The organism is Gelidibacter salicanalis, assembly GCF_007997285.1.
In the GTDB taxonomy this organism is placed as follows: domain Bacteria; phylum Bacteroidota; class Bacteroidia; order Flavobacteriales; family Flavobacteriaceae; genus Gelidibacter; species Gelidibacter salicanalis.
The window spans coordinates 1-57,671 of record NZ_VORX01000009.1 but is presented as its reverse complement, the minus strand read 5'-3'; the positions used below and the strand labels follow the sequence as shown (position 1 = coordinate 57,671).

General features: G+C 39.5%; 41 protein-coding genes (1 of these 41 running past the window's edge). 19 read left to right on the top strand and 22 right to left on the bottom strand.

Annotation, left to right across the window (positions count from 1 at the left end; genetic code table 11):
• A protein-coding gene (gene ccsA / locus ES711_RS14725; protein WP_246139211.1) for a cytochrome c biogenesis protein crosses the window boundary here: on the top strand, window positions 1–70 show its final stretch. The gene continues 3,083 nt to the left of window position 1, outside the view; the window shows 70 of its 3,153 coding nt (coding positions 3,084–3,153); its start codon lies off the left edge, out of view; it ends in the stop codon at window positions 68–70.
• A gap of 106 nt (window positions 71–176) precedes the next feature.
• Here ccsA and ES711_RS14720 read toward each other — a convergent pair whose 3' ends face one another.
• Entirely contained in the window at window positions 177–626 is a 450-nt protein-coding gene (locus ES711_RS14720) for a KTSC domain-containing protein (RefSeq protein WP_146894071.1), read from the bottom strand.
• Window positions 627–1,001: 375 nt separating this feature from the next.
• On the opposite strand from ES711_RS14720, the gene ES711_RS14715 reads away from it, so the two are divergent.
• From ES711_RS14715 to ES711_RS14705, 3 genes are all read left to right on the top strand, one after another.
• Window positions 1,002–1,577 carry a DUF2911 domain-containing protein gene (locus ES711_RS14715; RefSeq protein ID WP_146894070.1) on the top strand — a complete coding sequence of 192 codons (576 nt, stop codon included), beginning with the start codon at window positions 1,002–1,004 and terminating at the stop codon, window positions 1,575–1,577.
• A gap of 55 nt (window positions 1,578–1,632) precedes the next feature.
• Entirely contained in the window at window positions 1,633–2,709 is a 1,077-nt protein-coding gene (meaB, locus tag ES711_RS14710; protein ID WP_146894069.1) for a methylmalonyl Co-A mutase-associated GTPase MeaB, read from the top strand.
• 121 nt (window positions 2,710–2,830) lie between these two features.
• Entirely contained in the window at window positions 2,831–4,192 is a 1,362-nt protein-coding gene (locus tag ES711_RS14705; protein ID WP_146894068.1) for an acyl-CoA dehydrogenase family protein, read from the top strand.
• 405 nt (window positions 4,193–4,597) lie between these two features.
• Here the strand turns inward: ES711_RS14705 and ES711_RS14700 are convergent, their stop codons facing one another.
• The 10 genes from ES711_RS14700 to ES711_RS14655 all read right to left on the bottom strand — a co-directional run bounded on the left by ES711_RS14700 (window position 4,598) and on the right by ES711_RS14655 (window position 18,931).
• The gene (locus ES711_RS14700) at window positions 4,598–5,191 is read right to left on the bottom strand and encodes a phosphatase PAP2 family protein (protein WP_146894067.1); all 594 of its coding nucleotides are present in this window, start codon (window positions 5,189–5,191) and stop codon (window positions 4,598–4,600) included.
• A complete protein-coding gene (locus tag ES711_RS14695; RefSeq protein WP_146894066.1) occupies window positions 5,191–5,418 on the bottom strand; it encodes a hypothetical protein in 228 nt (75 codons plus the stop codon). The genes ES711_RS14700 and ES711_RS14695 overlap by 1 nt, the downstream gene beginning before the upstream one ends.
• A 125-nt stretch (window positions 5,419–5,543) precedes the next feature.
• On the bottom strand, window positions 5,544–6,932 hold the full coding sequence (locus tag ES711_RS14690; protein ID WP_211363094.1) for an MATE family efflux transporter: 1,389 nt from the start codon (window positions 6,930–6,932) through the stop codon (window positions 5,544–5,546).
• 148 nt (window positions 6,933–7,080) lie between these two features.
• Window positions 7,081–8,025 (bottom strand): NAD(P)H-dependent flavin oxidoreductase, encoded by a 945-nt coding sequence (locus ES711_RS14685; RefSeq protein WP_146894065.1) that lies wholly within the window; start codon window positions 8,023–8,025, stop codon window positions 7,081–7,083.
• Window positions 8,026–9,633: a S8 family serine peptidase gene (locus ES711_RS14680; RefSeq protein ID WP_146894064.1), complete on the bottom strand. Its 1,608-nt coding sequence runs from the start codon at window positions 9,631–9,633 to the stop codon at window positions 8,026–8,028.
• 38 nt (window positions 9,634–9,671) lie between these two features.
• The gene (gene mnmA, locus ES711_RS14675; protein ID WP_146894063.1) at window positions 9,672–10,859 is read right to left on the bottom strand and encodes a tRNA 2-thiouridine(34) synthase MnmA; all 1,188 of its coding nucleotides are present in this window, start codon (window positions 10,857–10,859) and stop codon (window positions 9,672–9,674) included.
• Window positions 10,860–11,134: 275 nt separating this feature from the next.
• Window positions 11,135–11,845 carry a toxin-antitoxin system YwqK family antitoxin gene (locus ES711_RS14670; RefSeq protein WP_146894062.1) on the bottom strand — a complete coding sequence of 237 codons (711 nt, stop codon included), beginning with the start codon at window positions 11,843–11,845 and terminating at the stop codon, window positions 11,135–11,137.
• Window positions 11,846–12,279: 434 nt separating this feature from the next.
• Window positions 12,280–14,178, bottom strand: coding sequence for a membrane protein insertase YidC (gene yidC / locus ES711_RS14665; RefSeq protein ID WP_146894061.1), 1,899 nt, complete (start codon window positions 14,176–14,178; stop codon window positions 12,280–12,282).
• A 105-nt stretch (window positions 14,179–14,283) separates the two neighbouring features.
• Window positions 14,284–15,924, bottom strand: coding sequence for a CTP synthase (locus ES711_RS14660; protein WP_146894060.1), 1,641 nt, complete (start codon window positions 15,922–15,924; stop codon window positions 14,284–14,286).
• Window positions 15,925–16,162: 238 nt separating this feature from the next.
• Entirely contained in the window at window positions 16,163–18,931 is a 2,769-nt protein-coding gene (locus ES711_RS14655; protein WP_146894059.1) for a M16 family metallopeptidase, read from the bottom strand.
• 199 nt (window positions 18,932–19,130) lie between these two features.
• Between ES711_RS14655 and ES711_RS14650 the strand changes: the two genes are divergently transcribed.
• The 8 genes from ES711_RS14650 to ES711_RS14615 all read left to right on the top strand — a co-directional run bounded on the left by ES711_RS14650 (window position 19,131) and on the right by ES711_RS14615 (window position 25,807).
• Window positions 19,131–20,015, top strand: a complete 885-nt coding sequence (locus ES711_RS14650) for an SDR family oxidoreductase (protein ID WP_146894058.1) — start codon at window positions 19,131–19,133, stop codon at window positions 20,013–20,015.
• Window positions 20,016–20,247: 232 nt separating this feature from the next.
• Complete coding sequence (locus ES711_RS14645; RefSeq protein WP_146894057.1) at window positions 20,248–21,012, top strand: ParA family protein; 765 nt, start codon at window positions 20,248–20,250, stop codon at window positions 21,010–21,012.
• Window positions 21,012–21,911 carry a ParB/RepB/Spo0J family partition protein gene (locus ES711_RS14640; RefSeq protein ID WP_146894056.1) on the top strand — a complete coding sequence of 300 codons (900 nt, stop codon included), beginning with the start codon at window positions 21,012–21,014 and terminating at the stop codon, window positions 21,909–21,911. The genes ES711_RS14645 and ES711_RS14640 overlap by 1 nt, the downstream gene beginning before the upstream one ends.
• The gene (locus ES711_RS14635) at window positions 21,901–22,521 is read left to right on the top strand and encodes a DUF5683 domain-containing protein (protein WP_146894055.1); all 621 of its coding nucleotides are present in this window, start codon (window positions 21,901–21,903) and stop codon (window positions 22,519–22,521) included. The genes ES711_RS14640 and ES711_RS14635 overlap by 11 nt, the downstream gene beginning before the upstream one ends.
• Window positions 22,522–22,523: 2 nt before the next feature.
• Entirely contained in the window at window positions 22,524–23,225 is a 702-nt protein-coding gene (gene dapB, locus ES711_RS14630) for a 4-hydroxy-tetrahydrodipicolinate reductase (RefSeq protein WP_146894054.1), read from the top strand.
• Between the two features lie 97 nt (window positions 23,226–23,322).
• Window positions 23,323–24,864 (top strand): signal peptidase I, encoded by a 1,542-nt coding sequence (lepB, locus tag ES711_RS14625; RefSeq protein ID WP_146894053.1) that lies wholly within the window; start codon window positions 23,323–23,325, stop codon window positions 24,862–24,864.
• An 11-nt stretch (window positions 24,865–24,875) separates the two neighbouring features.
• Window positions 24,876–25,499 carry a WbqC family protein gene (locus ES711_RS14620; RefSeq protein ID WP_146894052.1) on the top strand — a complete coding sequence of 208 codons (624 nt, stop codon included), beginning with the start codon at window positions 24,876–24,878 and terminating at the stop codon, window positions 25,497–25,499.
• Window positions 25,499–25,807, top strand: coding sequence for a DUF6122 family protein (locus ES711_RS14615; RefSeq protein WP_146894051.1), 309 nt, complete (start codon window positions 25,499–25,501; stop codon window positions 25,805–25,807). The genes ES711_RS14620 and ES711_RS14615 overlap by 1 nt, the downstream gene beginning before the upstream one ends.
• 295 nt (window positions 25,808–26,102) lie before the next feature.
• Here the strand turns inward: ES711_RS14615 and ES711_RS14610 are convergent, their stop codons facing one another.
• From ES711_RS14610 to ES711_RS14575, 8 genes are all read right to left on the bottom strand, one after another.
• Window positions 26,103–27,125, bottom strand: a complete 1,023-nt coding sequence (locus ES711_RS14610; RefSeq protein ID WP_146894050.1) for an endonuclease/exonuclease/phosphatase family protein — start codon at window positions 27,123–27,125, stop codon at window positions 26,103–26,105.
• A gap of 5 nt (window positions 27,126–27,130) precedes the next feature.
• Window positions 27,131–28,003 carry a rhomboid family intramembrane serine protease gene (locus ES711_RS14605; RefSeq protein ID WP_146894049.1) on the bottom strand — a complete coding sequence of 291 codons (873 nt, stop codon included), beginning with the start codon at window positions 28,001–28,003 and terminating at the stop codon, window positions 27,131–27,133.
• The gene (locus ES711_RS14600) at window positions 28,000–28,749 is read right to left on the bottom strand and encodes a rhomboid family intramembrane serine protease (protein ID WP_146894048.1); all 750 of its coding nucleotides are present in this window, start codon (window positions 28,747–28,749) and stop codon (window positions 28,000–28,002) included. Before ES711_RS14600 ends, ES711_RS14605 begins: the two co-directional genes overlap by 4 nt.
• Window positions 28,750–28,777: 28 nt before the next feature.
• Window positions 28,778–30,628 (bottom strand): DNA mismatch repair endonuclease MutL, encoded by a 1,851-nt coding sequence (mutL, locus tag ES711_RS14595; RefSeq protein ID WP_146894047.1) that lies wholly within the window; start codon window positions 30,626–30,628, stop codon window positions 28,778–28,780.
• A complete protein-coding gene (locus ES711_RS14590) occupies window positions 30,628–30,909 on the bottom strand; it encodes a riboflavin synthase subunit beta (RefSeq protein ID WP_146894046.1) in 282 nt (93 codons plus the stop codon). Before ES711_RS14590 ends, mutL begins: the two co-directional genes overlap by 1 nt.
• A 5-nt stretch (window positions 30,910–30,914) precedes the next feature.
• Window positions 30,915–31,124 carry a hypothetical protein gene (locus ES711_RS14585; protein ID WP_146894045.1) on the bottom strand — a complete coding sequence of 70 codons (210 nt, stop codon included), beginning with the start codon at window positions 31,122–31,124 and terminating at the stop codon, window positions 30,915–30,917.
• A gap of 337 nt (window positions 31,125–31,461) precedes the next feature.
• On the bottom strand, window positions 31,462–31,947 hold the full coding sequence (gene ribH / locus ES711_RS14580; protein ID WP_146894044.1) for a 6,7-dimethyl-8-ribityllumazine synthase: 486 nt from the start codon (window positions 31,945–31,947) through the stop codon (window positions 31,462–31,464).
• A gap of 4 nt (window positions 31,948–31,951) precedes the next feature.
• A complete protein-coding gene (locus ES711_RS14575) occupies window positions 31,952–32,719 on the bottom strand; it encodes a tetratricopeptide repeat protein (RefSeq protein WP_146894043.1) in 768 nt (255 codons plus the stop codon).
• A gap of 134 nt (window positions 32,720–32,853) precedes the next feature.
• Here ES711_RS14575 and recF point away from each other — a divergent pair, with 134 nt between their 5' ends.
• The 4 genes from recF (at window position 32,854) to ES711_RS14555 (ending at window position 35,259) form a co-directional block, all read left to right on the top strand.
• Complete coding sequence (gene recF, locus ES711_RS14570; protein WP_146894042.1) at window positions 32,854–33,933, top strand: DNA replication/repair protein RecF; 1,080 nt, start codon at window positions 32,854–32,856, stop codon at window positions 33,931–33,933.
• A gap of 58 nt (window positions 33,934–33,991) precedes the next feature.
• The gene (locus ES711_RS14565; protein ID WP_146894041.1) at window positions 33,992–34,411 is read left to right on the top strand and encodes a lipocalin family protein; all 420 of its coding nucleotides are present in this window, start codon (window positions 33,992–33,994) and stop codon (window positions 34,409–34,411) included.
• A 117-nt stretch (window positions 34,412–34,528) separates the two neighbouring features.
• Window positions 34,529–34,825: a DUF721 domain-containing protein gene (locus tag ES711_RS14560; protein ID WP_146894040.1), complete on the top strand. Its 297-nt coding sequence runs from the start codon at window positions 34,529–34,531 to the stop codon at window positions 34,823–34,825.
• A gap of 242 nt (window positions 34,826–35,067) precedes the next feature.
• Window positions 35,068–35,259: a cold-shock protein gene (locus ES711_RS14555; RefSeq protein WP_027125508.1), complete on the top strand. Its 192-nt coding sequence runs from the start codon at window positions 35,068–35,070 to the stop codon at window positions 35,257–35,259.
• 126 nt (window positions 35,260–35,385) lie between these two features.
• On the opposite strand, the gene ES711_RS14550 is transcribed toward ES711_RS14555, so the two are convergent.
• Complete coding sequence (locus ES711_RS14550) at window positions 35,386–35,805, bottom strand: nucleoside-diphosphate kinase (RefSeq protein ID WP_146894039.1); 420 nt, start codon at window positions 35,803–35,805, stop codon at window positions 35,386–35,388.
• A gap of 172 nt (window positions 35,806–35,977) precedes the next feature.
• Here ES711_RS14550 and ES711_RS14545 point away from each other — a divergent pair, with 172 nt between their 5' ends.
• From ES711_RS14545 to ES711_RS14535, 3 genes are read left to right on the top strand one after another with little or no spacing between them, the layout of a single operon-like run.
• Entirely contained in the window at window positions 35,978–36,994 is a 1,017-nt protein-coding gene (locus ES711_RS14545; RefSeq protein ID WP_146894038.1) for a DHH family phosphoesterase, read from the top strand.
• Window positions 36,991–37,539 (top strand): gliding motility-associated peptidyl-prolyl isomerase GldI, encoded by a 549-nt coding sequence (gene gldI, locus ES711_RS14540; RefSeq protein ID WP_146894037.1) that lies wholly within the window; start codon window positions 36,991–36,993, stop codon window positions 37,537–37,539. The genes ES711_RS14545 and gldI overlap by 4 nt, the downstream gene beginning before the upstream one ends.
• 3 nt (window positions 37,540–37,542) lie before the next feature.
• On the top strand, window positions 37,543–38,703 hold the full coding sequence (locus ES711_RS14535; protein ID WP_146894036.1) for a peptidylprolyl isomerase: 1,161 nt from the start codon (window positions 37,543–37,545) through the stop codon (window positions 38,701–38,703).
• Window positions 38,704–39,103: 400 nt separating this feature from the next.
• Here the strand turns inward: ES711_RS14535 and ES711_RS14530 are convergent, their stop codons facing one another.
• Window positions 39,104–49,933, bottom strand: coding sequence for a T9SS type A sorting domain-containing protein (locus ES711_RS14530; protein WP_146894035.1), 10,830 nt, complete (start codon window positions 49,931–49,933; stop codon window positions 39,104–39,106).
• Between the two features lie 784 nt (window positions 49,934–50,717).
• Window positions 50,718–57,611, bottom strand: coding sequence for a LamG-like jellyroll fold domain-containing protein (locus ES711_RS14525; RefSeq protein WP_211363086.1), 6,894 nt, complete (start codon window positions 57,609–57,611; stop codon window positions 50,718–50,720).
• Between the last annotated feature and the right edge of the window lie 60 nt (window positions 57,612–57,671).

The window sequence follows — 57,671 nt, the reverse complement described above, 5'->3', positions numbered from 1 at the left end:
GGCGGTAGTAGTGGCTGTCGCCATTATTGCCTTAATACGAGTTGAAAAATTTAAAAAACGAGCTCGTTAAATTGGGAATGGGAAGTTTTTGAATGGAGACTTACATTTTAAAACAAAAAAAGACCTTAAATGACATTTCAGGAAATGTGCTACTAAGGTCTTTTAATGTTATTAAACTAAGCTTCTGCCAAGCTTCGTTTTACTTTTCTATACACGTAATTAGGATAAATACTGCGCTTTGCGAAACGATTCAATTTATCGCTGTTAATCATTTTGATATACACCGGTTTGGTCACTCCAAAATATTCATAAGTGGTGCCGTCCTGAAAAGTGATTTCTAGCAACAAACCTTTATGGGTATAATCTGCAATACCTGAATTGGTTATCGTTTCATTATAATTATCTAAGTTAGCAGCAATAGTTTCTGGTGCGATACTCACTAAAAAGTGGTACCCATCAATAATTCTGCGACTTTGAGATTCGGCTTCCAATTGCAATGCATCACCATTTTGAAATTTGTCAGGATGCCATTCTTTCACCAAATCGCGGTAACTCTTTTTTAAAGTCTTTAAGTCGACTTCAGTTTCTACTCCAAAGAGTTTTTTGTATTCATTTATGCGCTTCATTATAATTTTTATTTGAGGGCGCAAAAGTACGCGATATTATGATACAAAAGATTAAAAACTGTAATTAGTTGTAGTCCAGCCAAAACAGGGCCTAATTCATTGCCTTAAATACATATTAAATTTTTAACAACACAGTATTGTACGATGCTGCCCATCACATCATAAGTCTATAATCTTAAGACTATGAGCCAAAAAAGATCCATCACTATTTTACGGCAATGGCAAACTTCTTGATAAATTTGACCCTGAAAAGAAACTTGAGGCTTTCAATTGATAATTTCATGAGCAACATACCATCTTTTCATAAAACAGCGTTAAGAGCTTTACAGAGCAAGCTTTTTAATTTATATTTAACCCAGGTTTAAACATTACCATATGAATACTTTTTTGAAACGCCTTTTAATTATCCTTGCTGTAGTGGCTGTAGGATTATTTTTATACTCTCATTTTGTGGAGGACATTTTTTCGAAACGATTAAGTCCCAAAGACGCGGTAAAGTTTGAGTTAAATGACACGAGGCTGCAGGTTCAATACAACAGACCTTTTAAAAAAGGCCGCGAAATATTTGGCGCATTGGTGCCTTACGATAAAGTATGGCGTACAGGAGCCAACGAAGCCACCACCTTTAGCACCAATAAAAACTTGTTGGTAGATGGGAAATCGTTGCCTTTGGGCACCTATACCCTTTGGACGGTGCCTAAAGACAGTACATGGATTGTTTACTTCAACACCAAGGAATATCCATGGGGTGTGGATGAAAAAATGCAACCAATGCGAGAGCCCGAATTTGACCTTATAGAAGTAGAAGTCCCTGTTATAAATTTAGATAATACTGTGGAGCAATTTACCATTGCCTTTGATAACACCACAGATAACCTAAAATTAACCATGGCTTGGGACCACACTAAAATTGAAGTTCCCATGGAGGTCAGCATGGTGCAACCTGAATAGTCCGGAAAACACACTATTTGATGGATTTTAATCTTTATATTGAAAATAAAACAGTTTGACTAATTCGCGCAAATCTTCTGCTTTACACGAAAATGAAGGCGTTTCTGAACCAGAAACCACCAACCAGCGCGCTATAGAAGCTATAAAAAACAAACGTCAGACACAACCTTCAGCAGCCGATTTGGTTAAAGGCATTCTAGCTAAAAACCTGACGGCCTTAAGCAGAGCGATCACCTTGGTGGAAAGCACCAATCCCTTACACCTCAAAAAAGCAAATGCCATTATACAAGAGTGCCTGGCTTATGCGAACAACTCCGTACGTATTGGCATTACCGGAGTTCCTGGTGTAGGCAAGAGTACATTTATTGAAACTTTTGGGACTTTTCTGACCTCACAAGGAAAGAAGGTGGCGGTTTTGGCCGTCGACCCAAGCAGTACCTTGAGCCATGGTTCTATTTTGGGCGACAAAACCCGAATGGAGGATCTGGTTAAGGACGACAATGCATTTATTAGGCCCTCCCCTTCAGGCACCTCTCTTGGCGGCGTAGCCCGGAAAAGTAGGGAAACTATTATTTTATGTGAAGCGGCTGGTTTTGATACTATTTTAATTGAAACGGTTGGTGTTGGTCAGAGTGAAACGGCAGTGCACAGTATGGTAGATTTCTTTTTATTACTCAAATTATCAGGTGCCGGCGATGAACTGCAGGGTATAAAACGGGGCATAATGGAAATGGCAGACGCCATTGTGATTAATAAAGCCGATGGCGACAATCTGAAACATGCTAAAACAGCCAAAGTAGAATTCAATCGGGCGCTTCACCTCTATCCTCCCAAAGAATCTGGGTGGCAACCTAAAGTTCTGCTAGCAAGTGCCTTGAAAAACGAAGGTATTCCCGATGTTTGGGAATTGATTCAAGCTTATTTGGAGCTTTCTAAAGAATCCCATTTTTTCAATCATAATCGCAACGAACAGAATAAGTTCTGGCTGCTTCAAACTATCGAAGACCGGCTAAAATCTGATTTCTACAATAACCCAACCATCAAAGCAGAATTGCAAATTCAATTGCAGCATATTGAAAATGGCACGACATCCCCGTTCGCTGCCGCAGAAGTGTTATTGGGTTTGAAATAAAGTCTGATTAGCCAAATTCTCAATTTCAACTTCAACTTCAATTTAGATTTCAATTTCAATTTCATAGTCAATTGGAAATGATTAACTTTTCAACCATTAACCTTTAACTTATAAAAGCACCATGAAACTATTCACAAAAATAAAGTCGATCATCCAACTCATGAAAGAAGTGGATTTTGATGACCTCAGTAAAATTTCCGAAAAAATAGACTTGCCCAAAATCATGAAAACTGTTGGAGAGTTGGATGACAAACAGCTGGATGGGCTCATGAAAATGCTCTCAGAAAAGAGCAAAAAGGGACAACACCAACTCCCACCTATTGATGGCGATTTTTATGACTTAGATTTGAAATTGACCCAAGAACAGCGCGCTATTCAGATGAAAGTCCGCAATTTTATGGAGGATGAAATAGAACCTATCGCCAATGAGTATTGGAATAAAGCCCAATTTCCGATGCAGATCATTCCCAAACTGGCAGCGCTCAATATTTGCGGAGTAGCATATAAAGGTTACGGATGCCCGGACCTACCGTTTATTATGGAAGGGATTATCGCTGAAGAACTCGCACGCGTAGATGTGTCGATTTCCACATTTTTTGGTGTGCATAGCGGACTCGCAATGGGTTCCATTTACCTTTGCGGGAGTGAAGAACAAAAGCAGGAATGGCTCCCAAAAATGCAAAAAATGGAACTGATAGGTGCCTTTGGCCTTACCGAGCCCAATGTGGGGAGTGGCGTTGCAGGTGGCATGGAAACTACTTGTCGCCAAGAGGGTGATGAATGGGTGCTAAATGGACAGAAAAAGTGGATCGGGAACGCCACTTTTGCCGATGTGACAATAATATGGGCACGAGAGGAAACGACTAATAAAGTGAAAGGTTTTTTGGTGAGAAAAGAAACCCCAGGATTTTCTACCGAAAAAATGGAAGATAAAATGGCTCTGAGAACCGTTCAAAACGCCATCATCACCTTATCGGACTGTAGAATTGAAGAAAAGGACCGACTTCAAAATGCAAATTCGTTCCGAGACACCGCCAAGGTATTGCGAATGACCCGAGCAGGTGTTGCGTGGCAGGCCGTAGGTTGTGCGAGAGGCGCTTATGAAAACGCTTTAAAATACACCAAAAAAAGAGAGCAATTTGGAAAACCTATCGCCTCCTTCCAATTGGTGCAGAACCACTTGGTAGAAATGCTTTCCAATTTAACCGCCATGAAAACGATGGTGTACCGCTTATCAGAATTACAAGATCAAGGCTTATTAACGGATGAACACGCCTCCTTGGCCAAAGTTTTCTGCTCTCTGAGAACTAGAGATGTGGTGAGTCAGGCACGGGAAGTAATGGGCGGAAACGGTATTTTACTGGAGTACAACGTGGCTCGCTTTGTGGCCGATGCAGAAGCCATTTACTCCTATGAAGGCACCAAAGAAATCAATACCTTAATTGTCGGCAGAGCGATTACTGGCTATAGTGCGTTTGTATAAAACTAAGATTTCTAAATGCTCTGGCGCCGGGTTTTGATCACTCTAATTATGATAAAATTCACTTTGTATATCCGTGTTTTCATACGATCAAAACATCAGCGAATATCTGCGAAATTAGCGGGAAACAAAACCATGAAAAAATTTGAGTATCCCGCAGATCACACAGATAATCGCAGAATAAAAACAAATGTTTGTTTTGAGTGGCTACATATATAATTTATCAGAATGTCACAAATAAGAGCTTTATGATATGTTGCGGACAATCAAAAATTCACTTATTAATCGCGTATGTATGACGCCACCTCATAAAAAACCCGTCAGGTCGACATTCATAGGTTCAACATGACGGATTTCTTTATTTAGCAGACTAAAAGCTGCTGCTCTATTCTAACTAGTGCATAAACACTAAGCTACGGTCTTTTTAGGAGTGTTCGCATTAAACTTATCAATCAGGAAACCATTCAGCTTATAAAAGAATGTTCCTGTAATCACACCAAATAAGGTACCCAATACGACATCTAACGGATAATGGACGCCGATATAAATGCGGCTATAGCCCATTAAAAGTGCCCAGATGATGAGAAAGTATAGCATATACTTAAAGCGTTTTTTTAAGGTGAGTCCAATAAAGAAAGCCGCCGCCATCGTGTTAGAGGCGTGCCCAGAGAAAAAGCCGTATCGACCACCACACGTGGCTTTAACCAATCGCATTCCATCTATCAATTCGGCTAAATGACAAGGCCGGAGTCGGACAAAACCATCTTTAAAAAGATTGGTCACCTGATCTGTTACCAAAATCATTAACGCCACCATGACCAAAGTGATGCCAATGCCCTTTAATTGCATTTGTCTGGAGATGAGATAAAGCAAAACCGCATAAAATGGTATCCAATTAAATTTGGAAGTATAGGCCAACCAAAAGGGATCCCAGGTTGGTGTCCCCAAACTATTTAAATAGATGAACACCTCGGTGTCTAACTGTAGAATTTGGTCAATCATTAGGCATTGTATCTTTCAATTTCACGATCGTAGAAATCGGTAGCCTGTTGGATCAAGTTTTCGGTTTCAGAGGTGATCTCCTTTTCATCGTGTTCATCAAACTCTTCCAACCATTCCACGTCATCATCCTCAAGATTTATTATAAATCTCGGAAATTCCGTATGTATAATGTAAATAGCTTCTGGATAATCAGTGTTGTCGCCGAGGATGAATTTTGGTAATTCCATATGAAAATAATATTTATTTTAAGTTTTTAATGTTTCTAATCAGGAGCCTAAGATACGATAATTGCCTTCAACATTTAATGTAATAAAGACCTTGCAACTTAGTCAATTTCTTTCACCAACTAAAGTTAGGGTAGTACTGTTACCTCTTGCTTGATCAACTTCTTGGTCAGATAGTCAAATCTAAAATACAATAAAATTGCGGCACTGGTGAGGCCTGCTATAAGGCCCATCCAAATGCCCAAACTACCGAACATCTCTTCCTTTCCTAAATAATAACTTACGGGAAACCCAATTCCCCAATAAGAAATAAAGGTAATGATGGTTGGAATTTTAACGTCCTGCAAACCTCTCAATGCGCCAAGAGCCACCACTTGCAGACTGTCACTGATTTGAAATATAGCTGCTGCTAATAGCAAGGTGGACGCGATGGTCACCACTTCGCGAGTATCTAAAGCATTAACAGGATCGTCTAAATTGACGTAAATTGTTGGGAGCACTTGGTGTAATGCGATAAAAAGCAGAGCCGAAATTACCGCCAAGATAATACCCAAGAAAAATATGGACATGGCAATTCGTCGTAACTCTGTAAAGTTCTGAAGTCCCTTTTGGTTCCCCACCCTAATCATGGCCGCAACGCTTAAACCTGTGGCCACCATGAAGGTCATGGAGGATAAGTTTAAGGCAATTTGATTGGCCGCCTGCGGATTTTGTCCTAAGGTGCCACTTAACCAAATGGCCGCCGTAAAAATAGCCACTTCAAAAAACATCTGCATGGCACTAGGAAATCCGATATTGATGATTTTTTTCATCATTGGCGATTCCAAGACAAAAATCTTAATATTGGTCACATAAGCTTTCGACTTGTCTCGAGCCCTAAGCAACCACCAAAGGAAAAATACCATAATTACCCTTGAAATTAGCGTGCCCAGAGCGGCACCAACCAAGCCCATTTCAGGAAATCCAAACTTTCCAAAAATTAGAAGATAGTTTAATATGACGTTGATTAAATTTGCCAGAATTGTAGCATACATCGGGTATTTGGTAAGCGACAGGCCGTCACTAAACTGCTTAAAGGCCTGAAAGATAATCAGCGGAATTAGGGAGAATCCAACCAGGTCTAAATACGGTATGGCGAGTTGTACCACATCTTCCGGCTGGTCCATAATGTACATCAATGGTTTTGCCAACAGGAGGACCAAAAATAAAAAGATTCCTAAAACGGTGCACAAAAACAATCCGTGTTTAAAAGCCGATTTTCCCTTTACAAAATCCTTTTCCGTATCTGCTTCGGCCACTAAAGGCGTGATGGCGGTAGAAAAGCCAATGCCTAAAGACATCGCAATAAACACAAAACTATTCCCCAAAGACACTGCTGCCAATTCAGTAGCACCCAGCTGACCAACCATGATGTTGTCTACCAGACTCACAAAGGTATGGCCAAGCATCCCCAGCATGACCGGCGCTGCCAAGTTTAAGTTGTACTTAAATTCTTTAGTATACTGAGATAAAACCACGTTGAAAATTTAAAGATGCAAAGGTAGTGGATTGGTCAAGTTTATGCATCTTTTTACAATTTATTTTCCCCTAAAACAATGAAACACGGCTCAAGCTAAAGTAGCAATTTCACTATGGTCCAACACGTTCTGAAATCTTAAACAGCATTTAAAACATGGTATGTACCTCTTGTTTCGCCGCACTGTATTCAGCCAACATATCTTTTACAATTGCGGCGACGGGTTTAATGTCGTGAATTAAGCCAGCAATCTGACCTATTTCCAGCTCGCCTTCTTCTAAATCGCCTTCAAACATGCCGCGTTTAGCCCGGGCCCGTCCCAATAAATTCTTTAATTTCTCGACGGTTGGCGTGGTTTTATAAAGTTCGACCAGGTCATTATAAAACTTATTTTTAATCAACCGTACAGGCGCCAATTCTTTTAAAGTTAAATGGGTAGCCCCTTCTTTAGCCTTGACCACCTCATCTTTGAAAGCCTGATGCGCAGAACTCTCTACACTGGCCACAAAACGACTGCCAACCTGCACCCCATCAGCTCCTAAAATCATTGCCGCCAACATGCCCTTGCCTGTGGCGATACCTCCAGCCGCAATAAGGGGAATATCTAAAGCTTCACGCACCATCGGGATCAGGGTTAAGGTGGTGCTTTCTTCCCTACCATTATGACCTCCAGCTTCAAAACCTTCAGCAACCACAGCATCTACGCCTGCCTCTTGAGCTTTAAGGGCAAACTTTACACTGCTCACCACATGCACCACGGTCACGCCACGCTCTTTTAACCAAGCCGTCCATGTTTTAGGATTCCCCGCAGAGGTAAATACAATTTTTACCCCTTCATCTACTATAATAGCCATAATTTCTTCAATGTTTGGATACAGCATAGGCACATTCACCCCGAAAGGCTTGTCTGTGGCTTGTTTACACTTTTGAATGTGTTCCCGCAGCACTTCAGGATACATAGATCCGGCGCCAATAAGGCCCAAAATACCAGAATTGCTTGAAGCTGACGCTAATTTCCATCCACTGTTCCAGATCATGCCTGCCTGGATTATTGGGTATTGAATATTGAAAAGGCTTGTAATTTTATTTGACATTTAAGATTTTATAAATTTAAGATTATAGGAATTATGGCCAGAATGGATTGTGAGCAGGTACATTCCTGTCGCCAATTTAGACACATCAACCGGTAAAGGATTGGAATGATACTCTTGCTCTAACAGTTGTTTTCCCAGCAGATTATAAATCCGAAGAATTCCATGTTCGTGATTGTTGGGTAATTTCAGATAAAGAAGCTCTGACACCGGATTTGGATAGAGTTGGACCTGTTTTACATCTAGATTTTGAGATGAGAGGGTCGCCGCTAATGCTTGCTTAAAATTGGGGATGCCATAGCCCAAATAATAATCGGGCGAGGCGGATTGTGAAGCTGATTCCCGGACATACCGTTTCAGTTGCGCCGCAGTTGCGCCTGGCATAGCCTGCCATAAACTAGCCATAGCTCCTGCAATGATAGGAGTGCTAAACGACGTGCCGTTATTCTTAACAATACTTTCTGTTTCAGTAATAACAAATGTACCTAAACCTTGAGCTACAACATCCGGTTTATAGGTGGGCTGATCCGCACTCCCCCGCGAACTGAATGTGGCATATGCGCCTGTCGCATCTACTGCTCCCACTGTAAATACACTTTCAGCATCTGCTGGGGCGGTGACAATTTGCCAAGGCGTGCTGCCAGAATTTCCTGCCGAATTCACCACTAAAATTCCTTTTTCAGCCGCAATGGAGGCACCACGGCTAATAAAGGTGGTCACTCCATTCATTTCAGCAGGGGTATAATTGTATTTGGGGTTATCAAAAGTATTATAGCCCAAAGAAGAGGTGATAATATGCACACCCAAACTATCGGCGCGCTCCGCAGCCTCCACCCAATAACTCTCTTCTACAGGATTTTCGTGAGCTACATCTTCGGTACGGAATAAGTAGTAGGTTGCATCCGGTGCGGTACCGACAAATTCAGCATCTAAATAACCCGCCATGGTACTTAAAACCCGTGTGCCATGGGAACTGCCCTCAAAATTAAAAATTTCAGTAGTGCGCTCCACAAAATCATATCCCCCTTTTAAACCTTGCTGAGCTCTCAACCGCTCAAAGGCCTTCATGGTATTGACATTTGGAAATCCCGAATCGAAAACCGCAATGCTAATGCCTTTACCTGTAAATCCGTCCAAATGCAGTGCTTTTGCCTGAATCATGTCCGTTTGATTCTGAGCATTTCCATAGTTGAAATCCTCTAGAGTTGCTTCAATTTGAAATTTACTATTTTGCAGCGCTGGACGTTTTAAATCCGTTAGGTTTTTATCGGCGAAATCGATGCCAGCGACAAATTCAAAATTTAGGAGCGTCTTGATTTCCGCTAAATCGCCTCTCACGTGAATGGCATTCATCCATTTGGATTTGGCCAAAACACGTACAGTCTTCAAAGATGAGATGGCCTTGATATAAGCCAAATTAACCGGCACATCCCGCTGATCAATGGTTATGTCATGTTGCCTTTTTCGGTCTATAGCCTGTTGAGAAAGGATAGTATTGGGGTTTTGTAGGGCCATTTCAACATTCGTCTTCTCCGCAAAATATATCCAAGCATCATCTTGAGAAAAGACAGCAGGAGACATACAACATAAGAAGAACAGAATAATTTTCATGGCATGCAGTCGCGATTTAAAAGATTCGACAGAGCAATTTAAGAAATAACTCCCGAACCTACTAATTCATCACCATGATACCAAGCTACAAATTGACCTTCTGTAATGGCCGATTGCAGGGTTTCAAAAACCACATAGAGCCCATTTTCCAACTGGTGTAAGGTTGCCTGTTGTAGTGGTTGTCGGTATCTGATGCGCGCCTGAGTGGTCATGGTCTCACCAACATTCAATTTTAAATCTTCGCGTATCCAATGCACCTCATTGTTAGACACGAAGAGCGCTTTCTTAAGCAGGCCGGGATGATCTTTGCCTTGACCGGTGTAAATGACATTCTCCTCAACATCCGTATCAATCACAAATAGAGGTTCAACCGTCCCGCCAACCGCCAAACCTTTGCGTTGACCTTTGGTAAAATAATGAGCACCTTGATGTTTCCCTACAACTTTACCGTCAGTGCGGTTGTAATCCATTTTTCTGGTCCAATAGTTCAGGGCATCGTTTTCCGAAGAAAATTGAGGCTCGGCTTGACTATACATGGGTTGGGTAGCTGGAATTTCGACAATGACACCTTCCTTTGGTTGTAATTTTTGTTGTAAAAACTCTGGCAATCTCACTTTACCAATAAAACAGAGCCCTTGGGAATCTTTTTTATCTGCAGTTACCAAATCCAATTCCGTAGCGATTTTTCGAACTTCAGGTTTTGTAAGTTCGCCAATGGGGAACAAGGCTTTCGCTAATTGCGCTTGGGACAATTGACATAAAAAATAGGATTGATCTTTATTGTTGTCCACACCAGAAAGTAATTGATATACTGGGTGGTCATCTTTTTGAAGTTCGCCCTTGCGGCAATAATGACCGGTAGCCACATAATCAGCACCCAAATCGAGCGCTATTTTCATAAACACGTCAAATTTGATTTCCCTATTACAGAGCACATCCGGATTGGGCGTTCTCCCTTTTTGATATTCATCAAACATATAATCGACAATACGTTCTTTGTATTGCTCACTTAAATCGACGGTTTGAAAGGGTATGCCTAATTTATCAGCCACTAGCATGGCATCATTACTGTCATCTAACCACGGACATTCATCAGAAATGGTCACAGAATCGTCATGCCAATTCTTCATAAATAGCCCAATAACCTCATACCCTTGCTCCTTTAACAAATAGGCAGCAACGCTTGAATCTACACCTCCCGAAAGTCCTACAATTACTCTTTTCATTTTGCAAAATTACGAAGAATATTGGGAATCAAATTGAATTTGAAAATGAAGTTGAAGTTGAACGTGAAGTTGAAAATGAAACCGAATTTGTAATTGAAGGTGAAATGGAAATTAATGTTTTAAGCAAAATTCTATTTTATAAATGCTCGAACTTGAAACAATAGAAACCACAGAAATCATTTCCTGAAAACTGAAAACTGCTAACTGCTAACTGCCAACTGAATACTGCCAACTGAAAACTGCCAACTGAAAACTGCCTACGAACACCTACTCCCCTACTGCTTTATCGGATTCTTACTATATTCCGTAAAATCCTTTTCTTCGGTTAGGGCGCCATTTTCATAGAACTTCCAGATGCCGTGTTTCTTGTCATTGCGATACGCCCCTTCCGCTAGCATCTGCCCGTCGCCATTATAGTATTTAGACATGCCGTTGAGCATATCATTTTTATAAGTAAACTCCTTGATCAGAACGCCTTTTTCAGAGAATATCTTAGAGATGCCTTCTATTTTTCCGTCTTTATAAATGGTGTGCTCCGCCATTTGGCCGTTTGGATAATACACCATCCGCTCGCCCTCAAGCCTACCTTTGTCGTTATAATGTTCAACGGTCATAACCGCTTTGGTTTTATTGTGGTAGTACACCCATTTACCGACAAAAAGAGTGTCCTTCATTGCGCCTTCACTGATCAGTTTCCCTTTAGATGAGAAAAACTTTACACTGATATCATCACTATCTGTACTGAACTCTCGAGTGGCGCTCAAAACACTTTGATTCTTATCTAGCTTGTAAAATTTAAAGAGGCCAACCTCTTTACCGTGTTCAAAAGTGCCTTCGTATCGCGGTTGGCTGACGCCGTCAAAATTCTTTTTCCAAAAGCCGTGACGCTCTCCATTAGCATCTAGTTGATTGTCACCCTCTTGCGCCCGCATGCTGGTGAAAAATAATATGGAACATGCGGCAATTAAAATGCTCTGTTTGATCATTATAAAAATTTATGAAACCCGACTATGGTTACGTTATTTACTATCGAACAAATAAACTCAAAATAATGAAACTTATTTCAAAAACCTTAAGATTTTAACGTTACAACTTTTATATCTGCCCATACTAATGAGATTGAAAAGCCCTAGAATGATAATAAAGCCGATATTCATGCGGTTTAAGAGACTCCTATGACATTCCATCGAAACAAGAGTAGAACATATAAACAGCTTATTTAAAATGCATGCTAGTTGACGGTTGAATTCCACTGAACATCAAAAAGCTCTTTTTTTCATGCGTCTAACATCTCAGACGCAAATAAAATAAATTGGGATATTTATAATTTGAGGCTTGAAAATTCTGTTCCAACACTAATCAAAACAAAAATGCCCCTGAGAGTCTCAGAGGCATATATAAAAATCACAAGCAAACGAGATTAACGTTTTCCTTGTTTCTTTTGTTGTTGTTCCGCTTGTTCCATCATTTCTTTCATTTTCTTCTGGAACTTGCTCTCTTTTTTAGGTTTGGCTTTATTCACCTGAATACGCGCATGGATCTTGTCTTCATCTAAAATAAAATTCTTGATGACCAACATAATTCCAATACTAATCAAGTTAGAGATAAAGTAGTACAAACTCAATCCTGACGCATAGTTGTTAAAGAAAAATAACATCATAATTGGCGACAAGTAAATCATATACTTCATCATTTTAGCCATATCTGGCATCCCTTCTTGCGTTGGCTGTGATGCCATTTGCTGTCCTGTAGTCATCTTCATATAGAAGAAAATTGCAATAGAAGCCAAAATCGGGAACAAACTCACGTGATCTCCATAAAATGGAATTTTGAAAGGTAAGTTCGCAATGGTATCATAAGATGATAAATCGTCTGCCCAAAGGAAACTTTTCTGACGAATGTCAAATGCTGATGGGAAAAACTGGAACAAGGCATAAAACACAGGCAACTGAATCAGCGCCGGCAAACACCCACTTAACGGACTCGCGCCGGCCTTGGACTGTAATGCCATGGTTTCTTGCTGAATTTTCAGCTTGTTATCTTTATATTTTTCACGAATCGCATCTAACTCAGGTTTGATGATTTTCAGCTTGGCTTGGGATAGGAATTGTTTGTACTGTACAAAGGACAGACATAATTTTATCAAGATGGTCATTACCACAATGGCGATTCCGTAAGGCATATACGATCCTAAGAACGCAAATAACGGAATGAATAAGTAACGGTTTATCCAACCGAAAATACCCCAACCCAATGGTAATATTTCATCTAAGTTTCTGTCGTAAGCATTTAGAATTTTGTAATCACTAGGACCGTAATACAGGTCCATACTCTTATTTAATTCGCCTCCTTGTAACGCCAACGGTAATTTTGTCGTAAACGCTTTGGTAAATACAGTATCGATATCTTCATCCTGAACTAGGTTCTTAGACGTAAATATGCCTTCCTTAAATGGTTGATCGGCTAAAAGTATGGAGGTGAAAAAGTGTTGCTTGTTGGCTACCCACGTCACATCTTCCGCCGTATCGTCAGTAAAATCCTGTTGCCCTAAATAATCGTCCTTACCGCCTTCATATTCAAAAAGAAGCTCAGTATACCTATTTTCATAAGAGATACTTTTGGCATGTCGGTAGGTTTTGATGTTCCAGTCCAAATTAATCTGTTGTGAACTGTTAATCACATCACTCAACCCTTGAGACCGCACATTAAAACCAAACATATAATCATCTGGTTTCAACTCGTATCGGTACTCTAAAAATTTACTTTCAGAAACCTTAAGTTTCATAGAAACTACCGTATTATCGCCATTTTTTGTAACTGTTGGCTCAAAATAAAGGTCTTTAGTGTTTAAATTTCTATTATCTGTGGTGGAAAAGGAAATATTAAAATTCGCATTACCTTCTCTGATAATATAAATTGGCACAGAATCAGAAGTCTTAAACTTTTTAAGTTTCACTTCAGATAAATAGCCCCCTTTATTACTAAATTTCAACTGAAGGAGATCCGTTTCAACAAGCGTTTCAGCATCTGTAGCTGAAGGTAAGGTAGAAGCGTAGGCAAATGCGCCCAATTTATTTTTTAGATTGACTAATTTCAAAGAATCTGCAACGGAAGGATTGTTGTAGTCCTCCGCTTTTGTAACAAACGTATCCTTTACTACTTTTTGTTGCTGCTCAGCTGCTAACTGCTCTTGCTTCGCCTTTTCTTGAGCTGCAATTTCCTCAGGAGTTGGTTTGTTCTGCCAAAGCATAAACAACAATATTCCGAAAATAAGAACGAATCCTATAATAGAATTGAGGTCAAATTTTTTTTCTTCCATTTATTTCGTGTTCAGACCTTTTGGTTAAAAATCTTAAAGGCCCTTATTAAGTTGGTAATTAATTATTTTTTGACAAGATTTTTTATCTCAAAAATGCATCCAAAATTACTTTTGTGCCATACTGACACGATTTTCCTCATTTTTATGATCGAGGGCGGCTTTCACAAAAGCGACAAACAATGGGTGTGGATTGGCCACAGTACTCTTATATTCAGGATGGTATTGCACCCCAACAAACCATCTATGGGTAGGAATTTCGACAATTTCCACCAAGCCAGTTTCAGGATTTAACCCTGTGGCCTTCATACCGGCATCTTCAATTTGCTGTTTATAGGCATTGTTAAATTCATAACGATGGCGGTGGCGTTCCATAATGGCATTACTTTGGTACACCTCTTTTGCGATGCTGCCATCTTCAATATGACACGCCCAAGCGCCAAGACGCATCGTTCCACCTTTATCTGTCACGTTTTTCTGAGATTCCATTAAATCGATAACAGGATCAGAGGTATGCTCATTCATTTCAGTTGAATTGGCATTTTGTAAACCTAACACATTGCGTGCATATTCAATGACGGCCATCTGCATTCCCAAACATATACCCAAAAATGGAATATTATTCTCTCTTACAAATTTTACAGCTTCAATTTTACCGTCTACACCGCGTTCTCCAAATCCTGGAGCAACGAGTACACCATCCAAATGTGCTAAAGATTGCGACGCATTTTCAACAGTTAAATGCTCAGAGTGAATCGGCACAACCTTAACTTTCACTTCGTTTTCTGCCCCCGCATGGATAAAGGATTCTAAAATGGATTTATAAGAATCCTGTAATTCTACATATTTACCAATCAATCCGATGGTCACTTCATCCTTAGGATTTTTGTGACGTTTTAAGAATTGATTCCATTGAGTTAAATCTGGTGCATCACTTTGTAGGTCTAACTTTTTAAGAACGACCTTGTCCAAGCCTTGCTCCAACATTAAATTTGGCACATCATATATAGTAGATGCATCAATAGATTGTATAACCGCCTCTTCGCGAACATTGCAAAACAAGGCTAATTTACGACGCAAATCCATTGGCAATTCGTGCTCGGTACGGCACACTAAAATATCTGCCATGACACCGCTTTCCATCAAGGTCTTGACACTGTGTTGGGTCGGTTTTGTTTTTAATTCGCCTGCTGCAGATAAATAAGGCACCAAAGTTAAATGGATAACGATGGCGTTATGCTCACCCAAATCCCATTTTAATTGACGTACGGCTTCTATATATGGTAAAGACTCAATATCTCCGACGGTTCCGCCTATTTCAGTTATGACAATATCAAAATTGCCCGATTTACCCAAAATTTGGACACGTTCTTTAATTTCATCGGTAATATGAGGAATCACCTGCACGGTTTTGCCTAAAAACTCACCACGACGTTCTTTTTCAATGACACTTTGATAGATGCGCCCCGTAGTAACGTTATTAGATTGACTGGTAGTCACATTTAAGAATCGCTCGTAGTGTCCCAAATCCAAATCCGTTTCCGCACCATCGTCAGTCACGTAACATTCCCCATGTTCATAAGGGTTCATCGTGCCTGGATCGACGTTTATATACGGGTCTAATTTTTGAATTGTGGTTCTGTAACCTTGAGCCTGAAGTAATTTCGCCAGTGATGCGGCTATAATGCCTTTCCCTAAAGAAGACGTTACACCTCCGGTGACGAATATGTATTTTGTTGTAGTTGTCATGTTGCGCTGTTAAACGCAGGCAAATTTACAAAATTTAAATAGTTATTATAGCATCTAATTTTAGTTATTTAAACAGGCCTTAAACGCCTCAAACAAACCATCAAAACGCTCAATAACAGACCCTTAAAAACACGGCCAAAAATCCATTTCGGGATCAAATAGATATTTTGAATACAAAAAAAACCTGCTTCTTGGTGAAAATGGTTGAAGCAGGTCATTTATTTAATATGGTTTGTCCCTAATCTATTTTTTTACCTTCTTTTTTAATTTCATTGGCGTCAAAATCACCGCCATTCACCACGGTCCAATTTTCGAAGTTTTTAAAGTACTTTTTAATCACTTTATTGACATCCGCCACGGTCAATTTCTTAACTTGATTTTCGATGTTTTTCTGAAAGGTCATATCGCGATCAAAATATAAGTTGGAAGAAATGACACTGGCCAATTCATTATCCTTGGCTCTAGAGACGTTCTGTTCCTGAACCCATCCATTAACCGCATTGGTCAACTCGTCTTCAGTAATGCCTTCTGAAATGTAACGGGCAATTTCTTCTTTAAACCCCTGTTGCACCTTAGTAGCATTTTCTGGAGCGTAGATGGCATAAATATACATGGACGAATTTTTATCATCCTTATTACTATCTACCCCAACATTACCACCGGCACCATAACTCACACCATCCTGTTGACGTAAACGTCCAGCAATACGAGAGTTTAAAAATCCACCACCAAAAATTTCCCCAGCAATTTGCAACGCTGCATAATCCTCATCATATTGGCTGCCTTCAAAAGACAATACACCCAATGTGAACGCATTTTTTTTATCTGGCGTCAGGATTTTTTCGTTAGCTGCTTTACTATTCTTAAATTTATCACTGATTTCAGTATAGGATTTATCCGATTTAAAATCAGAAAAATTGTTGTCAAAATAAGCTTTCAACGCTTCTTCATCCATATTGCCAATAGCCACTAAAGACGCACTGTCGTTAACGCCGTAAAAATCGCTATGATAAGCTTTCAAGTCAGCCACGGTGATGGCCTTGATGGCTGCTATTTCTTCTTCTAAAGTTCTACTATATAAAGGATGGTCTTTTTTATAGTGATTATTCAGCAAACTAATTTGTCGTGAAACGACGGCCTGAGGCTCCGATTTCTGCTCTTCAAGACTCGCTAGATCTTGAGTTTTTAATTTTTCCAATTCGGTAGCATCAAAAGCTGGATTTTTTAACATATCCGTCATCAGTGCCAAGGTTTCCATAAGGTTGTCTTCAGTACTATTTACCGAAGCACTCACCCGTCCGTTGGAACCATTAAAGAATACTGACGATTTTAACGTAGCCAATTGATCATCAATATCCTGCCTAGATTTTGTGGTGGTCCCTTTATTTAACATTCTAGCCGTATACCTTGCGGCAAGTCCTTTATTCATGAGCTGATCCACATTCCCGGTACGTAAATTAAAAGTCAAATTAACAGTTTTACCGCGGTTATCTTTTTTGATCAACCCATAAGTAATCCCACTTTTTTCTAGAGTCCCTGAATTTAAGGTGTTCTGAATATTTTCATAGGAGACATCAAATGCTTCACCCGCATCCAAAGCTTCCTTGCCTTTATAATTCGCTACTAAGGCTTCTAAGTTTTCGGTATGAGGGATACCCACCCGTACTGGATTTTTGGTGGGAACAAAATTCCCCACAGTTCTGTTGGTAGAAATCAGATATTTTTTGATGGCGGCATTGACTTTGTCAACGGTCATTTCTTCAATTCGGTCTCTAAAAATAAAGGCTAATCGCCAGTCGCCAGCACCAATAAACTCGCTCATATAAGTGCCTAAATAAGATGAGTTTCGAAACACTTGGTCCATTTGTTTCAGCATGGCGGCCTTGGCACGATTTAATTCGACTTCGGTGATGGGGTCATTTGGCAATCCGTCTAAAGTGGTCAACAAGATGTTTTCGGCTTCGGCTAATGATTTATCCGAAGGCACATCCACATTCATATATAAAAATGAAGGCTCTTTCGTGAACGGCGTAAAAGACCAAATACCTGACGCTTTTTCAGCATCTACCAAAGCTTTATATAATCTGCCGGAAGGTTCATCCGTCAGCACTTGCTCGGCAATTGCCAATGCGGCTGCATCTTCGTGTGATCCTGCCGGCACGTGGTACAAGGCAGATACAATTTGTAAATCGCCCACGCGACTAAGAGTGACACGTTTTTCACCATCCTGCTCTGGTTCAATGGTGGGATTATCAATTAATTTACCTTCAGGATTTTTAAGAGGCCCGAATTTCTTTTCAATTAAAGCTAGGGTTTTATCGGTATCAAATTTACCCGTCACCATCAAAATAGCATTATCAGGACGGTAATACTTTTTGTAGAATGCCTGAAGATTTTCGATAGGCACACGCTCTATATCCGATTTATTTCCGATGGTCGATTGACCGTAGTTATGCCATAAATAGGCTGCACTGATCACTTTTTCCATCAGCACCCGCGAAGGCGAATTTTCGCCACTCTCAAATTCGTTCCGCACCACAGAAAACTCTGATTCTAAGTCTTTTTTGGCAATATAAGAATTGACCATCCGGTCAGATTCTAAATCTAAAGCCCATTCCAGATTCTCATCCGTGGCATTAAAAGTTTCAAAATAATTGGTCCGATCATACCAGGTAGTGCCGTTTGGGCGAGCGCCGTGTGATGACAATTCTTCTGGAATATTCGGGTGGTTGGGCGTGCCTTTAAACACGAGATGCTCTAATAAATGTGCCATCCCCTTTTCGCCGTAGCCTTCATGCCTGCTCCCGACCATATAGGTAATATTAACCGTTATCGTTTGAGCGGAATTATCCGGAAATAAAAGCACTTTTAAACCGTTATCTAAACTGTATTCGGTGATGCCTTCTACGCTGGCGCCTTTTTTTATCTGCGCTTCCGCAGAAATGGATACAGTCAGAAAACACAGTAGCATTACTGCAATTTTGAATAAATTGTTGTGATTTTTCATAAATATGTAGCTAATTGATTGACATTAAAGGTAGTAATAATTAGTCGTCAGTTTATAATCTTCAATAATTTTAATCGGTTACCAAGAAAAAATAGCGCCACTGAAAATGCCGCCATATTAAGAAAAGTTTGACTTATTTCAGGGTCGTTGGTTAATTTTTATCAGTAATTTTAAATTCACTTTTTTAAAAAAATTTAATATCATGTATACTCAAAAAATGCTCAGGGATGACGCGTTGAAAGGAAAAACAATAGTCGTTACCGGAGGAGGTAGCGGATTGGGCAAAGCCATGTCCAAATATTTTTTAGAACTCGGCGCTAATGTTGCCATTACCTCACGCAACCTCGAGAAACTTGAAACTACTGCAGCAGAGCTTGAAGCAGACACCAAAGGCACTTGTTTGCCCTTGCAATGTGATGTCAGACATTATGACGAGGTGGAAAAAATGTTAAAAAACGCTGTAGAACACTTCGGGAAAGTGGATGTATTACTCAATAATGCTGCCGGCAATTTTATCTCGCCAACTGAACGACTTTCCGCCAATGCCTTTGATACCATTATTGACATTGTTTTAAAAGGCACCAAAAACTGCACTTTAGCATTTGGGAAACATTGGATAGACACGAAACAGACCAATACCTCTGTGCTTAATATCGTAACAACCTATGCGTGGACAGGTTCCGCCTACGTCGTCCCTAGTGCTACTGCCAAAGCTGGGGTTTTGGCCATGACCCGTAGTCTGGCGGTAGAATGGGCCAAATACGGCATGCGTTTTAACGCGATAGCACCAGGCCCTTTCCCAACTAAAGGCGCTTGGGACAGACTCTTGCCAGGAGACCTAAAAGACAAGTTTGATATGGCTAAAAAAGTGCCTTTGAATCGTGTGGGAGAACATCAGGAGCTGGCTAACTTAGCGGCATATCTAGTATCAGATTTTTCCGCCTATGTTAATGGCGAAGTCATAACCATTGATGGTGGCGAATGGCTTAAAGGCGCAGGTCAGTTTAATTTATTAGACCAAATTCCTGAAGAAATGTGGGATCAGTTGGAAGCCATGATCAGATCAAAAAAATCTAAAAGTTAAAAAGCGAATGGAAAATCCACTCAAATTTTAACAGTTACATCTACCGATAAAAGCAAATTAATTGCCCTTTTACCAAACTGTCAAAAGCGATTAACACGCTGGCCACAAGCCAAGAGTAGTCACAGTAACTATGAGATCTTCTCTTGGTTTTTCAGCTTTATTTGTTAACAAGTAACATTTTTTAAACTCGCAAATAATCGTATTTTTACCGAGACTAAAACCAGATCATTTAATGGGTAAAATCATTGCAATAGCCAATCAAAAAGGAGGCGTTGGTAAAACAACAACGTCAGTAAATCTAGCCGCTTCCTTAGGTGCATTAGAAAAAAAAGTATTATTAATAGATGCAGATCCACAAGCCAATGCCTCTTCGGGGCTAGGAATTGATGTGGATGGTGTTGAAGTTGGTTCATACCAACTTATTGAGCATTCTGCAAAAGCAGAAGACTGTATCATTGCTACTAACGCGCCTCACGTGGATATCATTCCGGCGCATATTGATTTGGTCGCCATTGAGATTGAATTGGTGGATAAGGATGAACGCGAGTACATGCTTAAAAAAGCCATTGCGCATCTAAAAGACACTTATGATTATATTCTGATTGACTGCGCTCCATCCTTAGGGTTGTTGACTTTGAATGCCCTTACGGCTTCAGATTCTGTAATCATCCCCATCCAATGTGAATATTTTGCCTTGGAAGGTTTAGGTAAATTGTTGAACACCATTAAAAGTGTCCAACGCATCCACAATGAGAATTTAGATATTGAAGGCATGCTATTGACCATGTATGATGCGCGTTTACGCCTGTCAAACCAAGTTGTTGAAGAAGTGCAAAAGCATTTTAGCGATATGGTTTTTGATACAATCATACAACGAAACGTCCGTTTGGGAGAAGCTCCTAGTTTTGGTGAGAGCATTATTAATTACGATGTGAACAGTAGAGGCGCTACCAATTATTTAAGTCTAGCAAAAGAAATCATTAAAAAGAACCAGTAATGGCGAAGGCAACCCAGAAACAAGCTTTAGGAAGAGGATTATCAGCACTTTTAAAAGACCCCTCCAACGATATCAAATCGGTGCAGGATAAAAATGCGGATAAAGTGATCGGAAATATTGTGGAATTGGAATTGGAAGCCATAGAGATCAATCCCTTTCAGCCACGAACCAATTTCAATGAAGAAACGCTTCGGGAATTGGCCTCGTCTATTAAGGAGCTTGGTGTGATTCAACCCATCACGGTTAGAAAACTCGATTTTAACAAGTACCAACTCGTATCCGGAGAGCGTCGTTTTAGAGCCTCTAAACTTATTGGCTTATCGACAATTCCAGCCTATATCAGAATTGCAAACGATCAGGAATCTCTTGAAATGGCTTTGGTGGAAAACATCCAACGTCAGGATTTAGATCCTATTGAAATTGCTTTATCTTACCAACGTTTGATTGATGAGATTCAGTTGACACAAGAGCAAATGAGTGAACGTGTGGGCAAAAAACGATCTACAATTGCCAACTACCTTCGTCTCTTAAAATTGGATCCAATCATCCAAACCGGGATGAGAGACGGTTTTATTTCGATGGGTCACGGACGTGCCATCATTAATATAGAAGACCAATCGCACCAACTGGATATTTATGAAAAGATTCTTTCCGATAAATTATCGGTTAGAGATACAGAGTCTTTAGTTAAAAACTATCACAACAAAGGCGAAACAAAAGCGCCTGAAAAATCAGAATTGCCTAAGTTTATCAAAAACGGCGTTAAGGAATTTTCAGAATACTTTGGACATAAAATTAACGTTAAAGTAAGCAAGAACGGAAAAGGGACGATCAATATTCCATTTCATTCCGAAGAAGATTTTAACCGCATCAAAAAACTTGTTCAAAGTGCCAAATAAGCGTGTTTATATATCCCTTTTAATCGTATGTTTCGTTTCTGTTTTCGGATTTGCACAAACCGATACAGACTCCATTCCAGCACCTGCAGATAATAATCCTATTACAATTTCAAATGAGGTGGTTATCGACAGTGTGGTTAATAAACCCTTAAATATTTTGGCGCCTTCCAAAGCTGCTTTTTACTCCGCTATGCTCCCTGGCTTAGGACAAGTCTACAATAAAAAATACTGGAAAATTCCGATTGTTTACGCGGCACTTGGCACCGGCATCTATATTTATTTAGATAATGACAAAAGCTACAATCGTTACCGCGATGTCTATAAAAGACGCTTGGCTGGCCATACGGATGATGAGTTTTATGGCGATGGCGCTACTCCTAAAGTGTCCAATGAAGGACTGATTCGCGCTCAAAATACATTTAGGCGGAATAAGGAATTATCGCTATTAATCACTTTAGGGCTGTACGTACTGAATGTCATTGACGCCAACGTAGACGCCCATTTGTTACAATATAATTTAGACGAAAACCTCGCGTTAAAACCACATTTACAATTTAACGAAAAGGAAAATTCCACCGACTTGGGTGTGACTCTAAATTTTAAATTTTAAGTATGAAAATAGGTCTCTTAGGGTATGGAAAGATGGGAAAAACCATCGAAAAAATCGCCCTTGCCAGGCAGCATGACATTGTGTTGAAGGTGGACACGAATACGGAAACCTATACGTTGGATGACGTTGACGTTGCCATTGACTTTAGCACTCCTGATGCCGCAGTAGATAATATTTTAAAATGTTTTAGTCATAATGTCCCGGTCATTTCCGGAACTACGGGATGGTTGCAACACTATGATGAAGTGGTTGCCATGTGTAAAGAAAGGGACGGCACTTTTTTATATGCCTCCAATTTCAGTTTAGGAGTAAATATCTTTTTTGAGCTCAATAAAACCTTGTCTAAATTGATGGCCAACCTTCCTGAATATAACATCAGTATGGAAGAAATTCATCATACCCAAAAATTGGATGCGCCTAGTGGCACCGCTATTTCCTTGGCTGAAGACATCATCAAAAATAGTAAGTACGGCACATGGACTTTGGATGCGGCAAAAACTAAAGCCTTGCATATTGATGCCAAACGCATCGAAAATGTTCCTGGAACCCACGAAGTGTTATACACCTCTAATGTAGATAGCATCTCTATCAAGCATACCGCCCATAGTCGGGAAGGTTTTGCCTTAGGTGCGGTCATTGCTGCCGAATGGATTGCGGGAAAAAAGGGCGTTTTTTCAATGAAAGATGTGTTAAACATTGGTTAACTTACCATCGATTTTTAAATAGCGATTTATCATTTACAATATATTTGCTGAATGGGCCTAAATCCCAATCATTTAACTAAGAACTAAAGCTTATCAGATGACATTTACAGAGTGGTTTATTTTCTTTTTCGTGATACAAATTATCCACGGACTTGGCACATGGAAACTTTACATAAAGGCTGGTAGACAGGCTTGGGAAGCGTTTGTTCCTGTGTATAATGCGGTAATTTTGATGAAAATCATCAATAGACCTTGGTGGTGGACCATTTTATTGTTTGTTCCTATTGTCAATTTAATCATGTTTCCTGTGGTATGGGTTGAAACTGCAAGAAGTTTCGGAAAAAACACCACGACAGACACCGTATTAGCTCTGGTTACTTTAGGGTTTTACAATTATTACCTAAACTATTTTACGGATGTGCAGCACGTTAAGGATCGGAGCTTACATCCCAAATCCGCTGCTGGAGATTGGATCAGTTCGATTCTATTTGCCATCGTTGCCGCAACTATTGTTCATACTTATTTTATTCAACCCTTTACAATTCCGACCTCATCATTAGAAAAGACACTTTTGGTGGGCGATTTTCTATTTGTAAGTAAATTCCATTACGGGGCACGATTGCCAATGACCACTGTGGCAGCACCTATGGTTCATGATACCATTCCATTCGTAAAAGTGAAATCCTATCTGTCCAAACCAGAATTGCCGTATATGAGGCTCCCTGGTTTTCAGAAGATAAAACGCAATGATATTGTGGTTTTCAACTGGCCTGTAGATACCATGTTAGACATGCGCCACACGGATAAGCATTACTACAAGCCTATCGATAAGAAAACGAACTACGTCAAACGTGCGGTTGGCTTACCAGGCGATTCACTATCTATAAAAGATGGCTATGTGTATATTAACGGCAAACAAAACGTACTTAATGACCGTGCACGGATTCAGTTTTCTTATGACATAACCTTTCAAGGTCAGATAGCTTCCAACGCCCAAGTGTACGAGATTTTAAAGCGTTTTGACATGACCGATGGCTTAGGCTACGATCAGCAAACCGAAAAATGGATCATTCCTGCTGCTACGGAAGAAGCGGTGGCACGGGCAAAAAACCATCCAAATATCGCCTCCATAGAAATTCGTAAAGACTCCATGGGGAATCGTGATGCGGGCATTTTCCCTATGAATTCCGCCTACAATTGGAACAATGATTATTTTGGCACCTTATACATTCCTCAAAAAGGAAAGACCATCACCTTAACCCCTGAAAACTTACCTCTTTACAAACGGGTCATTAGCGCTTATGAAGGCCGCGACCTTTCTGTAAATGGCAATCAGATCAGTATTGATGGCCAAGTGACCAACCAATATACGTTTACACAAGACTATTATTGGATGATGGGAGACAACCGCCATAACTCACAAGATTCGCGTGTTTGGGGCTTTGTTCCTTTTGATCACGTCGTAGGAAAACCAGTATTGGTTTGGATGAGCTGGGATGGTAAGTTTCCACGTTGGGAGCGATTTTTCACCACCGTAGGTGGCAACGGCAAATTGGTTTCTTATTTAATTCCTGTTCTCATTTTGATAGGTCTGTTGTTCGGATTTAACGCTTGGCGCAAACGAAGAGCAACAAAATAAGTCACAATTACATGACGGACATTTTAGTGCATCCCACATATTTTCCCAGCATTGCACAATGCGTTGCCATGGTGCAGGCCAAAAAGGTGTGGTTGGAAGTCTGTGATAATTATCAGAAGCAAACCTATAGAAACCGGATGACCATTTATGGGGCTCAAGGTAAAATGCCCTTGACGGTGCCGGTCATCTATTCGCAAAAAAACAGACAGCTCTATAAAGATATTTGTATTTCTAATGATGAACACTGGCAAGATTTACATTGGAAATCAATTCAGTCCGCCTATAGTAGTTCGCCGTTTTTTGAATTTTATGCACACGACTTGCTACCGTTATTTCAAGACAAAGCAACGCATTTAATGGATTTTAATTTTAAATGTTTAGACACGGTGATGGCATGTTTGCAACACGACCTTGCGTTTGAGACCACAACCACATTTGAGTTGCAGCCGCAATTTAAAACCGACTACCGCCATTTGGTTGATCATCGGAAAGAAAATGATCATCCTATAAAAACCTATGTGCAAGTATTTGATGACAAGCACGGTTTCATTCCTAACTTAAGCATCCTCGATTTAATCTGTAATGAAGGCCCTAATGCCTTGTTGTATTTAGAACGACAGCAATTACCCAACTAATGTTACAATCTCTTATTCATTACGGAATTCATTTTGGAGGCCCTTTACTGGTGGCTTTCCTATTTTTCAAAGCCCATTGGAAACGCGCATTTCTAATCATGATTGCTACCATGATTATCGATTTAGACCATCTTTTAGCCGTTCCCTTATTTGATCCTGGACGCTGCAGTATCAATTTCCATCCGCTCCACACCTATTACGCTATGGTCGTGTATCTAGCCTTTCTGTTTTTTAAAAAAACCAGAATTATTGGTATTGGCTTGGTGATTCACATGATAGCAGACGCGACGGATTGCTGGATGATGTAGAAGGATTGACGATTGACGATTGACGATTGACGATTTTTGATTTTTGATTTACGATATTTGATTTACGATTTGATTTACGATTTATGAATGTGGATTCTCGATTTAAATGTTGAATAGAGAAAACTGGAGACAGTCCACTAAAGACTACCAACTGAAGACAACTAACTGAAAACCGGCAACTGAGGACTGAATACTGAAGATTGTCAACTGAAGACTGAATACTGAGGACTGCCAACTGAAGACTGCCTACTGAAGACTGCCTACTGAATACTGCCTACTGAATAATAAAACCCACTCACTTCACTTTCACTCTACTAATAATCGGAAAATGATCAGAGAGCTTGACATCGAAAGTCTTAAAGCTATTGACAATAAAACTTTCATCTACCATAATAAAATCAATCCGAACCGGAAAAAATTTAAAATCAAACGAGCGGCCAAACCCGTTGCCGGCTTCTACAAAAGCATCTTTTAAATCGTCTCCCTTTATAGTATTATAGACATAAGAATAGGCGGTATTATTAAAATCGCCGCAAATAATCACTTTATACGGACTGGCAGCCTTATGCTCCAGAAACAAATCGGCTTGCATTTGCTGCAGTCTAAACGTATTGCCTACGCGCTTAAATAAATTTTCAGAAGTTTCATTTTTTAAAGGATCGGTACTGGCATCGATTTTCAATGATTGCAGATGCACATTGTAGATTCTAATCGTATCCTCAGCTCTTACCACATCTACAAAAATGGCGTTGTTATCGGTGTTGGGAAATTCGATAGATCCTTTATTGATAATTGGAAACTTAGAAAATATAGCCTGCCCATTTTTCACTTTATTACCTGATAGCACTTCAAATTTATAGTAGTCCTTTAAGGATAAATCGCTGTCCTGTCGGTATTCCTGCATGCTAATAATATCCGGATTGCGTTCTTTTATAAACGCTGTTATTTCAGCGGTGATGTTTTTGTTGGGGAGCCAGTTGAAAACGTTAAACAACCGCACGTTGTAATTCATAATGGCGATATTATCTTTATCTTCAACTTGCTTAGATGCCGAAAACTTGTAGAGCGAAGCCATGTGATTAAAGCCAATCAACAGTACAATTAATGATAACAGCAATTGCTTTTTAATTCTTAAAAGCCAATAGATTAGAAATAGAATATTGACAATAATTAGGAAGGGCACGGTCAGGCTTAGTACAGATACAAAAGCCGAACGTTCAGGTTCTATATAAGGCAATATATATGATAGCAAGAGCGTGGTTGCTAGGATGGAATTTAAAAAAAACACAAACTTATCAAAGAGATTAAGTTTCTTCATCGCCCTTAGTCTTTTGCTTTAAATAAAAAAGCTTTTTCTTCCTTTGTTAGACTTTCATAACCACTTTTGCTTATTTTATCCAAGATAAGATCAATCTGCTTTTGTTTATTAAACTCCCTAAACTCTGATTTATTATGACCGGCTACAGAATTAGATGTACGCTTATGTACCGTTTTTAAAGGGGATTTCTTGTTTTTGTCAAAAAGGTCGGCAAACCAATCCATCACTTTTTCGAATCCTTTTCCGATGTCATTACCTTTACTCAACTGTTTGGCGTAAAAATATCCTAAGGCTACACCTCCCAAATGCGCAATGGTGCCACCTTGATTTCCTCCAAAAAGTCCGATAAGATCAAATGCCACCAAGGCAATCCCCAAATGCCATAGCTTCACATTAAACATGAGCAATCGCACTTGCGTGTTGGGCATATAGGCACATAAAAATAGTAACAATGCTCTCACTCCCGCAGAAGCTCCTACCAAGGCTCCCGCTGGCTTTAATAGTGTATTTGGCAACACATTATAAGCAAACAAAAAGAAAAGTCCACCCAAAATAATTCCTAAGAAATAGATCTTTAAGGTAAGCTTCGCATCAAAAAGATTGAGCATCATTTGAGACACAAAATACAACACCATCATGTTGAACAACAGATGGAAGAGGCCATAATGCGTAAACCCGTAAGTTATTATGCTCCAAGGCTTAAAGATAAATTCCCCAAGATCCTTTGGCAGTTCTAACCAATATAGACTCCCACCAGCTTTAACGAAGAGTGACAGTAGTAGGCCAATAAAGAAAACCACCACATTGATGGCAATAATCTTTTCGAGCACATTGAGGTTTCTCAACTTCTCTTGAACATCTTTATGTAATGTGGTCATCTATCCCAACGGTTTTTATTGAATTGTGTTTTTTTCCAATACCACATCATCAAAAACCCAGTTAGAGCCCCACCAAGATGGGCAGCGTAGGCTGTATTACTCGGACTGAAAAATGAGGATCCTGTAATGGCAGAAATTAAATCTAAAGCGATAATTGCTGGAATAAAGTATTTGGCTTTTATAGGTACGGGTAAGAAAATCAACATCAATTTAGATTCAGGATATAACATCCCAAAGGCCACTAGAACTCCAAAAATAGCGCCCGATGCCCCTACCATTGATGCATTAAAAATATTAAACATACTTTGCAGTTGCTCCCTTTGTACGGCATTAGCACCTTCCATTACCCTACCTGTAGTGAGGGTCTCATGAATTTGCGACGACGTAAAACCTGCTGAGAGCAAGTCAGATTCCATAGGTAGGTATTGAATGTAATACACTCCTAACATCACCAATGCTGCTCCTAACCCTGCTGAGATATAAAAAAAGATAAACTTTTTGGCTCCAAAAACCTGCTCTACCGCGGTACCAAACATCCATAATGCAAACATATTGAAAGCAATGTGCATCAAATTGCCATGCATAAACATATGGGTGATAATTTGCCAAGGTTGAAATAAATCGTTCTTAGGAAAATATAGGGCAAACCAATTGTAAAATACGCCATTCTGGATGGTGAGTGTCCCAATAAACATCAGCACATTTATAATGAGCAAATGCTTAACGGTATCTGTAATTCCTCTCATGCTTCTTTAGTCTTAACGTTAAATAAAATTACATAAATTTTCTGTCAACCTCATCAATGGTCAGGGTAATAAATGTAGCGCGATTAGTGGGTGATACTGAAGGCTCTTTACAGGCAAAAAGACTATTGACTAAATGCTCTTGCTCTAAATTGGACAAGGACTGCCCTGTTTTAATAGCCAAGCTTTTTGCCATCGATTTGGCCAAAAGATCAGTTGCACTAAAATGACTGTCCGGTACTTCCTGTTCAATATCACTGATCAACTGTTCTAAAATAATGGAGACCTCGCTGTCAGGGACATTGATGGGCAATCCGGTAATTTCAACCTGCTCATGAGCAATGGAAGAAAACACAAAACCTGTCGCTTCTAAATCGCTCTGTAATTGTTTTAAAATGCTCAATTCAGCTCCCGTGAAATGCAGCTGCAGCGGAAACAATAATTGTTGACTAACCGCTTCCTTAACCGTCATACTTTTAAGTAAGCCTTCGTATAAGATTCGTTGATGTGCGCGGTGTTGATCGATCATCAACATGCCGGATTTTATGGTACTGATAATATATTTATTCTGAAATTGATAGGTACTCTGGGTCGTCTCGTGTGGCGACTGATCGCCAAATAAGGACACGTTTTCTGGTTCACTTTCAAATTCCACTTGACTGAAATCTTGTGAATCGCGTGTGCCTTTTGATTCTAATCCGACGTACAAACTGTCCCAATTGTTCAGAGTTTGCTTTTTAAAAGCTGTAGTTTGTTTGCCCGCCGGTCGGTCCTCTCGAAAGGGATTATAATCGCGATCGACTTCCACTGTAGGGGTTTCAGCCCCTTTATCCTTATAATTATACGGGGTATCTAAGTTAGTATCATATTCAAAATCCAATACAGGCGCAATATTAAATTGGCCTAAACTATGTTTAACCGAAGATCTCAAGATGGCATACAAGGTATGTTCATCATCAAATTTAATTTCGGTTTTAGTGGGATGTATGTTGATATCAATCGATTTGGGATCTACGGTCAGATTCAAAAAATAAATAGGGTGATGCCCGTCTTTAATCAATCCGTCAAAAGCGGCATTGATGGCATGATTGAGATAGGGACTTTTAATAAATCGGTTATTGACAAAAAAGAACTGTTCGGATTTGGTTTTCTTGGCAAATTGCGGTTTCCCAACAAAGCCTGAAATTTTTAAAACTTCCGTAGTTTCCTCAACTGGCACTAATTTTTCGTTGGTTTTATTCCCAAATATATTTACCACGCGCTGGCGGTAATTGCTCTCGTGTAAATTGAATAGCTCGCTGCCGTTATGGTACATGGCAAAGCCGATGTTTGGGTGGGCTAAAGCCACCCGGTGGAATTCGTCAATAATGTGACGCAATTCGACCGTATTCGATTTCAAGAAATTACGACGGGCCGGAATATTGAAGAACAAATGTTTAACCGCAATGGACGTTCCTGTTGGGGTAACGGTGACTTCTTGAGTCTTGATGTCACTCCCTTCAATGGCAATTAAAGTTCCAAGCTCGTCAGCATCCTGTTTAGATTTCAATTCCACATGTGCAATAGCTGCAATACTGGCTAAAGCCTCACCTCGAAACCCTTTGGTATTTAATTTGAACAAGTCATCAGCCGACCTAATTTTAGACGTGGCATGACGCGCAAAACTCAATCGTGCATCCGTAGCACTCATGCCTTTACCGTTATCAATCACCTGAACAAGCGTTTTACCGGAATCTTTAATTATTAATTTTAGGGCAGTTGCTTCAGCATCAATGGCGTTTTCAAGTAATTCCTTGACAACAGAAGCGGGACGTTGCACGACCTCTCCTGCTGCAATTTGATTAGCAACATGATCTGGTAAAAGTTGAATAATATCTGACATTAGCCTTTTGGAAAGAATATGGACAAATCAAAGCCGATGATTACAAGGAAAATAAAAATTAAGATTCCAACAATAATAAGCGTACGTCTATTGGCAGCCTGATCGGGCGTGTTTTTATAATCGTCCATGGCATTTTCAAACGTGCCTTTTAACCCAACTTTTCCAATCGTTTTTCTATGATCATCAAATTTATGTTTGATTTCATAAGGATTTCCATCACCTTTATAGTGACGGGGGATATAGTTGAATTTTTTGTTTTGACGTGTTTTAAAGATGCCCATAATTTCTAAATTTCGTAGTTACTCAACACGTACCAAACACCAATTACCATACCTAAAATAATCAGGAGAATGGCTAATGTTGGCGCTTTACTTTTGCGCTGGGTGTTTTGACGCCATTTAGGATCAAATTCATAGGACTTGTCCTTATGAAGCTCTTTGAGATGCCTTGGCGTGTAACTGAAACGTTTAGGTTGACGCTGTTTAAATAAATTCACTGTTGAACGCTTTGCCTTTGTGAACTTCAAATGTACTCAAAATACGAGGAAAAACGATGCTTAAACTGCTAAAAAATGTTAAGGGGAATTGGGGTGTGAGGTTTGGGGTGTGAGGAGTGAGGAGTGCGGAGTGAGGAGTTAGGAGTTAGGAGTTAGAAGTGAGAAGTGAGAAGTGAGGAGTTCGGAGTTCGGAGTTAATAAGAGTTAAGATAAAACTATCTCTCTATGAACCAACTTCAGACTGCCAACTGAAAACTGCTTACTGAAGACTGTCAACTGAAGACTGCCAACTGAAAACTGCCAACTCAATACTGCGTACTAAAGACTGAAAACTACATCAAGCTTCCTGACGCAACACCGCCATCTTAATGGCCGCTACCGCTGCTTCCACACCTTTGTTACCGTGTTTTCCCCCCGATCTATCAATAGATTGTTGCATGGTATTGTCTGTAAGCACACAGAAAATTACGGGGGTGTCGTGAATCACATTCAAATCCTTAATGCCATTGGCAACGGCCTCACATACAAAGTCGAAATGTTTCGTTTCCCCTTGAATCACACATCCAATGGCGATCACCGCATCCACCTGATGTTCTTGCATTTTTTTGCTACCGTAAATCAGTTCATAGCTACCAGGAACATGCCAAATGAAAATATTATCAGGTAGCGCACCATGCTCAATTAAGGTGTTAAATGCACCTTCATAAAGATTATCGGTGATATTACTATTCCATTCAGAAACAACAATCCCAAACCGAAGGTCCTTCGCATTTGGGATTGTGTTCTTATCGTAAGCTGATAAATTTTGATTCTTTGTTGCCATGTTTTTACAAACTTGCTTGAGCCTGACCTATGAACACATCAATGTTAGATGCTTCAGTAGAATTTGGATAAGTTTCTTTTATAGTATTGAAATGATCAAGTGCCTTTTCTGTTTTACCTAAGTTTAACGCTACCGTACCCGCTTTAAATAAATACATTGGAGTTGTGTAATCGTTTTTATTTAAACTTGCCGCTTTTTCGTAATAGCTTAAAGCATCGTCTGGCTGATTTAATTGCACAAATGCATCACCAATTCTTCCTTTTGCTATTGGTGCCAGTATTTCGTCATCGCTAGAAAAACCGCCTAAATATTTAACCGTATTTTGGTAATCATTCAAATTGTAATAGGACATTCCAGCGTAATATGTCGCTAAGTTAGCAGCAGGTGTCCCACCGTATTCGTTGATGATATCCAACATCCCATACTTTCCTTCTCCGCCATTTAACGATAACGTGTATAAAGAATCTTTAGCGTTTGCACCATTCACTGCTTGTTCAAAGTATTGTTGTGCTGTAAACATTTCGTTCATGGCCTCACTCGCTTTTGGCTCTGCAATAAATTTGCTGTAGCCTAAGTACCCCAAAACCACTATGGCAATAGCCGCCACAGCACCAATAATATATTTTTGGTTCTCAACTGCCCATTCTTCTGTTTTAGAAGCTGACTCGTCCAGGGTGTTAAAAACCTCCGCCGTTGTTGAGTTGTCTTCTAAAGCTTCAGTCTTTTCAGCTTGTGTTTTTGGTTTGTATCCTCGTTTCTTATAAGTTGCCATATCGTTGTAATTTGTGCGCCGCAAAATTATAATATTTATTGGTATATAAAAGGTAAATTATTTGTTATTTTTCAATAATTTGCACATCCTTTCGCACACTTGATTAAAATCTTATTTTAAAGCGAATTTTTTACATGGTTTTAAACTCTCTTTCCTTACTAAATTACAAGAATTTTGACAGTCAGGATTTCATTTTTGATCAGAAAATCAACTGTTTTGTAGGCGCTAATGGCATCGGAAAAACCAATGTTTTAGACGCCATTTACAACTTGTCTTTTGGTAAAAGTTATTTTAATCCTATAGCCTCCCAAAACATCCGTCATGGTGAGGAGTTCTTTGTGGTAGAAGGGTTATTTGAAAAAGAGGAACGTGAAGAAAAAATCATTGTATCACTTAAAAAAGGTCAAAAAAAGATGATCAAACGCAATGGGAAAGCGTACGAAAAATTCAGTGATCATATCGGTTTTATTCCTTTAGTCATTATTTCTCCGGCAGACCGAGATTTAATTATTGAAGGTAGCGAAACCCGACGCAAATTTATTGACAGTGTGATTTCGCAAAGCGACAAGAATTACCTGAACCAACTGATCAATTACAACAAAGTTCTTCAACAACGCAATGCATTATTGAAGTATTTTGCCTTAAATAACACCTTTAACGCGCAAACTTTGGAGGTATATAACGAACAAATGCACCAATACGGCTCAGAAATATTTAAAATCAGAACACATTTCCTCGAGACCTTTATTCCGATTTTTAAAGAGCGCTATAATGCCATAAGCAATCAGCAAGAACCAGTGCACTTGAGCTATAGGAGCGATTTGTTTGAGGGCGACTTGAATTCACTGTTAAAAAGCAACATCAATAAAGATAAAGCTCTACAATACACCTCTGTTGGCATCCATAAAGACGATTTAAATTTGGAAATAGATGGGTTCCCTATTAAAAAATTTGGAAGTCAGGGGCAACAAAAATCGTTTCTGATTGCCTTAAAACTCGCCCAATTCGATTTTATAAAACAACAGAGTGGGGTCTCCCCTATTTTGCTCTTAGATGATATTTTCGATAAATTGGATGAAAATCGGGTGGCGCAAATTATTGAGTTGGTAGATAATGAAAATTTTGGCCAACTATTTATCAGCGACACACATGCTGATCGAACTGAAAACATTATTAAGCAAGTACACCAATCGTATAAAATATTTAAACTTTAAAGATTAAATCTTCCAGAAACGGCGATTGCACCATTATAAAAATTTTTAATTTTACGGCATGAAAAAGATAATCCTTTGTAGCATTTTAGTCCTAGTGATGTCCTGTAGCAACAATCCCGAAGGCTTTGTTACGCACGTCAGCGGCTATTGGGAAATTGACGAAGTCACCCTGGCAGATGGTTCTAAACGTGAATACACCTATAATGATACGGTAGACTATTTCAGTGTTACGGATAGCCTAACTGGTTTTAGAAAAAAGCTAAAACCTAGCTTTGACGGCACCTATACCACCTCTGATGACGCCGAAAGTTTAACATTAAAGCTCGAAAATGACAGCTTGAACATCTATTATTCCACGCCTTACGCTAATTGGAAAGAAACGGTTATCAAGGCTACGGAAGATCAACTTTTGATTGTAAACGAACAAAATGTAAGGTATCTTTACAAACGCTTTGAACCCATCATAGTGGAGAAATAACAGATAACCCTCAGCGGCATAATCATACAAACAATACAATTTCCTATTGATTGTGTAGGCCTTGAATCTGTTATCTTAGCAATTTAATTTCACCGAACACCTTGTAAACATTCCTTCATGGCCAAACGCACTAAAGACAATCTCTCCATCAGCGAGCTTCTTCAAGAATTTGTAGACACGAATAAACTACAAACAGGATTGGACAAGGTTAACGTCAGAGATGCTTGGGCGCAAATGATGGGCAACGGAGTGAACAATTACACGACCGCCATTCAATTGGAGCGGGAAACCTTGTATGTTCAACTAAGTTCAAGTGTATTAAGGGAAGAATTAAGTTATGGGAAAGAGAAAATCATTACGATGCTCAACGAATCTCTGGGTAAAGATGTGATAAAGAAGTTGGTATTGCGCTAAGAAAATCTGCCATTGCCATTAAGCAATAGCGAGCTCATTTAATTGATTCGCAACGTTTTTAGAGATGGAGATTCTTAAATTTATAACATTTTATTCGATGGTCTACTTTTCTAATTTGCCCTCAGCCCAACAAATTCGGTCGCTAGCCTCATCTTAAAATATTTATGGCCTAAAAAGTAGTTTGTATTCTTTTTGGCACTATCTTTGAATTATTATATACAATTAATTTAATATTTATTACAATGAGTAAAGGAACAGTAAAATTTTTCAACGATGCTAAAGGCTTCGGTTTTATCGTAGAAGAAGGAAACAACAAAGAACATTTTGTTCACATTTCAGGTTTAATTGACGAAATTCGTGAAGGCGATGAAGTTGAATTCGATCTAACAGAAGGAAAAAAAGGATTAAACGCAGTTAACGTAAAAGTTATCTAATATATAAGCTTTTTTAAATGTAAAGGCCCGCAACATTGTTGCGGGCCTTTTTGCTTTTAATGGTATTCCAAAAAAAAAAGCTCGGAACAAGGTTCCACGCTTTTTGTATTAAAAATGTTCCGAAATTTAAAACATCTCTCTTCCAGCAAAATGAAATGCGCTTTCAATAGCTGCATTTTCATCGCTATCACTCCCGTGAACTGCATTTTCTCCAATAGAAGCTGCATATAATTTACGGATGGTTCCTTCAGCTGCATCTGCAGGATTGGTTGCACCAATTAGAGTTCTAAAATCTTCAACCGCATTTTCTTTTTCTAAAACGGCAGCTACAATTGGTCCACGCGTCATATATTCTACCAATTCGCCGTAAAAAGGTCTTTCGCTGTGTACAGCATAAAACTCTTGTGCATCAGCAGTAGTCATGTGGGTTAATTTTAATGCTACAATTCTGAAGCCTGAAGCACTGATTTTTTCTAAGATTGCACCGATGTGTCCTTTTTCGACTGCATCTGGCTTAAGCATTGTAAATGTTCTGTTAGTTGCCATATTTGTAATTTAATTAATTCTAATTTATATAATTCTTTAAGAGTTGGACCCGTTTCATAGAGTCCGTTACATGGTCAAAGCGTATAAACCACTGATAAATTTCGTGCAAAAGTACGGCATTTATCAATAAAAACCATATTATGGATATTAAAAAATTGTATCTTCGCGGGCTATGACTGATCAAGATATTAAAGAAATTAAGGCACTTTTATCTGCGCCTAAGCACATTGTTATTGTGCCCCATAAAAACCCTGATGGAGATGCTATGGGGTCTACTTTAGGACTCTACCACTTTCTTACCGAGCAGAATCATACCGCCACGGTGATTGCCCCCAATGATTATCCTGATTTTTTAAAATGGTTACCGGGCCAAGAACATGTGGTGATTCATGAATCGGACAAAGTCCGAGCAGAAGCTTTAATCGCCGAAGCAGACCTGATATTTACCCTCGATTTTAACGCGCTTCACCGCTCAGGACAAATGGAAACGCCATTAGCGAATTCGGATGCCCTTAAAATCATGATTGATCATCACCAACAACCCGACGATTACGCTACCTATATGTTTAGCGATGTGGCGATGAGTTCCACCTGTCAAATGGTCTATCATTTTATGGTCATGCTAGAGGCCACCGCAGCTATTGAAACCAAAATTGCTACCTGTTTATATGCGGGGATTTTAACAGATACGGGTTCTTTCAGATTCCCGTCATCTACAAGTACCACCCATATTGTAGCGGCGGAATTGATCGATAAAGGTGCGGACCATTCAGAAATTTATAACGCCATATACGACACCAATAGTTTTGAGCGTTTACAATTATTAGGGATCGCGCTTAAAAATTTAAAAATCCTGCCTGAATACAGAACTGCTTATATTACACTTACTCAAGAAGAGTTGAATGCCTCAAATTTCAGGAAAGGCGACACTGAAGGTTTTGTAAATTATGGACTTTCGATCAAAGATGTAATTTTCGCGGCCATCTTTATAGAGCACAAACAAGAGGGCATTATAAAGATTTCCCTCCGTAGTAAAGGTGATTTTTCTGTCAACGAATTCTCTCGTGCCAACTTTGGCGGAGGCGGTCATACCAACGCTGCAGGCGGAAAAAGCGACCTCAGTTTAAATGAAACCGTTGAAAAATTTATTAGTATATTGCCTAGCTATAAACATAACTTAAATTTATGATAAGAGCCATTCTTCTCATGTGCACTCTAGCTATTGCTATCAGTAGTTGCAAATCGCCTGAAGCCAGAAGACCTATATCTCAAAAAACAGGATCTTTTATAAAAATATCTGCGGAGCGTAACAAAAAATTAAATGCTGAAGAGACGGTGAAAATTCAGAATATTATAGAAAAAGATACTTCTAGAACATTCATTGCCTCAGAGAGCGGCTTTTGGTATTATTACAACACTAAGGTCGAAAAAGATACCATTACACCAACCTTTGGAGACATTGTCAATTTTGATTATGACGTCAAGGATTTTAATGGGAATGACATTTATGCGGATGAGGACATCCAACCTCGCGATTATGCCATGGATCAGGAAGAACTATTTACAGGACTCCGAGAAGGTTTAAAACTTATGAAACCAGGTGAAACCGTCACCTTTTTATTTCCTTCCCAAAAAGCTTACGGTTACTATGGTGACAAAAATAAGATTGGCACCAACACTCCGGTGATATGCGAAGTGACCGTAAATTCAATAATTCAAAACCAAAACGAATAAACTATGCGATTGATTAGAAAAGGCTTTGGCCTGTTATTAGTAATGCTCCTTATTACAGCAACAGCCTGTAATGACAAATATCCAGATTTAGAAGATGGATTGTACACAGAAATTATCACCAATAAAGGGACGATGGTCTTCCGTTTGGAATACCAAAAAGCCCCGGTAACCGTTGCCAATTTCATTTCATTGGCAGAAGGCACCAATACGCTTGTAGACAGCGCTTATATTGGTAAAAAATACTACAATGGGTTGACCTTTCACAGAATAATTGACGAATTCATGATTCAAGGTGGCGACCCGACTGGTACAGGAAGTGGTAGTCCCGGCTATAAGTTCAACAATGAAATTTCTGAAGATCTGAAACACGATAAAGTAGGGACCTTATCTATGGCCAATTCTGGTCCAAACACTAATGGCAGCCAGTTTTTCATCACTGAAGGTGCAACCCCAAATTTAGACGGTGGGTATAATGTTTTTGGATATATCGTTATGGGAGAAGATGTGTTACACACCTTAGCAGGTGTTGAAACAGCACCAGGCGATAAACCTGTCGATCCGGTAATTATGGAAGAAGTCAACATCATCAGAAAAGGGAAAGACGCTAAAAACTTTGATGCTCCCGTACTATTTAAAGAGCATTTTGCTAAGGCTGAAGAAGAAGAAAAAGAACGTCTTGCTCAAGCAGAAGCTGCACAAAAAGAGAGAGACGAGAAAACTGCTACCGCTGCTGCTGACATGAAGCCTGCATTAGACACGTATGAAGGAAAGGCTAAAACATTGGCTTCAGGATTGAAGATGTACAATATTACAAAAGGTGCCGGTGAGAAGCCAAAAACTGGCGATACGGCACAACTGTATTACGAAGGCTACTTTACAGACGGCCGTTTGTTTGATAGTAACGTTAAAAGTGTAGAAGAAAACTACGGCATGTATAATGAGCAAAAAGATCAGGCTCAGATGTACGGCCCAATGCCTACTAAAATTGGACCTGATGCCCCGATGATCGCTGGATTCAGAGAAGCCGCGTCACAAATGCGTGTGGGTGATAAATCCTACTTCTTTTTGCCATCGCACTTGGCTTACGGCGAACGCGGTAATCGTGTGATTCCTCCAGGAACGGATTTGATTTTTATCATTGAAATGGTAGGGATTGAGAAGTAACTAAAAAACTTAGAGGCGTTTAGTAACCTGTGATTCTACAGGTAAACTAAAACGACTTACATAACAAACCGCTCCTACATCTGGGGCGGTTTTTTTGTGGTTTGTAGACACATTTAAAAACAATACAACTTACCTCTTCCATCTCTCCCCTTCTGAATTTTAGGATCTAAAACATCTACTTATGATCTTCTCAATATGTTAGTTTCTGAACTTGAGCGCAGTCATATTACCATTAGAGTAGTAACCTTATAATATAAAAGCAATTAGTCAACTACTGATTACCCATAACCCCGATCCCATAAATGGCGCATCTTTCTTAAAAGAAAAAACCGTTCCCATCTCAAGGATGAAAACGGTTTTAGGAATTGTATGCAATGAGCTAGTTATCTACATCATACTCTTAAAACTTAAGCACAATCTTCTTATTAACAATGCCTGTATCGGTTTGGATTTTTATCACATAGTTACCATCTGGCAAGTTTCGCACCGGAATCTTCATCTCATTGGAGATGGTCGTATTGGTAGCGTTCCACGCTTGCACGGTTTGTCCGATAATGTTCACCAAATACACTTGTTTTACGTGAACCTCGTTTGGCGTTTGAATAAAGATTTCATCGGTATTCTGTAAAAATTTCACCACGACATTTTTGAAGTCTTCATCTATGATAGATAAGGTGTTGTCGTCCTTGAAGGCCAAATAGAAACGTTTGTCATAATTTCCTGCACTGAGCGAAATTTCAAAACTGGTGTTATTAATTTGATGATAGGTATCTAACAGTGAATCATAAATATAAACAGCTATGTCCTCACTGAAATTTTCCAATTCCGTCAGTTTAATCTCTATAGCACCATCTTTTGACAATTGCATAGCGAAAGGAAATTTCTTGGTATCTTCAAAAGCACCTACACCCTGAATAATGTATTTCGATTCATTAATTAACCAAGATAAATCATTTGGGAATGCATCTCTATTTACCGCATCATAGCCATAATCCACACCATCAGTTGCTAAATTATTCGGAACAAATCCTAATAACAATGGACGAATGCCGCCTTCTGGAGATTTAAATTCTAAACGTATACGTTTAATTGAATCTTTCTTAGGAGTATTAGTTTTGTAATTGGAGCCTCCAGACTTACCTCCATCAACCCCTCTTAAAAATATTGAGCTACCATCAACTTCACGTTGGAATACTCTCTGACTATTTTTAAAAATTATGTCACCACCTTTAGTGCTATCAGCTGATACAAAAAATCCTTGACCAACAGGTATATATCGTCCAGGACGTTTTACTCCATTTCCACCTACTATAACCACCCCATCAGCGGTAGGAAGAGGTTTAACTGCCATTATGCCACCACTAAGGTTATAAGTAGCATAACCGCCTTCATACTCTCGTAAAATATGCGTATTGTTAACGCCGAAGTGATCCCAAAATTTTAAAGAAACATTTCCAAGACTACTTATATTATCTTTGATGAATTCATCGGCATCAATAGCAGATGGATACGGATTACCAATTAATGCATCATTACCTGCAGAAATTAAATTTGTAATAGTACCATTATTTGGTTTTCCTATAAATACATAGTTTTGAGTAGCAGTAGTTGCGCCACTGCCTTTCATGGTGTATCCTAACCCAGAATTAATCACGGTACCCTCATTTATTCTTACCCAAGCACTATAAGTGTTAGAAACACTATTAGCGTATGTGGTCAGCCAACGACTACTTATTTGAATTGGCGGTCCTGGAGTGCCATCCCGACCTGTAGTCCACGTAATTGTACCTGGAGAAGCAGATGACGTACCATCTTTTAGTACGCTCGCAATTGTAAAACTATTTGCGGCACCGCCTTGTGAGACTACTGGAGATCCCCAATAGTTATAATTATATAAGTTGCCTGTCCCTTGTTGGTCACGTTTTATGTTTCCAGTACTAGCTGGATCTAAAATTCCACCTTCATCTTGTATTAGTTGTGACTCTCCAACAAGATCTATGATACCGTTAAGTTTTAAGTAATGCGTGACTCGTAAACCTTGACCATCATTTTCTTCAGGTTTTATTGTAACTGTTGGATCTTTAATGCTCAATTTATTAGCATCTACTAGTAAACCAAGGACTGTAATATCTTTATCTCCCGATAAAATATTGTTTGAAGTTCTAACGATATTCCAATCAATAGGCGTATTGTTAAAACCTGTACTATTTGGATAATCCCAAACAGAATCTCCATAACTCCATGGTGTTCCAGCACCTATGGTATTCCAGCTACCGTCAGCTTTTGTAACATATGGCAATGGGGCAGAATTTTCCTGTAAGGTTGTCATATTTCTTAATTTACCATTTGCAGTACTAGCCAAGTTAGGCGTATAACCACCGCTCAATATGTTATTTGATAGCAACTTATAATAACCTACAAGATTTGTATATGGAAGCCCTGGAGCAGGCATTGGGATTTCTACACCAATATTTGCGCCTGATTGTAATCTTTGGTTCATTAAGAATCTAATTTGATCTTGCGAAATATTTCCATTCCATATACGGACTTCTTCTATCCATCCAGAGAAAAAGTTCGTGGCATTTGGAGGTGTCCATTTTGCACCAATGAAAGATCGACTTGTTCCAGAGGCGGATATTGTTGTACCTGTATTAATACCGTCCAAATATAATTGACCATTTGAATCAACAGCAATATGATACCATCTGGTATTAGGAATAACAGTTGGAAGGTTGGACATATTAATTTCCCGATTTTTAGTACTTATGATAGTTCCCGTAGAAGCTTCAGGACGGATCCAGGCTTCTATACTATAATTCCCAGTATAATCGCCAATATCAACAAAATCATCTACGCCATCAAAATCAAGGGCGATACAATTTTGTACATTTATTACAATTGAAGTATAGACAGGTGGACAAGGATTTACTCTGATATCATTGACGCTACGGCTCATTGTCCATCGTAGTGTATACGCTCCTTCATTAAGTGCATTAAAAATTGCATTAGGATTTTTAATAGGATCCGAAGTATCATTTGAATCTGGATTCGAAAAAGAATAATCCGTTGGTGCAATTCCTACAACTTCCCAGAATGGAGCGTCATAACCGTCTGGCGTTGGAAAAGTAAGACTACTCCCCTGTTTCAGTCCTTTTAATTGAGCCTCTAATTGGAAATCGTTTTTACCGCAGGCTGCTGGAGACGGCGCTTTAGCAGTTGAAGTATATTTGTCGAATACGTAAATACTAACAGTTTCAGAATTATTGGGATCAGCACTTCTACATTCACTACCGTCATCAGTAACTATAAAAGAAGTAATAGTATATGTATTCAATCCAATTTTATCAGGTGTGACAGTGATGTTTTGCTGATTATTCACCGTTATCACCTCCCCCTGAGCATTGGTATAAGTCCAAACCGAGGCAATATTAAGTGGAGGATTTGCGATAGCAATATTATCTATAGCCCAAATACTTCTAAGATCATTATTTGGATCATTTCTTCCATCAAAGGTGAACTTAATTTTTAAATTTGCTAATCCTACATATTGCGATAAATCAAAACTTCTAATGTTTCCACTAAAATTCCCATAATTTTTTGTCCGTGCTACTCCATCTGCCTCTATATTAAATGGTCCGTCACGCAAAACTATGGTATAGTTTTCTCCGCCATCTAACGACAATTCGATTTTCATCGTTGTATTCGGATTCATAATAAATGCTTCTTGGAATCGAAGGGTAGCTTCAGACAACCCGAATGTGTTAAATGTGGGTGTTTCCATAGTAGAAAGATTCTTGCCACTCACAATAGCAAACTTTTTATCACCAGAATCAAAAGTGATAGAACCATCCCTTGTATCAAAAGGATGGTCATTAGTTTCTGACCATCTATTAGGTCTCGTATTATTACCATTTGCCGGAAAATTATTTCCGGGATCTTCGTCTATTATCCACCCTGTAGGATTCGCATTATTAAAAGATCCTCCACCAGCGATTTGAGTACTAGTAGAATAATTTAATTGCGAAGTTAATTTTACCTGTGTTCCAAAACAGACTTCTGAAAAACTAGCTTGTACAGGACTTGGTTTTATATCAGCAGGAATTACGCTAATGACGGCAAACTTAGAGTAAGTTAAGCCGCAAGAGCCACTAGAAATAACGGCTCTAAATAAAGTTGTTTTAGTAAGCCCTGAATATCCAGAATAAGAGTAAGTATTCTCTGTATTTGGAATATCTGTCCAAGAAGTTGGAACGGAAGGATTATCCGTTGTTTGCCATTTCACTACCGATCCTGTCGCACCAGTAAGCTCTATAGCTCTCGCAGAGCCTGATGTAGCATTATGACACACTAAATATGTTGCTTTATTAAGACCACTGAACAATAATTCACCTCCTACTGGTTTGGGGTCAATTTTTATGGTCCCTGTTATAGATTCTACACTGCATCCACCGGTCAGTGTGATGGTATAAATTGTTGGACCACCTGCTGCAGTTGGAGTTCCACTTATTTTAACTATATTATTTACCCAAGTTCCGGTAACACCAGCTGGTAATCCAGAAAATGAAGCGCCAGTCGCACCAGTGGTTACATATGTTATATCAGTAAGCGGAGTATTAACACAAAGGGATTGTGCATTCGTACCCGAAGCTGAAGTTAGCGTAATTGTATTAGACGGTTTAACTGTAATTGTCCCCTTTGGCTTCTCTCCAATACATCCCCCAGTAAGAGTTACTGTATAATCAAATGAACCAACTTCAGTAGGCTTGCCACTGATGGTGACAATATTTCCTGACCATGCACCTGTTACTCCTGCTGGTAATCCAGAAAATGAAGCTCCAGTAGCACCAGTGGTGGCATACGTAATATTCGTAATCTGAGTATCAATACAAACGGATTGTGCAGTTGAAGTCGAAGCTGAAGTTAGCGAAAATGTATTAGTTGGATCGACATTAATTGTCCCTGCTATAGGTTCTATACTGCATCCCCCGGTTAGTGTGACGGTATAGGTTGTTGGACCACCTGCTGCAGTCGGGGTTCCGCTTATTTTAACAGTATTATTTACCCAAGTTCCGGTAACACCAGCTGGTAATCCTGAAAATGTAGCTCCTGTAGCACCCGTGGTGGCATAGGTGATATCAGTTAGCGGAGTATTCTTACAAACGGATTGTGCATCTGTATCCGAAGCCGAAGTTAGCGTAAATGAATTAGTTGGATCGACATTAATTGTCCCTGTTATAGGTGCTACACTGCATCCCCCAGTTAGTGTGACGGTATAAGTTGTTGGACCATCTTCTGCAGTCGGGGTTCCGCTTATTTTAACGGTATTGTTTACCCAAGTTCCGGTAACGCCAGCTGGTAATCCTGAAAACGTAGCCCCAGTAGCACCAGTAGTGGCATAGGTGATATCAGTTAGCGAAGTATTAATACAAACGGATTGTGCATCTGTACCCGAAGCTGAAGTTAGCGTAATTGAATTAGTTGGATCGACATTGATTGTACCTGTCATAGGTGCTACACTGCATCCCCCGGTTAGTGTGACGGTATAATTTGTTGGACCATCAACTACAGTTGGGGTTCCGCTTATTTTAACAGTATTGTTTATCCATGTTCCGGTAACGCCAGCTGGTAATCCTGAAAATGTAGCTCCAGTAGCACCAGTGGTGGCATAGGTGATATCAGTTAGCGGAGTATTAATACAAACGGATTGTGCATTTGTACCCGAGGCTGAAGTTAGCGTTATTGTATTAAACGGATCGACATTAATTGTCCCTGTTATTTCTGCGTCACCACACCCCCCGGTAAGAGTGACGGTATAATTAAATGGACCACCAACTTCAGTAGCTATGCCATTAATTTTAACTGTATTGTTTGCCCAAGTACCGGTAATGCCAGCGGGTAATCCAGAAAATAAAGCGCCAGTAGCACCAGTGGTGGCATACTTGATTTCGGTAAGTGTTGTATTAATACATAGGGTCTGATTGTCTGTATTTACAGCTGAGGTAAGTGTTATAGTGTTGTTAGGATTTACTTTGAGGTTAGCAGGCTTTGATATGGTTTGTAAACACGTACCATCCGTAGCACTGACTACCACATCGTAACTTCCTGAATTACTTTCTGTTGCTCCAGTAAAAGTTAAAGTATTGGTGGTGGCACCTGTGATATTGCCCCCGTTAGAAATCGGAAATCCCCCTTTTCTCCATTGATAACTGAGTCCTGTTCCTGTGGCCGCAACCGACATTGTTGTTGAGCTCCCTTCACAAATTGTTTGAGGAGTAGTAGGTTGATTATCAATTTTTATATCCTCGTTCACATTAAGAACTGCATCAGTCGAGGTAACATTTCCACAGGGAGATATGCCTTTTACAACAACTGTGTAAGTTCCTGCATCTCCTAAAATTGTGTTGTTAATTGTATAAGTAGATGCTGTAGCACCGGCAATATTAGTGCCTCCCTTTTGCCACTGATAAGAAATGCCGCTTCCGGTTGCGGATACAGAAAAACTAACAGAGAATCCTGAACAAATTGTTTGGGATGTTGCTGGTTGCCCTGTGATTGCAGGTGGAGCATTTACAGTCACCGACCCTGAAACATTACTTTTAACTGGAGGAGTACAAGTTCCACTAACAATAACATAATAATACAAAGTGCCGCTAGCAGTAGTTTTTGGAGTATAGTTTTCAGAGGTTGCTCCCGCACCTAAGGATGTTCCACCACTATTTGAATTAGCGGTATTACTGTACCATTGATAACTTAAACCTGGTCCGGTAGCTGTGACTGATAGTTCAGTGGCAGCACCATTCAAACATAATGTTTGGGAGGTTGATGAAGGTTGAGTTGTGATTGCCGGCGCTGCATTTACAGTCACTAACCCTGAAACATTACTGGTTTCTGGTGGAGCACAGGTTCCACTAACACTGACATAATAATATAATGTTCCGGCAGTACTTGTTAAAGGGGTATAGGTTGCAGAGGTTGCGCTGGCACCTAAGGATGTTCCGCCACTATTTGAGTTAGCAGTGTTGCTGTACCACTGATATTTTAATCCAGCTCCTGTAGCTGTAACTGATAGTTGTGTGGCAGCAGCATTCAAACATAAAGTTTGAGCAGTTGTTGATGGTTGAACTGTAATTGCCGCCGCTGTACTTACGGTCACAGCCCCTGAAACATTACTGGATACTGGCGGAGTACAAGTTCCACTGACAATTACATAATAATACAAAGTTCCCGCAGCACTTGCTAAAGGGGTATAGGTTGCAGAGGTTGCTCCAGCACCTAAGGATGTTCCGCCACTATTTGAGTTAGTGGTGTTGCTGTACCATTGATACATTCGTCCGGCTCCTGTTGCAGTTATTGATAGTTCTGTAGCACTTTCATTTAAACATAGAGTTTGAGCAGATATTGAAGGTTGAACTGTGATTGCAGGTGCTGAATTTACGGTCACTAACCCTGAAACACTGCTAGTTACTGGCGGAGTGCAGGTGCCACTGACAATTACATAATAATAATATAAGGTTCCCGCAGCACTTGCTAAAGGGGTATAGGTTGAAGAGGTCGCTCCCGCACCTAAGGATGTTCCACCACTATTTGAGTTAGCGGTGTTGCTGTACCACTGATATTTTAATCCAGTGCCTGTTGCTGTAACTGATAGTTCTGTGGGAGCATCATTCAAGCATAAAGTTTGAGGAGTTGTTGAGGGTTGTCCAGTAATTGCAGGCGGTGCATTTACAGTCACTAATCCTGATACATTACTTGTTACTGGCGGAGTACAAGTTCCACTGACCACTGCATAATAATATAAGGTTCCCGCGGCATTAGTGGATGGGGTGTAGGTTGAAGAGTTTGCTCCTGAACCTAAGGATGTTCCGCCACTATTTGATTTAGCGGTGTTGCTATACCATTGAATAGTTGTACCGGCTCCTGTTGCTGTAACCGATAGTTGTGTGGCAGTAGCATTCAAACATAAAGTTTGAGGAGTTGTTGAGGGTTGTCCTGTGATAGCTGGTGGGGCATTTACTGTCACTTTCCCTGAAACACTACTAGTTAAAGCCGGCGTACAAGTTCCACTGACAGTTACATAATAATATAAAGCGCCCACAGCATTTGTTTTTGGGGTATAGGTTGAAGAGGTTGCCCCCGCACCTAAGGATATTCCGCCGGTATTTGAGTTAGTGGTGTTGCTATACCATTGATAAGTTAATCCGGCTCCTGTTGCAGTAACCGATAGTTGTGTGGCAGCAGTATTCAAACATAAAGTTTGAGAAGCGATTGAGGGTTGCGCTGTGATTGCCGGTGGGGCATTTACGGTTAAGATCATTTCGTCCGCAACTACAGGACAGTTCACATTCCCCGGTTCCTGTGTACTAATAAAGCTGAGTTTAATTATTCCTGTATATGATGCAGGTGGAGTATATGTAGGTTTTAGATCTGTGCTATTGCTGAATGCTCCTACAGCTGGATTCGCAGTCCAATTAAATTTATTAGCATAACCGTTATTTTCACCTGAGAGAGCAATTGAGCCCCCCATGCATATACTTGCGTCTAGGCCTGCATAAAGCGAAGCCGACTTATTCACACTTACAACTAATGTTTCCTGAGAACTAGTTCCGCAAGTATTTTTAGCATTAGCGCGTATGTTATAATTTCCTCCTGAGCCCGCTGCACCTGTTACATCTACAGTTATTGTATTAGTTCCTGCGCCATTGGTGATGACCCATCCGTTAGGGATGCTCCAGTCATAGTTTGATATGTTATCATCTGAATTAACTCTATAGATTAAACCTGAAGCAGGTGGGCATATTCCGGATTTAACATTAACATTTCCGGATGATGCCACGAATACAGGTTTTGTTGGCGGAGTATAACTTGTCATCGGAATAATATCACTTGTCGCAGTGGCAGATGAAGTACAAGTAGCGCTTGAAGTCATTACAACGGAAATTTGAGATCCAATTGCAAGTGAGTTAGCAACATATGTTGGGCTGTTGGTTCCCACACTAGTCGTCCCATTTTTCCATTGATACGATGGTGAAGTCCCACCATTTACCGGAGTCGCAGTAAATGTAACCGGTGTTGATCCAGAAGGTGCGGTTGCACAAATTGATGTAGAGGAAGAAGTTATTGATACAGTTGGTGTTACCGTAGGGTTTACAACTACAGTTGTTGTTGCCACACCACTCGTACACCCGGATACAGTGGCGGTCACATTATAATTACCTGCCGTCGCTCCAGTTGCACTTGAAATGCTCGGGTTTTGAGTATTACTTGTAAAACCGTTAGGTCCTGTCCAAGAATAGGTTGCACCTGAAATTGTACTCGCTGTTAAATTTATTGTTCCATTTGCACATACTGAAATATTACTGATAGTAGTAGGTGCAGATGGAATTGGATTTACAACAACATTTATAGTTCCAACATTACTTGTACATCCAGAACCGGATACCGTAGCGGTCACATTATAATTACCCGCCATGGCAGCAGACGCAACAGATATGCTCGGACTTTGAGCAGTACTCGTAAAATTATTTGGCCCGGTCCAAGAATATGTTGCACCTGAAATGGCAGTCGCCGTTAGGTTAATTGTTTCTCCTACACACACTGGACCATTACTGCCAGCAGTAGGTGCTGTTGGAATTGGATTTACAATAACCTCTGTAGTTCCTGCAATACTTGTGCATCCAGATACAGTAGCGGTCACACTATAAGTTCCATTCATCGCAGCAGTAGCAACTGAAATACTCGGATTTTGAGTCGAACTTGAAAACCCCCCCGGCCCAGTCCAAGAATAGATTGCACCAGCAAAAGTACTTGCTGTTAAATTAATTGTTCCACCAACACACACTGGACCATTACTGCCAGCAGTAGGCGCAGATGGAATTGGATTTACTACTACTGTTGTGGTTCCAATGCTACTCGTACATCCTGATACAGTGGCGGTCACATTATAAATTCCAGCCATTGCAGCAGCTGCATTAGTAATAACTGGATTTTGAGCTGTACTTGTAAAACCATTTGGCCCAATCCAAGAATATGTTGCATCTGCAATGGTACTTGCAGTTAGATTGATGGTTCCTCCTGCACACACTGGACCAGCATTGTTAGCAACAGGGGCAGATGGAATTGGATTTACAATAACACTTGTATTTGCTGCTTCACTTGTGCATCCAGATACAGTAGCAGACACACTATAAATGCCATCCATCGGAGCAGTTGCACCTGAAATGATCGGATTTTGAGCAGTACTTGTAAAATTATTTGGCCCAGTCCAATAATATGTTGCACCTGTAATGAAAGAAGCTGTTAGTTCAATTGTTCCTCCTTCACACACTGGACCATTACTGCTAGCAGTAGGTGCAGATGGAATTGGATTAACAATAACATTCGTTGATCCTGCATTACTTGTACATCCAGATACTGTTGCTGTTACATTATATGTACCTGCCATCGCAGCAGATGCACCTGAAACGGTCGGATTTTGATCAGTACTTGTAAAACTATTTGGCCCGATCCAGGAATATGTCGCTCCATTAATGGTACCCGCTGTTAAATGAATTATTCCTCCCTCGCACACTGGACCATCATTTCCTGCAGTTGGTGCAGATGGAATTGGATTTACTGCTATAGTAAGATTATCACTAACAGTATTCAATGTTCCACAATCAACAAGATCAGAAGTTAAAATAACAGTTACAACGTGACCATTTTGAAGGGGTTGCGGAGGCGTAAAGGTATTAATAGTACTACTAGTGCCAACATTAACTGCGTTAACTTGCCATTGATACTTAGGAGCACTACCTCCATTAACCGATGTTGCTGTAAAGATTACTGAATTTCCTGCACAAATGGTATTATTAGTAGCATCTGAAGATATAGTAACAGTCGCAGAGCAAGCATAAGGTCTAGCAGAATCTTCTAATATCATTTTAGAATAAAAGAGTGAAGACAATGAAAATGCCTGATAGGTTGCCCAAGCATTTAAAAGGGTATGCGTTTCCTGTTTAAGAGTTTTGGATTGAAACCGATTTATAAACAAGTATTGCGATGATGTAAACCCAGACACATCCAAACCCTTAAACCGAGGTTTAACCGTTTCAATTTTAAAACCATAATATGTGTCCCTATTAATTTCCGTTGAAGTATAAATAGTGGCGTCGACCTTAGTTTTCGAAAAACTTGGGTAGGCCAATAATGCTAAAAGTATATATGAAATCGTAAATAAGTAAAAATTCTTCATACTGCGATAAAATTAAAATTGGTGTGTGAAGCACATACCATAAACCACGCAGTAAGGCTGTGATGGTCGTTGGATTTGTGTTGCGGATTATCTAAAATAATACATGATCATTTAGATAAATTAAATAATCGATAAAGGGCACAAAACAACTTTCACTTACTGTAATTGAGTTAATTACAACCTTTTGACACAAGAAGCACGAAACAAGAATACTCGTCTTTTAAGTGAAGATTCACACTATTGCAGATTGCTATACCCAGCTGTTGTTGTTTGATAAAAAGAAGTAATTTTTGATAGATTCTTATATTATTATATCGAATCATTGTTGTCCGATAAAGAATCAAGACCGCTGCGCTGTTAGAATAAAGAATTAAGACTTGTTTGCAACTAACTGACAAACAACGATCATTTAAATTAAAATCGCACATTCCCTCTCGGTAGAAACAGTTCCTAAAATGCAAGGTCTCATTTCGGAAATCTTCTAATGTCCCTTGCTTTAAATGAGTTTGTTAATTTATTATTTATTTTTATCGGACACTAATGATATCGAATCTAAAATCAATATAAATGTTTGAAGAGTTATGTCGAATCAGAAACTACAATTCGCGACTAGTCATTTGTAAAGTCACTACTAGAATAATCTTTAACTGATTGCATTAGGCATTATAATAAAGCAAAATTCTATCAGAATGATCGCCCATGTCTAAAAAAAAAAAAAAACGAACCTAACTTCAAGTCAGATTCGGTTTTAAGAGCTATTTTTCAACCTGTCTCAATGATAGGCCTAATACTTAATGATTAATTTTTTGTTTAGTGTGCCCGTTGTGGTTTGTATTTTAACAATATAACTGCCGTCCGGTAAGTTTTTAACCGGAATTTTCATATCATTAGACAGTGTAGTGTTACTCGCATCCCAAGCTTGAACAGTTTGACCAATTATATTAATAAGAGACACTTTTTGCACCGTAATCGCTGCTGGTGTTTTAATGTAAATTTCATCAGTTTGCTGTAAATACTTTACAATGGCTATCTTCAAATCTTCATCTGCGAGGGACAAAGTATTATCTTCACTAAACGCTAGGTAGAAGCGGTTATCATAGTTCCCCGTGTCTAAGGAAAGCGCAAAACTAGAATCGTTTATGGCATGATACGTTCCTAATACTGAATCATAAATATAGACCTCAATTTCCTCACTAAAGTTTTCTAATTCAGTCAATTTAATTTCTGCAGTGCCGTTCTGTCCCATATGTAATGCAAAAGGATATTTCTTAGTTTCTATAAAGCTACCGACCCCTTGAATAATGTATTTTGAATCATTAATCATCCATGACAAATCACTTGGATAATTATCCTTATTTAATGCATCATACCCATAATCTACACCATCTGTTGCCAAATTATTAGGTGTGAATCCCAGCAATAACGGTCTGACGGTACCTTCTGGTGTTATGAAATTCAAACGAATACGCTGAATCTCCATCTTTTTCGTGTCAGATGTGCGAGATTGTACATATTTAGTACCCTTCCCTGCTCTAAAAAATTCAGAACTGTTCTCTGCTTCTCGTTTAAAAATACGTTGGCTATTTTTAAATGTAACGTCTCCTCCTTTGGTCCCGGCTGTAACAAAAAATCCTTGCCCAACGGGTATAAAGCGGCCTGGCTTTCGTGTACCCTGGCCACCAACAATTACAACACTATCCGTGGTGGACTTTGGACTTACCGCAACTTGACCACCCGTTTTATTGTACGTTGCGTAGCCACCTTTATACGCTCGCAACACATGCGTATTATTAGAGTCAAAGTGTTCCCAAAACTGCAGAGATCCTTCCTCTAGACTACTCTCATTATCATCAATAAAGGCATCAGCATCAATCGCCGACGGATATGGATTGCCAACCAAAGCATCATTGCCCTTTGATATGTTTGTGGAAATAGTGCCATTGTTGGGTCTCCCGATGAACACATAATTTTGGGTTGGAGTATTAGCGCCACTACCCTTCATAGTATAGCCTAAACCAATATTTATGAGCGAGTTTTCATTTATTCTATCCCAGGATGCATATGTATTTGACAGCTTATTAGTATAGGTGGTTAACCATCGGTTACTTAATTTTAATGGAATTCCTGGTTGGCCATCATAACTTTTTATCCATTTAATTTCACTCGGATTACTTGAATTTGTTCCATCGTGAAGCACGCTAGAGATTGTGAAATTGCTTGCTTCACTACCACCCGATACCACCGGTGAGCTCCAATAATTATAATTAAAAAAGTTCGCCGTACCTTGTTGATCGCGTTCAATAAAACCACTACTGGCAGGTTCAAAAATACTCTCATTAATTTGTGAAGGTGTATATCTTTTTTGCACCAATTGTGACTCTCCCTCTAAATCAATAACACCATCCAATTCCAGATAGTGGGTAATCCATAAGCCTTGACCTGTGCCAGTTCCAGCAGCAGCAGTAATGCCTTCCATTGTTAATTTACCACCATCATCAATTATTAAGCCTAATAAGGTAACATCACGTGAGGCACTTATTTTATTAATGACTCTTACAATATTCCAATCTATTGGAGTTCCGTTTATACCTTTACTATTAGGTGGTAGCCATAGATTGGAGTTCCAGTTATCAGCCTTGCCAGTACCAAGATATTTCCAAGTTGTATTGGTGCCCCATAAGCCATCTTTATATGAAGAATAAGGTAAAGGTGCTGTTTTATCTTGTGCTGAATCCATATTTTTTAACTCTCCACTTATACCAGCAGTTGATTTAAAGTTTCCGCAATCATCAAAATTCATTTGGTAATAACCTATTAAATTTGACCAAGACACGCCAGATACATCAACAGGGATGATTTCACCTTGTACATTTCCAGAAACAGTTGGACTCGAAATAATTCTCTGATTCATCATTTGACGTATTTGTTCTTTGGTTAACTCAACATTCCATATTCTTACCTCATCCATCCATCCTTTAAAATTATTTATTGGATTACTTGAGTTTTTTTTACCCATTGCTCCCAAGATGGCTTTATATTTCGTTCCATCGGTAGGGTAATTAGGAGAGCCCCCTGAACCGTTAGGAACCACCAATACTCCATCAACATATAACCTATACCTTCCCGAACTTGAGTGCGTTATAGCTATATGATACCATCTTGTGTTATCAATCTTATAAGGAGATGAACTAATAGAACCATTTACATTAAAATTAAATGACACAAACCCAGCATTATCAATACTTAAATCATATCCAAAACTATTGATAACGCTATTTACTTCCCTTTTTGAAAATATTGTTTGAGTTCCATTTATTGATTCAGGTTTAACCCAAACTTCTAAGCTAAAATCATCCTTTAAACTATAACTTTCTTCACCAAAATCCACATAATTATCATTACCATCGAAGTCAATTTTTTCACAAGGTGTAATTATTATTGTGATATCATCAGAACACAATACATTCTCAATAGTCACATCAGCCCCATTTTTCAAAAGAGTACCAACAGACCAAGTTAAAGTATACTTACCAACACCTCCAGTGAATATCGCATTTGGATCATATGGATCTGAAATTTCTCCTTGACCACAATCTGAGTCACCTGTGTCAACCCTAGAAAAAGACCACATTCCACCTTTTTTTGTGGTTGTTCCGTTATCATTAAGTATCCAGTCTACTGCTGTAACAACTCCGTTAGCGTCAACCTTTGTCATTGCTCCATCTTGATCACTTTCAGGATATGGTCTTGGATTTGTACTAAGTGGATATAATGCCGCAAATTTATCATTATTAGCCGATGAAGATATTCTGTTATCGAATGCATTTAACTGTACTGATTTCGGTCCGCATTCCGCATCTGTAAATATAGCATCTACACCAGCATTAGCATTATATACAAAAACATCAGCTAAAGCAGTCTCACTACCATCATAAGTTCTGCACCCACCTACAATTGAGGTTGCTCCATACTGATAATGTCCAGGTGCAATTGGAGTAAAAGTAAAAGTTTCTTCATCTGAAAGAACTTCTCCTGCTGGATTACCTACACCATCCGTCCACTCAATCTCAGCTATTTTCTTCGAAGTTGTTGCTAAAGAAATATTATCTATTGCCCAAGCACTCTCATCTGTTGTTCCGTGAAATGTAAAACGCACACTAGCATACATACCACTAAGGTCAGAATAATTAGCCTTAATTAAATCTAAAATATTATAAGACGTATTATCATTTCCAAAATTGTAATCAGCGTTAACCTGTTGTAAAGGACTTGTATTTTGACTTCCATCACCGTTATATGTTATCGGACCTGTTATTTTAGCGCTTGAAGCATCGCCAGTTAAATTGATTGTTGTCAAAGGCCCAGTCGCATTTTTAAGAATTAATTCAAGTTTTATATAATCATCCCTTTCTAAATTAAATGCTTGATCGAAGTTTAAAACTCCAGAAATTAAATCTTCCAATGCGATACTTGGTGTTTCTAAAGTTGTTTCTTTTGATTCAGCATAAATCCAAGGATAAAAATCCTTTATCCATTTAGAGCTATAATTTCCTTGGGCAATTGCAAATTTTGGATCACCAGAATTATAATTAATCTTATAAACTTTCCCATAAGGTTTAGCACCTGTCGAACCTCCCCAATTCGCTGGTTTTCCATTGTTTGTACTAGAAGTATATTCATTTTTATCTGTAATACCATCAATAATCCATCCGTCATTAAATAATTGGCCTGATTGAAAATCTCCACCACTACTAACAATGGGATCTTGTGCTACTTCATAATACCCCGTAGCTTTCAATGTTAATGTAACACTACCAGATAAACAAATTTCAAAATTATCTGGATCTAATTCTGGAACCGATCCTACACGCTCAGTTTTTACAAAGATATCATCTGAATACTCATAGCAATCTCCTACCTTAACCAATACTCTAAAATAAGTAGAAACCATTTCTTTATCTTTAAAAAAAGCATTGTAACTATTGGTAAGATTTGCAATTATTACCCAATTAACTTCATCTCCTACTTCGTACTTTTCCCATTGCACAATTTCTCCAATTTCTTCATCTAAAGACAACGGAATGTTAATATCTCCCCCACAGGATGCGATACTAATTTCATCTGAAGAACTCTTACCGTTATAAATTCCAGTTATTGTTCCTCCATTTATAACAGGTGGAATTAATTCAATATATTGTTTTTGAGTGGAAAAGTTTCCTTCGTCATCCGTAAAAGTCCATTCAATCTCGTTAATTCCTGGTTGAACATAAGGGAAAACAATATTGCTTAGAACCCCTACGATAGTTCCATCACATTCATCTTCGGCTGTAGGAACGTGATTTAAGTCAGAAACACTTGCTATTTCACATCCGTTAATTGTATGTGTATAATTAGTTAAGCTTGCATCAATAACTGGAGCTTTTGTATCAGTAATTATAACTTTTTGTATAACTGGGTCAGTAGAGTTTCCTGAAGCATCTGTAAAAACCCAATAGATTAAATGTTCACCTATAGTATCAAACGTTAAATCCGTAAGACTCGTTGTACCTATTACTCCATTTACTCCATCACAATTATCTGTTGTTGTTGGCGGTATAACAGTTAAAGAACACTCTGCTGTAAGATCTACTAAAGTGGGGGTTACAGGATCTTCTTTATCATTAATAGTTACCGTTTTAGAATGAGTTACCATATTAACGCCATCAGTTACGGTATAGTTGATTATAGTAACTCCTTTGTTAAATCTTCTACTGCCAACTTGACCAGCTGTAGAAGCCAATGTTGTGTCACCGGTTAATGTAAAAGAAAGAGAAACCGCCGAAGAACAGTTATCACCAAAAACAGCATCTGAAACCTGAATTAAAGCGTCGCAAGTTGTCGAAGTCGTATTAGCTATAATATTTGAACCTGCAGTTAATGTTGGGGCTGTATTATCTACAACGGTAACCGTCTTAGATTTTGTAACAACAGGATTAACACCATCAGTCACAGTATAACTGATTGTTGTAACTCCTTTATTAAAGGTTCGCGTCCCAACTTGACCTAAAGTTGTGTCCAAAACTGTAGCACCGGTTAAGGTATAAGAAACAGAAGCAGAACAGTTGTCAGATAAAACGGCATCTGGAACTGTAACAGAAGCATCACAGGTTGTTGAGCTGGTGTTAACCGTTAGGTTGTGACCTGGAGTAAGTGTAGGCGGCGTACTATCAACAATAGTCACGGTTCTAGACCTCTTCACGGTGAGGTTAGCACCATCTGTCACTGTATATTCAATTGCAGTAATACCTTTATTAAATAATCTAACACCTACTTGACCAGTGGTAGGATCTAGTGTAGTAGCGCCACTTAAGGTAAAGGAAATGGAAACTGACGATTGACAGTTATCATCATATATCACGTTGGGAACGTTGACTGATGCATCACAAGTCGCAGCGTTGGTGTTTGCTGTTAGATTTTCTCCCACATTTAAGGTAGGTAATGTATTATCAATAGCGGTTAGCGTTACTATCTTAGTGTCCGTATTTCCCGCGGCATCATTAGCAGTAACCGTAACAGCTGTTGTGCCATTGTGAGCAAGGGCAACCTTAGATCCAATGGCAGGGCTTTGGGTGATGCTAACTGTACAGTTGTCCGTTGCGGAACCCCTAACATCGGGAACTGTAATCTCACAGCTGGCATCCAAATTCACGTTCTGGGTGCCTCCAACCGTAAGAATTGGTTTAGTAACATCCTTGGCGGTTAGCGTTACTATTTTAATATCCGTATTTCCAGCGGCATCTTTAGCCGTAACCGTAACAGTGATTTTCCCATTATGAGCAAGGGCAACCTTTGAACCAATGGCAGGGCTTTGGGTGATGGTAAACATACAGTTGTCCATTGCGGAACCCCTAACATCGGGAACAGTAATCTCACAGCTAGCATCCAAATTCACGTCCTGCACTGCATTCACCGTAAGAACTGGTTGAGTAACATCCTTAGCGGTTAGCGTTACAACTTTAATATCCGTATTTCCAGCGGCATCTTTAGCCGTAACCGTAACCGTGGTTGTCCCATTATGAGCAAGGGCAACCTTTGAACCAATGGCAGGGCTTTGGGTGATGGTAAACGTACAGTTGTCCGTTGCGGAACCCCTAACATCGGGAACTGTAATCCCACAGCTGGCATCCAAATTCACGTTCTGGGTGCCTCCAACCGTAAGAACTGGTTTAGTAACATCCTTGGCGGTTAGCGTTACTATTTTAATATCCGTATTTCCTGCCGCATCTTTAGCAGTAACCGTAACCGTGGTTGTCCCGTTATGAGCAAGGGCCACCTTAGACCCAATGGAAGGGCTTTGGGTGATCGTAAACATACAGTTGTCCGTTGCGGAACCCCTAACATCGGGAACAGTAATCTCACAGCTAGCATCCAAATTTACGTTCTGCACTGCATTCACCGTAAGAACTGGTTGAGTAACATCCTTGGCGGTTAGCGTTACAACTTTAATATCCGTATTTCCAGCGGCATCTTTAGCCGTAACCGTAACCGTGGTTGTCCCATTATGAGCAAGCGCAACCTTTGAACCAATGGCAGGGCTTTGGGTGATGGTAAACATACAGTTGTCCGTAGCGAAACCCCTAACATCGGGAACTGTAATCTCACAGCTAGCATCCAAATTTACGTCCTGCACTGCATTCACCGTAAGAACTGGTTGAGTAACATCCTTGGCAGTTAGCGTTACAACTTTAATATCCGTATT

Coding starts and splice junctions, on each gene's coding strand:
- ES711_RS14720 (WP_146894071.1), bottom strand. CDS start 626: ATGAAGCGCATAAATGAATACAAAAAACTCTTTGGAGTAGAAACTGAA.
- ES711_RS14715 (WP_146894070.1), top strand. CDS start 1,002: ATGAATACTTTTTTGAAACGCCTTTTAATTATCCTTGCTGTAGTGGCT.
- ES711_RS14705 (WP_146894068.1), top strand. CDS start 2,831: ATGAAACTATTCACAAAAATAAAGTCGATCATCCAACTCATGAAAGAA.
- ES711_RS14700 (WP_146894067.1), bottom strand. CDS start 5,191: ATGATTGACCAAATTCTACAGTTAGACACCGAGGTGTTCATCTATTTA.
- ES711_RS14695 (WP_146894066.1), bottom strand. CDS start 5,418: ATGGAATTACCAAAATTCATCCTCGGCGACAACACTGATTATCCAGAA.
- ES711_RS14685 (WP_146894065.1), bottom strand. CDS start 8,025: ATGTCAAATAAAATTACAAGCCTTTTCAATATTCAATACCCAATAATC.
- ES711_RS14680 (WP_146894064.1), bottom strand. CDS start 9,633: ATGAAAATTATTCTGTTCTTCTTATGTTGTATGTCTCCTGCTGTCTTT.
- mnmA (WP_146894063.1), bottom strand. CDS start 10,859: ATGAAAAGAGTAATTGTAGGACTTTCGGGAGGTGTAGATTCAAGCGTT.
- ES711_RS14670 (WP_146894062.1), bottom strand. CDS start 11,845: ATGATCAAACAGAGCATTTTAATTGCCGCATGTTCCATATTATTTTTC.
- yidC (WP_146894061.1), bottom strand. CDS start 14,178: ATGGAAGAAAAAAAATTTGACCTCAATTCTATTATAGGATTCGTTCTT.
- ES711_RS14660 (WP_146894060.1), bottom strand. CDS start 15,924: ATGACAACTACAACAAAATACATATTCGTCACCGGAGGTGTAACGTCT.
- ES711_RS14655 (WP_146894059.1), bottom strand. CDS start 18,931: ATGAAAAATCACAACAATTTATTCAAAATTGCAGTAATGCTACTGTGT.
- ES711_RS14645 (WP_146894057.1), top strand. CDS start 20,248: ATGGGTAAAATCATTGCAATAGCCAATCAAAAAGGAGGCGTTGGTAAA.
- ES711_RS14640 (WP_146894056.1), top strand. CDS start 21,012: ATGGCGAAGGCAACCCAGAAACAAGCTTTAGGAAGAGGATTATCAGCA.
- dapB (WP_146894054.1), top strand. CDS start 22,524: ATGAAAATAGGTCTCTTAGGGTATGGAAAGATGGGAAAAACCATCGAA.
- lepB (WP_146894053.1), top strand. CDS start 23,323: ATGACATTTACAGAGTGGTTTATTTTCTTTTTCGTGATACAAATTATC.
- ES711_RS14620 (WP_146894052.1), top strand. CDS start 24,876: ATGACGGACATTTTAGTGCATCCCACATATTTTCCCAGCATTGCACAA.
- ES711_RS14615 (WP_146894051.1), top strand. CDS start 25,499: ATGTTACAATCTCTTATTCATTACGGAATTCATTTTGGAGGCCCTTTA.
- ES711_RS14610 (WP_146894050.1), bottom strand. CDS start 27,125: ATGAAGAAACTTAATCTCTTTGATAAGTTTGTGTTTTTTTTAAATTCC.
- ES711_RS14605 (WP_146894049.1), bottom strand. CDS start 28,003: ATGACCACATTACATAAAGATGTTCAAGAGAAGTTGAGAAACCTCAAT.
- ES711_RS14600 (WP_146894048.1), bottom strand. CDS start 28,749: ATGAGAGGAATTACAGATACCGTTAAGCATTTGCTCATTATAAATGTG.
- mutL (WP_146894047.1), bottom strand. CDS start 30,628: ATGTCAGATATTATTCAACTTTTACCAGATCATGTTGCTAATCAAATT.
- ES711_RS14590 (WP_146894046.1), bottom strand. CDS start 30,909: ATGGGCATCTTTAAAACACGTCAAAACAAAAAATTCAACTATATCCCC.
- ribH (WP_146894044.1), bottom strand. CDS start 31,947: ATGGCAACAAAGAATCAAAATTTATCAGCTTACGATAAGAACACAATC.
- ES711_RS14575 (WP_146894043.1), bottom strand. CDS start 32,719: ATGGCAACTTATAAGAAACGAGGATACAAACCAAAAACACAAGCTGAA.
- recF (WP_146894042.1), top strand. CDS start 32,854: ATGGTTTTAAACTCTCTTTCCTTACTAAATTACAAGAATTTTGACAGT.
- ES711_RS14565 (WP_146894041.1), top strand. CDS start 33,992: ATGAAAAAGATAATCCTTTGTAGCATTTTAGTCCTAGTGATGTCCTGT.
- ES711_RS14560 (WP_146894040.1), top strand. CDS start 34,529: ATGGCCAAACGCACTAAAGACAATCTCTCCATCAGCGAGCTTCTTCAA.
- ES711_RS14555 (WP_027125508.1), top strand. CDS start 35,068: ATGAGTAAAGGAACAGTAAAATTTTTCAACGATGCTAAAGGCTTCGGT.
- ES711_RS14550 (WP_146894039.1), bottom strand. CDS start 35,805: ATGGCAACTAACAGAACATTTACAATGCTTAAGCCAGATGCAGTCGAA.
- ES711_RS14545 (WP_146894038.1), top strand. CDS start 35,978: ATGACTGATCAAGATATTAAAGAAATTAAGGCACTTTTATCTGCGCCT.
- gldI (WP_146894037.1), top strand. CDS start 36,991: ATGATAAGAGCCATTCTTCTCATGTGCACTCTAGCTATTGCTATCAGT.
- ES711_RS14535 (WP_146894036.1), top strand. CDS start 37,543: ATGCGATTGATTAGAAAAGGCTTTGGCCTGTTATTAGTAATGCTCCTT.
- ES711_RS14530 (WP_146894035.1), bottom strand. CDS start 49,933: ATGAAGAATTTTTACTTATTTACGATTTCATATATACTTTTAGCATTA.